General features: G+C 69.1%; 32 protein-coding genes. 18 read left to right on the plus strand and 14 right to left on the minus strand.

Translation table 11 applies throughout. The annotated features are described in order from the left end of the window. On the plus strand, nucleotides 1–1933 hold a 1933-nt coding region (locus tag LAO51_08115), incomplete at its 5' end, for a carbon starvation protein A (GenBank protein ID MBZ5638707.1). Between the two features lie 25 nt (nucleotides 1934–1958). Continuing rightward, the gene (locus LAO51_08120; GenBank protein MBZ5638708.1) at nucleotides 1959–3152 is read left to right on the plus strand and encodes a Xaa-Pro peptidase family protein; all 1194 of its coding nucleotides are present in this window, start codon (nucleotides 1959–1961) and stop codon (nucleotides 3150–3152) included. Here LAO51_08120 and LAO51_08125 read toward each other — a convergent pair. The 7 genes from LAO51_08125 to LAO51_08155 form a co-directional block, all read right to left on the minus strand. Next, nucleotides 3149–3835 (minus strand): thiamine diphosphokinase, encoded by a 687-nt coding sequence (locus LAO51_08125; protein MBZ5638709.1) that lies wholly within the window; start codon nucleotides 3833–3835, stop codon nucleotides 3149–3151. The genes LAO51_08120 and LAO51_08125 overlap by 4 nt on opposite strands. Nucleotides 3836–3985: 150 nt before the next feature. Then, on the minus strand, nucleotides 3986–4189 hold the full coding sequence (locus LAO51_08130) for a cold-shock protein (protein ID MBZ5638710.1): 204 nt from the start codon (nucleotides 4187–4189) through the stop codon (nucleotides 3986–3988). A 305-nt stretch (nucleotides 4190–4494) separates the two neighbouring features. Further along, a complete protein-coding gene (gene lon / locus LAO51_08135) occupies nucleotides 4495–6954 on the minus strand; it encodes an endopeptidase La (protein ID MBZ5638711.1) in 2460 nt (819 codons plus the stop codon). A 165-nt stretch (nucleotides 6955–7119) separates the two neighbouring features. Next, nucleotides 7120–7560, minus strand: a complete 441-nt coding sequence (locus LAO51_08140) for an Hsp20/alpha crystallin family protein (GenBank protein MBZ5638712.1) — start codon at nucleotides 7558–7560, stop codon at nucleotides 7120–7122. A 94-nt stretch (nucleotides 7561–7654) separates the two neighbouring features. After that, nucleotides 7655–8134 (minus strand): universal stress protein, encoded by a 480-nt coding sequence (locus tag LAO51_08145; protein MBZ5638713.1) that lies wholly within the window; start codon nucleotides 8132–8134, stop codon nucleotides 7655–7657. A gap of 65 nt (nucleotides 8135–8199) precedes the next feature. Then, nucleotides 8200–10275: an elongation factor G gene (fusA, locus tag LAO51_08150; GenBank protein ID MBZ5638714.1), complete on the minus strand. Its 2076-nt coding sequence runs from the start codon at nucleotides 10273–10275 to the stop codon at nucleotides 8200–8202. A gap of 68 nt (nucleotides 10276–10343) precedes the next feature. Beyond that, complete coding sequence (locus LAO51_08155; GenBank protein ID MBZ5638715.1) at nucleotides 10344–12050, minus strand: hypothetical protein; 1707 nt, start codon at nucleotides 12048–12050, stop codon at nucleotides 10344–10346. 380 nt (nucleotides 12051–12430) lie between these two features. Here LAO51_08155 and LAO51_08160 point away from each other — a divergent pair, with 380 nt between their 5' ends. The 10 genes from LAO51_08160 to LAO51_08205 are packed head-to-tail and all read left to right on the plus strand — an operon-like array spanning nucleotide 12431 to nucleotide 22420. Next, nucleotides 12431–12961, plus strand: a complete 531-nt coding sequence (locus tag LAO51_08160) for a hypothetical protein (GenBank protein ID MBZ5638716.1) — start codon at nucleotides 12431–12433, stop codon at nucleotides 12959–12961. Nucleotides 12962–12995: 34 nt separating this feature from the next. Continuing rightward, the gene (locus tag LAO51_08165) at nucleotides 12996–13325 is read left to right on the plus strand and encodes a serine kinase (protein ID MBZ5638717.1); all 330 of its coding nucleotides are present in this window, start codon (nucleotides 12996–12998) and stop codon (nucleotides 13323–13325) included. Nucleotides 13326–13365: 40 nt separating this feature from the next. Then, nucleotides 13366–13716, plus strand: a complete 351-nt coding sequence (locus LAO51_08170; protein MBZ5638718.1) for a hypothetical protein — start codon at nucleotides 13366–13368, stop codon at nucleotides 13714–13716. A gap of 23 nt (nucleotides 13717–13739) precedes the next feature. Then, entirely contained in the window at nucleotides 13740–14186 is a 447-nt protein-coding gene (locus LAO51_08175) for an anti-sigma regulatory factor (GenBank protein ID MBZ5638719.1), read from the plus strand. A gap of 10 nt (nucleotides 14187–14196) precedes the next feature. Continuing rightward, the gene (locus LAO51_08180) at nucleotides 14197–15552 is read left to right on the plus strand and encodes a 4Fe-4S dicluster domain-containing protein (GenBank protein MBZ5638720.1); all 1356 of its coding nucleotides are present in this window, start codon (nucleotides 14197–14199) and stop codon (nucleotides 15550–15552) included. Further along, nucleotides 15549–15950: a hypothetical protein gene (locus tag LAO51_08185; GenBank protein ID MBZ5638721.1), complete on the plus strand. Its 402-nt coding sequence runs from the start codon at nucleotides 15549–15551 to the stop codon at nucleotides 15948–15950. The genes LAO51_08180 and LAO51_08185 overlap by 4 nt, the downstream gene beginning before the upstream one ends. Before the next feature lie 16 nt (nucleotides 15951–15966). Then, nucleotides 15967–16437, plus strand: coding sequence for an NADH-quinone oxidoreductase subunit NuoE (gene nuoE, locus LAO51_08190; protein ID MBZ5638722.1), 471 nt, complete (start codon nucleotides 15967–15969; stop codon nucleotides 16435–16437). After that, nucleotides 16434–18200: an NADH-quinone oxidoreductase subunit NuoF gene (locus tag LAO51_08195; GenBank protein ID MBZ5638723.1), complete on the plus strand. Its 1767-nt coding sequence runs from the start codon at nucleotides 16434–16436 to the stop codon at nucleotides 18198–18200. The genes nuoE and LAO51_08195 overlap by 4 nt, the downstream gene beginning before the upstream one ends. A 27-nt stretch (nucleotides 18201–18227) precedes the next feature. Beyond that, a complete protein-coding gene (locus LAO51_08200; GenBank protein ID MBZ5638724.1) occupies nucleotides 18228–22010 on the plus strand; it encodes an FAD-dependent oxidoreductase in 3783 nt (1260 codons plus the stop codon). Nucleotides 22011–22063: 53 nt separating this feature from the next. Beyond that, nucleotides 22064–22420 (plus strand): DsrE family protein, encoded by a 357-nt coding sequence (locus LAO51_08205; protein MBZ5638725.1) that lies wholly within the window; start codon nucleotides 22064–22066, stop codon nucleotides 22418–22420. A gap of 19 nt (nucleotides 22421–22439) precedes the next feature. On the opposite strand, the gene LAO51_08210 is transcribed toward LAO51_08205, so the two are convergent. From LAO51_08210 to LAO51_08235, 6 genes are all read right to left on the minus strand, one after another. Continuing rightward, complete coding sequence (locus tag LAO51_08210) at nucleotides 22440–25472, minus strand: TonB-dependent receptor (GenBank protein ID MBZ5638726.1); 3033 nt, start codon at nucleotides 25470–25472, stop codon at nucleotides 22440–22442. A 10-nt stretch (nucleotides 25473–25482) separates the two neighbouring features. Further along, the gene (locus tag LAO51_08215) at nucleotides 25483–27636 is read right to left on the minus strand and encodes a fibronectin type III domain-containing protein (GenBank protein ID MBZ5638727.1); all 2154 of its coding nucleotides are present in this window, start codon (nucleotides 27634–27636) and stop codon (nucleotides 25483–25485) included. Between the two features lie 186 nt (nucleotides 27637–27822). Continuing rightward, nucleotides 27823–28620, minus strand: a complete 798-nt coding sequence (locus tag LAO51_08220; protein ID MBZ5638728.1) for a TRAP transporter TatT component family protein — start codon at nucleotides 28618–28620, stop codon at nucleotides 27823–27825. Then, nucleotides 28617–29468 (minus strand): phosphate/phosphite/phosphonate ABC transporter substrate-binding protein, encoded by an 852-nt coding sequence (locus LAO51_08225; GenBank protein ID MBZ5638729.1) that lies wholly within the window; start codon nucleotides 29466–29468, stop codon nucleotides 28617–28619. The genes LAO51_08220 and LAO51_08225 overlap by 4 nt, the downstream gene beginning before the upstream one ends. An 8-nt stretch (nucleotides 29469–29476) precedes the next feature. Beyond that, nucleotides 29477–31804 (minus strand): MMPL family transporter, encoded by a 2328-nt coding sequence (locus LAO51_08230; GenBank protein ID MBZ5638730.1) that lies wholly within the window; start codon nucleotides 31802–31804, stop codon nucleotides 29477–29479. Between the two features lie 109 nt (nucleotides 31805–31913). Continuing rightward, a complete protein-coding gene (locus tag LAO51_08235) occupies nucleotides 31914–32723 on the minus strand; it encodes a polyphosphate kinase 2 family protein (protein ID MBZ5638731.1) in 810 nt (269 codons plus the stop codon). 169 nt (nucleotides 32724–32892) lie between these two features. On the opposite strand from LAO51_08235, the gene amrB reads away from it, so the two are divergent. After that, nucleotides 32893–34425: an AmmeMemoRadiSam system protein B gene (gene amrB / locus LAO51_08240; GenBank protein ID MBZ5638732.1), complete on the plus strand. Its 1533-nt coding sequence runs from the start codon at nucleotides 32893–32895 to the stop codon at nucleotides 34423–34425. 3 nt (nucleotides 34426–34428) lie between these two features. Here amrB and LAO51_08245 read toward each other — a convergent pair whose 3' ends face one another. Then, complete coding sequence (locus LAO51_08245) at nucleotides 34429–35265, minus strand: RNA polymerase sigma factor RpoD/SigA (GenBank protein ID MBZ5638733.1); 837 nt, start codon at nucleotides 35263–35265, stop codon at nucleotides 34429–34431. A 271-nt stretch (nucleotides 35266–35536) separates the two neighbouring features. Here LAO51_08245 and LAO51_08250 point away from each other — a divergent pair, with 271 nt between their 5' ends. The 5 genes from LAO51_08250 to LAO51_08270 form a co-directional block, all read left to right on the plus strand. Then, the gene (locus tag LAO51_08250) at nucleotides 35537–36076 is read left to right on the plus strand and encodes an HDIG domain-containing protein (GenBank protein MBZ5638734.1); all 540 of its coding nucleotides are present in this window, start codon (nucleotides 35537–35539) and stop codon (nucleotides 36074–36076) included. Nucleotides 36077–36087: 11 nt separating this feature from the next. After that, nucleotides 36088–37485: an MmgE/PrpD family protein gene (locus LAO51_08255; protein ID MBZ5638735.1), complete on the plus strand. Its 1398-nt coding sequence runs from the start codon at nucleotides 36088–36090 to the stop codon at nucleotides 37483–37485. A 26-nt stretch (nucleotides 37486–37511) separates the two neighbouring features. Beyond that, on the plus strand, nucleotides 37512–39446 hold the full coding sequence (gene lysF / locus LAO51_08260) for a homoaconitase (GenBank protein ID MBZ5638736.1): 1935 nt from the start codon (nucleotides 37512–37514) through the stop codon (nucleotides 39444–39446). 22 nt (nucleotides 39447–39468) lie between these two features. Further along, nucleotides 39469–40653, plus strand: a complete 1185-nt coding sequence (locus tag LAO51_08265) for an isocitrate/isopropylmalate dehydrogenase family protein (protein ID MBZ5638737.1) — start codon at nucleotides 39469–39471, stop codon at nucleotides 40651–40653. Between the two features lie 61 nt (nucleotides 40654–40714). Further along, nucleotides 40715–41768: citrate lyase ACP (locus LAO51_08270; protein MBZ5638738.1), on the plus strand; the 1054-nt coding region annotated here is incomplete at its 3' end.

Raw genomic sequence — 41768 nt, forward strand, 5'->3', positions numbered from 1 at the left:
GTCGGCCGCCTATCTCGTGATCGCGGCGGTGTGCACGTTCGCCATCGGCTACCGCTTCTACTCGAAATTCGTCGCCGCGCGCGTCCTCGCCCTGAGCGACGAGCGGATGACGCCGGCCGTGCGCATCGCCGACGGCCGCGATTTCGTTCCGACCCACCGGTGGGTCGTGTTCGGCCACCATTTCGCCGCCATCGCCGGGCCGGGCCCTCTGGTGGGACCGATCCTCGCGGCGCAGTTCGGTTACCTTCCGGGCGCGATCTGGATCCTCGCCGGCGTGGTGATGGGCGGCGCCGTCCAGGACTTCGTGATCCTCGTGGCGAGCCTGAGACGGGACGGCCGCTCGCTGGCCAAGCTCGCGCACGACTACCTGGGCCGGTGGGGCGCCATCGCCGGAACGATCGGGATCCTGCTCATCATGGTGATCCTGATCGCGGTGCTCGGCCTCGTGGTGGTGAACGCGCTCGCCGAGTCGCCCTGGGGGGTCTTTACCGTCGGTGCGACCATCCCGATCGCGCTCGTGATGGGAGTGGTCATGCGCGGCGGCCACGGACGACAGGTGCTCGTCGCAACCGGGATCGGCGTCGCGCTCCTCGTGCTCGCCCTGGTCGGAGGAAGGTGGGTCTCGCTCCATCCCACCCTCGGGCCGGCGTTCACGCTGGGCCGGCTGCCGCTGGCCTGGGCGGTGATCCTCTACGGTCTGGCGGCGTCGGTTCTGCCGGTCTGGCTCCTCCTGGCCCCGCGGGACTATCTCTCCACGTTCGTGAAACTCGGCACGGTGCTGCTGCTCGCGGCCGGGATCCTCTGGGTGCGTCCCGATCTCCACATGCCGGCGGTCTCCCGGTACGCCGACGGAAGCGGGCCGATCTTCGGTGGGAAGATCTTTCCCTTCTGCTTCATCACCATCGCGTGCGGGGCGATTTCGGGATTCCATGCCCTGATCGCCAGCGGCACCACGCCAAAGCTCCTGAAGCGCGAGACCGACGCCCGGATGATCGGCTACGGCGGGATGCTCCTCGAGAGCCTCGTGGCCATCATGGCCCTCGTCGCCGCGGCGTCGCTCCCACCGGGCCAGTACTTCGCCGTCAACTCGAAAAAGAGCGTCGAGTGGATCGCCGAGCAGGGATTCCCCGTCACGTCGGCGGAAATGCAGCAGCTGGCCGATCGCGTCGGCGAGAAGTCGGTTCTCGGGCGGACCGGCGGGGCCCCCTGCCTCGCCGTGGGGATGGCGGAGATCTTCCGGAGGTTTCTCGGCGGGCCGAGGTTCGCGGGGCTCTGGTACCATTTCGCGATCATGTTCGAGGCGCTGTTCATCCTCACGACCCTGGATGCCGGCACGCGGGTCGGACGTTACCTCCTCCAGGACGCGCTCCATCGCCTCCTGCCGGGTCTCGGGGGCTCGGGCTGGGGGGCGAACGTCGCGACCAGCACCGCATTCGTGGCAGCGTGGGGGTACTTCCTTCACGCGGGGGTCGTGGACCCGAACGGCGGCGTGTGGATCCTCTGGCCGTTGTTCGGCATCGCGAATCAGCTCCTCGCCGCCACCGCCCTGACCATCGCGGCGACTATCTTCGTGAGGACCGGGAGGGTGCGGTACGCCTGGGTGCCGCTGGTGCCGCTTGGGTTCCTCCTCTCGGTGACGTTGACGGCCGGGATTCAGAAGATCTTCCACCCCGACCCGCGCATCGGCTTCCTGGCCCTGGCGGCGTCGCCGGGAGTCGGCGCGGCCGCCGCGTTCAACGCGCGTCTCGACGCCGCGATGGCCGCGGCGTTCCTGGTCCTGGTGCTCACGGTCGTGCTCTCCGCGTCGCGCCAGTGGGTCCTGGTGCTCCTCGGCCGGATCGACGTGGAGCGGGATGCTCCGCCCCCGGCGGGCGAGGGGCGTTCGGTATTCGGGGACGTCCCGGCGGAGGCGGGCAGGCACCGGTGTTGCTGAACCTCGAATTCTGGAAGGAGATGCCATGAGCGATCCGATGGTGGCCGAGAAGCTGGAGCAGGTGCCGGCAATTCTCGAGGAGACCAGGTTCGACGCATGGCTCCTGTTCGCGCGCGAGACCCACACGCTCCCCGATCCGTGCTTCGATCTGGTCGTCGGGAGCAACGTGACGTGGCCCTCGGCGTTCCTCCTCGGCGCGTCCGGCGAGCGGATCGCGATCGTCGGAAGCCTCGACGCCGCGAACCTCAAGATGCACGGCCACTACCCGGAGATCGTCCCCTACGTCGGCGGGATCACCGAGAACCTCCGGCAGGTCCTCGGCCGGCTCGATCCGCGGAGGATCGCGGTCAACTACTCGGTGAACGACCTGATGGCGGACGGCCTGACCCACGGGATGTACCTGATCCTGCTGAAGGCCCTGGAGGGGACCCCATACGCATCGCGGCTCGACTCGTCGGAGCGGATCGTCTCCGCGCTGCGCGGGCGGAAATCGACCACCGAACAGGCGAGGATCCGCGCCGCCTGCGACGCCACGGTGGAGATCTTCGACCGCCTCACGCCGCGCCTCCGCGCCGGGCTCACGGAGAAGCGGGTCGCGGAGATGATCCGCGAGGAGATGTCGAGGATCGACGGTGTCGAGCCTGCCTGGGACGTGGAGCACTGTCCCGCGGTCTTCACGGGACCCGAGTCGGCCGGGGCCCACGCGGGACCGACGGACCGGCCGATCGAGCCGGGCCACGTGATGAACGTGGACTTCGGCGTCAGAAGGGACGGCTACTGCTCGGACCTGCAGCGGACCTGGTACTTCCTCAAGCCCGGTGAAGCCGGAGCTCCCGAGGCGGTGCGGAAGGGCTTCGATACGATCGTCGAGGCGATTCGCGAAGCCGCTCGTGCCCTCGAGCCCGGACGCACCGGAGAGGAGATCGACACCGTCGCTCGGTCGTACATCACCGGCCGCGGGTATCCGGAGTTCCCGCACGCGCTGGGTCATCAGATCGGACGCGACGCTCACGACGGAGCGGGGCTGCTCTGCCCGCGGTGGGAGCGGTACGGCACCCTTCCCGACCTTCGGGTGGAGGCGGGGCAGTGCTACACCATCGAGCCGCGGTTGCCGATCGAGGGGCACGGCATCGCGACCTGCGAGGAGATCGTGGCCGTGACCGATCGCGGCTGCGTCTTCCTGAGCCGCCCGCAGGACGACCTGTACGTGATCCGCTAGCGCCCCGCCGGGAACACCAGCGCCACCGCCCCCGAGTGGACGGCGAGGCTCAACGAGGTCCCGGTCACGTTGCTGAGACCGAGCGATCCGGGCCGGATCCTCCTTCGCCTCAACGTCCAGCGCGTACCACGAAGGGTCACCGTCGCCGGGCCGCCGACCGCGAGGAGCGAGACCGTCCGCCCGCGGACCGTGGCGGCCCGGCACCCGCGCCTCGTCACGAGAACGGTGGCCCGGTCGGTGGGGGCCAGGATTCCGGCGAAAGCATCCGAGGCCGCCGCGAGATCGAGAAGATTCGTCCATTCGTGATCGAGACGTCCGCCGAGCAGCCCGGCAACCGTGACGACCTGGACGCGCCGGGTCCTCAGCTCCCGCAGCGCGCCGGCCAGGTCGCTGAACGCTTTGTCCCGGTCGTAGACCACCGACGTCACGCCACGTGGCGAGCGGGAGGTCGAGTCCAGGTCGCCGACGAAGAGGTCCGGCTTGCGGGCCGCGGCCCTGCAGGTCCTGAGCCCGCCGTCCACCGCCACCAGAAGGCAGCCGTCCGATAGCGTGCCGGCGAGGGCACACGCCCGTCGCAGCTCCGCCCTGCGTGCTCCGTGAAGCACCAGCACGGCTCCCAGTACCCCCCCTCGACGCCGGAGTCCGCGCATTTCGATCTGCGGTCGCTCGCCGATGCGGTCCATCCCGAGTCGCGCTCCCATCGTTCTTAGATACCGCTCGGCCCGCGGCGAATCAAGCGGAACCTTGGGCGAATTCAGCTGGCATCGCCCGTCGAAAAAAACCCCGAAGGCTTCCGCCTCCGGGGTCGTCGTGAGTCCTCTCGAACCGGTGCCTCAGGCGACCGGCATCACGTTCTCGGCTTGCGGCCCCTTGGGACCTTCCTTGATCTCGAACTCGACTTCCTGACCTTCATCGAGGGTTCTGTAGCCCTCGGCTCGGATCGCGGAGTAGTGGACGAAGACGTCAGGGCCGTCCTCGCGGGCGATGAAACCGTATCCCTTCGTGTTGTTGAACCACTTCACCTTTCCTCTGGCCACGATCGAAACCTCCTTGCCCTTAGCGCTGTACCCCTGGTCGGGACACGGAACTTCCGGCGCCCCGGGCACGCCCCGACCCGAACGGGGCATCACCATGAATCACCACAGGAGGTCGGTCGCTCCCAGGTGCGCTGTCGATCGACACCCCGCCCATTCCGCGACGAGCCATCGAGGATTCTAGAGCCTGAAGTGTGAGCCCGCAAGCCCTGTTCGGCGTCCTGAAGCGGTCCGACGCGGCCTAGCGGGCGGCGTCCAGCGTCACGGCGGGGGCGGACCGGCAGGGACGTCCCCCGGCGACGCGACCATCATCGTCGGGAGCCTCGGCGGGTCTCCACCAGCGTCGCGGAATCCGATTCCGGCTCGACTTCGGGTGGCCCATCCTCCCCGGCGCGAGCCGGCCGGTCCGGCTCCGCCGATCCCGGCACCGGGCGATCGCGCAGTGCGGGGCCGAACGCGAGATCGAGAACCTGCTCGATCTCGCTGACGAACTGGAAGGACAACGCCTGTTTGACGGGCTCGGCCACGTCGATCAGGTCCTTCTCGTTCTTGTCCGGCAGCACGACCCGTCGGATGCCCGCGGACTTCGCGGCGATCACCTTCTCCTTGATGCCTCCCACGGGCAGCACCTTGCCCCGGAGAGTGATCTCCCCGGTCATGGCCAGGTCGGTGGGGACCGGCAATCCCGTCAGGAGCGACACGAGCGACGTGGTGAGCGTGACGCCCGCGGACGGACCATCCTTCGGGATCGCCCCTGCCGGCACGTGGATGTGAAAATCGCTGTGGTCGAATATCCCCTCGTCGATCCGGAGCTCCTTGGCGCTGCTGCGGATCCAGGACAGCGCGGCCAGGGCGGACTCGCGCATGACGTCGCCCAGCCGTCCCGTGATGGTCACCTTCCCCTTTCCGCGCATCCGCGTGGACTCGACGAACAGAATCTCACCTCCGACCTGGGTCCAGGCCAGGCCGACCGCAACACCGCTGCGGTCGCTTCGCTCCGCGATCTCCCTGAAGAACCGGACCGGGCCGAGCAGGTCCACGATCTGGTCCGGCGTCGCGACGAACCGATCCTTCTTCCCCTCGACCAGGCGGCGCGCGATCTTCCGGCAGATGTTCGCCACCTCTCGGTCGAGGTTCCGCACACCGGCCTCTCGGGTGTAGCTGTTGATCAGCATCCGGATCCCGTCGTCGGCGATCTCCAGAATCTCCGAGGTGAGACCGTGCTCGTCGAGCTGACGCGGGACCAGGTGCCCTTTGGCGATCTCCAGCTTCTCCTCCTCGGTGTAGCCGGGCAGGCGCAGGACCTCCATCCGGTCTCGTAGCGCCGGCGGGATCGTGTCGAGGACGTTCGCCGTGGTGATGAAGAACACCTTGCTGAGATCGTACGGTACTTCGAGGTAGTGGTCGGAGAACGCGTTGTTCTGCTCCGGGTCCAGCACCTCGAGGAGGGCGGACGACGGGTCGCCCCTGAAGTCGGTGCCCACCTTGTCGATCTCGTCGAGCATGAACACGGGATTGCGCGTCCCCGCCCGCTTGATCCCCTGGATGATCCGCCCGGGCAGGGACCCGATGTAGGTCCGACGGTGCCCGCGGATCTCGGCCTCGTCGCGGATGCCACCGAGGGAGATCCGGATGAATTTGCGTCCCATGGCCCTGGCGATCGACTTCCCGAGGGAGGTCTTTCCGACGCCGGGCGGGCCGGCGAAGCACAGGATCTGTCCCTTCAGGTCTTTCTTCAGCGAGCGGACTGCCAGGTACTCGAGGATCCGGTCCTTGATCTTCTCCAGATCGTAGTGGTCCTCGTCGAGGATCCTCTTCGCCTCGACGACGTCCAGCTTGTCCTCGGTCTCGACGGACCAGGGGAGCGAGACGAGCCAATCGAGGTAGGTGCGGGAGACGGTGTATTCCGCCGCCTGGGGCGGCATCTTCGAGAGTCGCTCCAGTTCCTTCTCCGCCGCCTTTCGCGGCTCGTCCGGCATCCCCGCGGCATCGATCTTCTTCCGGAGCTCCTCCATCTCCGCGGTGCGCTCGTCCTCCTCGCCCAGCTCCTTCTGGATCGCCTTCATCTGCTCCCGAAGGTAGTACTGCTTCTGAGTCTTACCCACCTCGTCGGCGACCTGGGACTGGATCCGGCTGGAGATCTCCTGAAGCTCGAGCTCCCGCGTGATGATCTCCATGAGTTTCTGGACGCGGTCCCGCACGTTGTTCCGCTCGAGGAGACCGATCTTCTCCTCGACGTTGACGTTCAGCACGGAGGCTGCGAGATCGCTGAGGCGCGCCGGGTCGGACGACCCCGCGGACAGCACCATCTCCCCCAGGTCGTTCGAGATGTTGGGCGACGCCTGCACGAGTTGCTGGAACTGGTTGATGAGGCTGCGGACCAGCGCGTCGAACTCGACGCCGGGCTCGAAGACGTCCTCCAGCGCGGTGACCGAGGCCTTGACGAAGGGCTCCGTGGCGACGAACCGGTCGACGCGGATTCGCTTGAGCCCCTGGATGATCAGATTGACGTTGTTCCCGTTGAGCCGGACGATCTTGAGGATCCGCGCCGCGGTCCCCACCCGGAACATCGCCGCCGGGTCCGGGTCGTCGTCGGCCGGGTTCCGCTGGGAGACGACGCCGATGAGCTTCCCGTCGCGCGCCACGTCGTCCAGCAGGTTGAGCGTCTTCCGGCGGCCGACGGAGATCGGCATGATCGCGTGCGGGAACAGCACGCTGTTACGGAGCGGGAGGACCCCGATCTCGCTGGGAATGAGTATGGCGTCCATGGTCTCCTTGCCTCGCCGCGGCCCCCCGCGGCACGATCGCCTCCAACGGGTCTCATTCTCGGTCCGGCGGGGCGCTGCCGCAACCCTCGGACCGGTGTGCAAGACACGACCGCCCCGGGGGCCGCCATCGCGGCGCCCCGGGGCGATTCCCGCCGTCGTTGGCTTTCACGCCGTCTGGATGGTCACCCTCTTCGGCTTCGCTTCCTCGGCCTTGGGCAGCATCAGCTCGAGCACTCCGTCCTTGAGGTGAGCGGAGATCTTCGACGCGTCCACGGTGGTCGGAAGGCCGAAGCTCCTGGTGAACGAGCCGTAGCTCCGCTCCATCCGGTACGCGTTCCTCTCCTGAACGTCCTCCTCGTGCTTGCGCTCGCCCTTGAGCATCAGAACCCCGTTCTCGATCCGTACGTCGATGTCGTTCCGATCGACGCCGGGCATCTCCGCCCGGATCACGAGGGAGTCACCCTTCTCGAAGATGTCCACGGGCGGAGCCCACGCACCGAAATCTTCGTCGCTGCCCCACCGAGCCGGGGCATCGGCGAGCATGCGGTTCACCCGATCCTGCATGCTCAACAGATCTCGCCACGGATCCCACCTTACGATCGCCATCGTCGTTACCTCCTTGCCATCTCGTTGATCCTCGAGGCCCGTCTCGACCCGGGCCTCTCGGAGATCGCTCAGTTAAGACCCACCCCCGCGGCTGTCAAGCCGGGCCGGCGTCGCCGCCGCGCTCCTTGGGCTCCGGACCGCGGACGGTCAGCACCGGGCAGGGCGCGCGCCGGACCACGCGCTCCGTCGTGGAGCCGAACAGCGCGTGGGAGATGAAGCCCCGGCCGTGGGTGGACATCGCGACGAGCGCCGCCTTGCGCTCGGCGGCGAGCCGGGCGATCTCGAGGTGAGGGGTCCCGCGGAGCACGACGCGCTCGAGTGGGACACCCGACCCCTCGTAGGGCTTCACGAACTGCTGGAGCTCCTGCGCCGCGCGCCGCGCCTGCGAGTCGAGGATCTCCTCGACCGGGATCGCGGCGAACTCGTCGACGAATGCCGGCAGCCGGTCCTCCACGACGTGCACGACGACGACGGTGGAGGAGAACTTGCGCGCGATCGCCATCGCCGGCGCGAAGGCGCGACGGGAGCTTTCGGAGAAGTCGGTGGTGACGACGAGGGTCTCGAAGTCGCTCAAGGCCGCCTCCGCGCCCCGGCCGCTGCCACGAGTCCGCGGGCCGCCTTCCCGCGACCCGATCGGCCCTATCCGTAGAGCCGGTCGTGATGGAGAGCGACGAGGCTGTCGGGAACCGGGCGGTAGTCCAGCGGCTCCAGCGAGAACGAGCCGCGTCCCTGGGTCTGCGATCGCAGGACGGTGAGATAGCCGAACATCTCCCCGATGGGCACGACGCCGCGGACCAGGATGTTCCCGCGCGTGAAGCGCGTCTCCTCGACCACGGCGCGGCGCTGGTTCAGGGTCTTCACGACGCCGCCGAGGTACTCCTCGGGGACCCGGATCTCCAGCCGGCCGTAGGGCTCAAGGACCTGGGATCCCGCGACGCGCAGCGCCTCCCGGAGCGCCATGCTCGTCGCCGAGTTCAGGGCGATCTCAGGCTGTCCGACGTCGTCGTAGGCGGCGTCGAGGAGCACGACGCGGATCGCCGTGACCGGGTAACCGTAGAGCCCGCCCCCCTCCGCCGCGTTCCTGACCGACTCCAGGATCGACGGCAGATACGCCTGGGGCAGCGTTCCCTGGCGGAGGCGGTCCAGCACCTCCACCGACGGCGGGACCCCGGGTGCCGGCTCGATGCCCAGCTCGATCCTCGCGAACAGGTTCTCCCCCGCCACCTGGCGCCGGTACTCCGCCGCGGCCTTCGCGGCGACGCGGGCGGTCTCCCGGTAGGAGACCCTCGGCTTCCCGTACACGGCGTTCACGCCGAAATCACGCAGCATCCGCCCCAGCACCACGTCCAGGTGCAGCTCGCCCATGCCCGACAGCAGCGTCTGGCCCGTGTCGGGGTCCACCGACGAGCGCAGCGTCGGGTCCTCCCGCTGCATGCGCGCGAGCACCTCGGCGAATCGGTCGCGGTCGGTGGTGGTCCTTGGCTCCACCGCGACGGAGACGACCGCCTCCGGGAACCGGATCGGCTCGAGGAGGACCGGGAACGCCTCGTCGCAGAGGGTGTCGCCGGTCACCGTCCGGTGGAGCCCGGCCACCGCGACGATGTCGCCCGCCTCGATCTCCTCCACCGGCTCCCCCCGGTCGGCGTGCATTCGCAGGATCCGGCGGAGTCGTTCCTTCTCGCCGGTGCGCGGATTCGTGGTCCGTTCGCCGGAGCTTAAGCGTCCCGAGTAGACGCGGAGGTAGTACAGGTCCGCGGACGTCGCCGCGACCACCTTGAATACCAGCGCGGCGAACGGCGCGTCGAGCCGCGGCTCCCTCCGTATCGGCCTCCCGTCCGACGGGCTCGTCCCCTCGATCGGGGGCATGTCCCCCGGCGCCGGCAGGAAGGCGCACACCGCGTCGAGCACCGGCTGGATCCCCGAGTTCCTCAGGGCCGCGCCGCAGACGACCGGAACCGCCCGGTGCGCCAGCGTCGCTTCCCGCAGGGCCGAACGGAACGCGTCCGCGGAGATCTCCTCGTCCCGGAGGTATCGCTCCGCCAGACCGTCGTGCACCTCCGCGAGAGCCTCGACCATGAGGGCGCGCCGGCGCTCGGCCTCCGCTGCGAGCCGACCTGGGATCGCGCTGACGATCACGTCCCGCCCCTGGGACCCCGGATCGAAGGTGAGATACGCGCGATCCGGCAGATCCACGATCCCGGCGAACGTCTCCGCGGAGCCGTCCGGGAACTGGATCGGAACCGCGTGGGCGTGCAGGCGCTCCCTGAGGGACCGCACGGCCGCGTCGAAATCGGCACCCACGCGATCCATCTTGTTGACGAACGCGATGCGTGGAACCTCGTACCGGTCCGCCTGGTGCCAGACGGTCTCGGACTGCGGCTCGACCCCCTCGACCCCGTCGAAGATCACCACCGCGCCGTCGAGCACCCTTAGGGCCCTCTCGACTTCGGCCGTGAAGTCGACGTGCCCCGGCGTGTCGATCAGGTTGATCTGGTGATCCTTCCAGATGAAGGTGGTCGCGGCGTCGGAGATCGTGATCCCGCGGTCCCGCTCGTCCACGCGGAAGTCCATCACGGCCTCGCCGTCGTGAACCTCGCCGATCCTGTGGCTGCGCCCCGTGTAGAAGAGGAAGCGCTCGGTGGTGGTCGTCTTGCCCGCGTCGATGTGCGCGACGATCCCGATGTTGCGAACGCGTTCAGGAGGTACGGATGCCATCCCCGCCGATCCGGTTTCCCGCGGGCCCGGCGGGAGGCACTCGCGCCACCCGGGACGGTCCCGCGCATTCACATCACGTAGTTGCCGCCCGAGTCCTCCGGGTCGCCCGGTGAGCCGTCGTCTTCCGGCTCGCCGACCTGGCGGGCCCTTTCATCCTCGATGGCTCGGAGGATCTCGTCCTCCTCGGGAATCCTCACGTTGTGAATCGCGCCGAGAAGGAGCAGGCCCTGGCCGACCACCGCGGGATCCTCGTCGAGCCAATCGCGCAGGGGATCGATGAGCTCCTCGGTGCCGAACAGGCTCACCCACTCCGCGGTGCTGCCGGCGCCCACCTCTTCCATGAACCACGACAGGTTCGAGGTGACCGCCTCGTAGGCCGACCGCGTCCCCAGATCGCACAGCAGTACCAGGAGGCTGTGGGCCGCGTCGGCGTCCGCCCCGCCCGACTCGATCCGGGCGCGGGCCGGAGCGACGATCGCCTCGCCCATCATCGCGAGCGCCCTCTCGGCCGCACCGTAGACGTAAGAGTTCTCGTCGGAGAGGTATTCCATCACCTCGGGGATGAAATGGACGGCCCGCAGCTCGCCCAGCGTCTCGAGCGCCACGACCTTCGGGAAGAACGGCCCTTGGGACTCGAGCATCCTGAGGCACCAGTCCTGCGCTTTCCTCCCCTCCTCCTCGCGCTCCTTGCACAGGACCGCGATCGCGGGAGGCAGGTCGGGAAGCACGAAGGCGGTCTCGACCTCGGCGAGGGTCAAGAGCCGGTCCAGGTCCCCCCGGGCCCGGCGGAGGGCGAGTCCCATGTTTCGGTAGCGGGCGAGCGCGAACGCCGCGGAGAGCTGGAAGCCGAGGACCCATTGCTGGAATTGGTGGCCGAGACGCTCCACGTCGTCGAGCATCGCGGAGGTGGTGAACGCCCCGACCGCGGCGGCGATCCGCTCCGGCAGATCGTCCTCGGGGTCGCGGGGGAGCCTCTGGGCCGCGCCCCGCGTCCACTCGGCGATGGAGCGGACGATCTCGCCGAGGTCGCCCGCCCGGAAACGGTGGGCGATCTGCTTGATGGTCGCCTCCCCCATCGCCGCGAGGATGTCGCAGTCGTAGCCGGACTCCACCGCCTTGATGGTCTTCCTGAGCTCGATGCGCCCGGAAGGGCCGGTCCTGAAACACCATCCGGCGTCGTCGATCTCCAGGGTCTCGAGGAGCGTGCGGAACCCCTCCCCCGCCCTGTGCGCGCCGCGCCATTGGAGCGCGGTGAGGAACCGGGCCAGCACGTCGGGGATCTCGCGCGCCTCCACGATCTTGAGCACGCCGCGGAGGGCCGCCGGATCCGCCAGCAGCTCCACCTTCTTGGCCACGAACTCGCGCACGAGCTCCCGCGCGTCGGGGCTCCCCAGATCGGCCAGTGCCTCGACGATGATGCCGAGCGCGGGCTCGGTCATGTCGCCTCGCTGCAAGGCGGAGGCGGCGAGGTCTACGGTGTTGGGGTACCCGAGCCGGGCCAGCGCCGTGAGACAGTGGCCGGGAGTCGCGCCGCGCAGCAGGCGGAAGCCGCGGAGCAGGATGTTGTGGTGCTTGGCCGTGCCGTGCTCGCCGAGGTGGCGCGCCACCATGGTCGGCGTCGCGTCGTGATCGTCGAGGACGAAGCCTTGCACGACGTCGCAGCAGGTCTCGGGAAAGTGGCGGATGAGGCGGTCGATCGCCCAGTAGCGGACCTCCGGGTCCTCCCACTTGGCGAACCGGGCGAGCTCCTCGAACGACCAGATCGGTTCGGCCACCGACACGAGCCTCCCGCGGCGGCGGTCGCCGCGTCGCCGGACATTCTAGCATCCGGTCCCGAGTCCCCCGGGCGCGGGGGGTCGCGGTGGCCTCCGGCCCCGGTGGAGGTCGTCGCATCGCGGGCCGGAACCGGACGGTGGTCCTCCCGATCGAGGCGGCGCTGGGTCATGCGGCGCAATCGGCAGGTCCGGAAGCGCACTTCCGCACACCGTCCTCGCATCGACCGAATTCGGACTGTTTCCGTCCGACTTGAAGCGGCGCGTCGCGCCTTTACTCTCTCGCCGCGTGTTGCTATGGTAAACGATCACGACACGCGCGATTCGAGACCCGGCAGAGGATTCCGCTGCCCGGCCGGGGTCTTGCAGAGGAGAACGACGCCATGGAAGCGGAGCGCTCCGCCTACCGGTACGAGATGGTGAACGTGCGGCCCGGCTACATCGTCGTCGAGCACGAGGTCCAGAGCAAGGCGATGCGAGCTTATTTCTCGTCCGATCCCGTCGCGCCGGTCGAGGAGTACCGCGAGGGGAACCGGATCTGGAAGCACACCGCCACGGCCCAGTCGCTCCGGTTTTCGATCCGGGACACGCGCACCGGCGAGGTGGCCCCGTTCGACGAGCTGCTCGGTCTCGCTTTCTACGGAAGCTGTCCCAAGGGCACCGAGGTCTGGGAGATCGGCGACCTCGCCCAAGAGCACAAGGTCTCGATCTACGTCGCCGTGACCGGGGAAGCCGCCGAAGGGGTGCGCGGTGGCCTGACGGTCGAGAAGCTCCGGATCCTGAACCGCTATTTCAACGAACGGCTGCGGGACCGGGAGAAGAAGATCCTGATCCTCCCGGACCGCTTCGGCCTGTACCGGGAGTTCTCAAACGGGCACATCATGGTCGACCTCGGCCTCACGGCGATGGAGTAGCCCCGGCCGGGCTTAAACTAAGGAGAGTGCGACGATGACCCTCAAGGACCTTGCCGAGAAGCTCCAGCTCAAGGCGCTCAACACGGTGGCCGACAAGCCGGTGACCGGGGTGTACATCTCGGACATGGTCAGCGACGTGATCGCCAACGCGAAGCCCGGCAACGTGCTGGTCACGGTCCAGGTCCACAACAACGTGATCGCCGCGGCGAACCTGGTGGACGTTACCGGGATCATCCTGACCCGGGGCCGGAAGCCGGCGGACGACATGGTCGCCCTGGCGGAAAAGGCCGGCATCACGGTCCTGCTCACCGACCTGAACAGCTGGCAGGTCGCCAGCATGCTGTTCGAGGCGGGACTCCGCTGAGCCCCGGATGACGTCCGACCCGACCTCCATGTCCGCGGGACTGCGGCTCGCCGAGATCCGGGACCTCTTGGGATGCGAGGTGATCAGCGGCGGACACCGGCTGGACGAGGTCGTGACCGAGTGCTTCGCGGCCGACCTGATGAGCGACGTGCTGGCCTTCTCGAAGCCGCACGCGCTCCTGATCACGGGCCTTTCGGGGATCCAGTCGGTTCACACCGCCGACGTCGCGGAGTTGGCCGGGATCGTTTTCGTGCACAGGAAGCGCCCACCGCAGCAGGTCCTCGACCTGGCCCGGGAGCGGAACCTCCCGGTGCTCTCGACGCCGCTCCACATGTTCGACGCGTGCGCGGCCCTCGCCGCGCGAGGGCTCCGCGGCGGCTCCAAGAGCTGACGGAGCGGGAACGGCGTTTGCAAATGGTCAACTCCGACCCGCGGGATGAGGCCCTCTACCGCGAGTCGTTCGCGATCTTGGGGAACGACTTCGAGCACGGCGGGGACGTCGCGACGCGGGTGAAAAGCGTCCTGAAGGAGCTGGGCATCGACGGAGCCCTCGTCCGCCGATTGAGCATCGCGAACTTCGAGGCCGAGATGAACGTGATCATGTACGCCGACGCGGCGGCGCTGGACCTCACCGTGACGCGCGACGAGGTGCGGGTGGTCGTGGCGGATCGTGGGCCGGGGATCCCCGACATCGGGATGGCGATGCAGGAGGGGTACTCCACCGCCACCGCCGAGATGCGGGCGCGGGGATTCGGCGCCGGCATGGGCTTGCCGAACATCCGCAGGAACGCCGACCAGTTCGAGATCGAGTCGGTCCCCGGGTCGGGGACCACGCTCCGCTACGCCGTCCGTCTCGGGTAAGCGAGGAGCCGTGAGCGGCACGATCGTCCACTCCGTCGAATTCGACCGCGCGCTCTGCGTCGCGTGCGTCGCCTGCTGCAAGGCGTGTCCCACCCAGGCGATCCGGGTCCGCGAGGGGCGCGTGGTCGTGGACGGCGAGCGCTGCATCGACTGCGGGGAGTGCATCCGCGCATGCCCTCACGATGCGGTGAGCGCGCGGACCTCGTCGCCGTCGGACCTCAAGAGATTCCGGTACACGGTGGCCATTCCGTCGACCACGCTCTTCTCCCAGTTCGGCGGGGACGTCGAGCCCGCGAGGATCGCGGAGGCCCTTCTGACTCTGGGCTTCGACCGGGTTCACGACATGTCCTGGATGTGCGAGATGGTGGGCCGCGCCGTGGACACCTACCTCTCGGAGTGCGGCGAGCCCTGGCCGAAGATCTCCGTGACCTGCCCCGGGGTGATCCGGCTGATCCAGCTCCGGTACCCCGACCTCGTTCCGCACCTTCTGCCGTTCGAGAGCCCGCGCGAGCTGACGGCGAAGCTCGTGAGAAGGAAGCTCTCCGTCGAGCAGGGCATCCCCGCAAGCGACATCGGGGCCTTCTACATCACCCCCTGCTCGGCCATCATGCACTCCATCCTCTGGCCGGTCGGCCTCGAGGAGTCCTACCTCGACGGCGCGTTCTCGGTGGCGGAGATCTACGGCCCGCTCCGGCGGGCGATCGAAGAGGCGGCCGAGGTCCCCGCCGGCTCCGATTTCAGCCCGAGGGGGCTGAACTGGGCCGTGGCCGGCGGCGAGACCGCGATGATGCGCAGCGGGAACACGCTCACGCTCTCCGGAGTGCAGGACGTCACGTACGTGTTCGACCGGATCGAGTCGGGGAAATTCCGCAGCGTGGACTTCATCGAAGCGTACATCTGTCCCGACGGCTGCGTCTCCGGCCCGCTCCTCATCGAGGGGCGCTACGCCGCCAAGCGGGCCCTCCGCGAGGTGGTGTCCCGGCTCGGCGCGAGAGGGGCCGTGCAGGAGGAGAAGGTCCGCTCGCTCGTTCGCGACCACTTCTTCGATCTCGAGGAGGAGGTCCGGGCCCGGCCGGTCAAGGCGCCGTCGAGGGACCTCAGGGAGGCGGTGCGCCTCAAGCAGGAGAAGGACCACCTCCTTTCGTCGTTCCCGAGGAAGGACTGCGCGGCCTGCGGCGCGCCCACCTGCGAGGCGCTGGCGGAGGACGTGCTTCGCGGCGCCGCCGCGACCGACGACTGCGTCTTCGTCAAGCTCGATCGTCTTGCCCCCCCTCCCGTCGCCCCGGGAGCGGAGGCGACGTCACCGTCCGGGGCGGAGAGGGGGAGCGGCCGGTCGGGACCGCCGCTCCCGGGGGAGGGAACGTGAGTCAGGACATGCTGCTGCTTGAAGTGACCTGCCCGAACTGCGGCGATCTGCTGACGGAGGGCCGCCACGTGCACCTCGGAGGGTACCTCAAGGAAGCCAACCAGGACGGGGACGTCTTCCTGAGCGCCATCTTCGGCGAGTACTCCATCCAATCCGACCTCGCGATTCCCGACGGGGGGATCGCCGAGTTCCGCTGCCCGACGTGCGACATGAGCCTGATGCTCAATACGCCGTGCCGCCTGTGCGGCGCGCCGATGGCGTCGCTCAACCTCAAGACCGGCGGCTACCTGGAGTTCTGCTCGCGCCGTGGCTGCAAGGGGCACGCCCTGGGCGGATTCGGCGACGTCGACGAGATGATCAGCCTGGTCAATCGGATGCTCCACACGCCTCACGATTGAGCGGAGGCCCCTGTCCATGGAAACCCAACGGCAGTACGACTTCAAGCACATGCACTACGTGGGCGAGGAGGGGAAGCTCATTCCTCTCCTCCAGAAGGCGCAGGCCGAAGACGGGTACCTCACGAAGGAGCGCCTGCTCCGCATCCGAGACGAGACCGGCGTCCCGCTCACGCAGATCTACGGCGTGGCGACGTTCTACGCGCAGTTCCGCTTCAAACCGATCGGCAAGCACCTCCTCCGGGTGTGCCACGGCACCGCCTGCCACGTCGCGGGGGCGAAGGACCTCACCGAGGAGATCGAGACGCAGCTCGAGGTCAAGAACGGCGAGACGACGAAGGACGACCTGTTCACCCTCGAGACCGTCTCGTGCCTCGGCTGCTGCAGCTTGGCCCCCGTGATCATGATCGACGAGACCACCCACGCGAACCTCACGCCCTCCGGGGTGAAGAAGGTCCTGAGGAAGTACCAGAGCGGAGAGAAGAAATGACCAAGGTGATCGTCGGCTTCGGGACGTGCGGCATCGCGGCCGGGGCCGAGGAGACGTACCGCGCGCTGGGCCAGGCGCTCGGCGCTCGTGGCGACGGCCTCTCGGTCGCCCGGACCGGCTGCATCGGCATGTGCTACCAGGAGCCCCTCGTGGAGATCCGGGACGACTCCGGGCGGCGCCACCTCTACGGCCGCGTGACCCCGGACCGAGTGAGCCGGCTCGTGCAGGAGCATCTCGGCCAGCACCACCCGGTGGACGAGTGGCTGGTCTGGACCGACGACGGCGCCGGAACCGAGTCGGACTTCCTGGCGAAGCAGGTCCGGATCGCCCTCAGGAACTGCGGGAACATCGACCCGGAGGCGATCGACGACTACCTGGCCGCCGGCGGCTACCAGGCCCTCCGGAAGGTGCTCGACGCGGGCGACCCCGAAGGGCTGATCTCGCAAATGGTGGAGTCCGGACTGCGCGGGCGCGGCGGCGCCGGGTTCCTCACCGGCCTCAAATGGAGGTTCACTCGCCTCGCGAAGGGCGAGCGGAAGTTCGTGATCTGCAACGCGGACGAGGGGGATCCCGGCGCGTTCATGGACCGGTCGGTCCTCGAGGGGGACCCTCATTCGGTCCTGGAGGGGATGGCCATCGCGGCCCATGCCATCGGCGCCGGCGACGGCTACATCTACGCCCGGGCGGAGTACCCTCTCGCGATCCGCCGGCTCAACATCGCCATCGCGCAGGCCGAGCGGCATGGCTACCTGGGCGACGGCATCCTCGGCACCGGCCTCTCCTTTCACGTGAAACTCAAGGAAGGCGCCGGCGCGTTCGTCTGCGGCGAGGAGACCGCGCTCATCGGCTCCATCGAGGGGCGCCGCGGGATGCCGAGGGTGAGGCCGCCCTTCCCCGCCGTGAAGGGGCTCTGGGACTGCCCGACCAACATCAACAACGTCGAGACGTTCGCCAACGTCCCTTGGATCGTCGGGAACGGCCCGCAGGCGTTCGCCGCCCTCGGGACCGCGAACAGCAAGGGGACCAAGGTCTTCGCCATGGCGGGGAAGGTCCGCCGCGGGGGCCTCGTGGAGGTCCCGATGGGGATCTCCATCAAGGAGATCGTCTACGGAGTGTGCGGCGGCATCAAGGAGGGGCGGAAGTTCAAGGCGGTGCAGATGGGCGGCCCGTCGGGTGGCTGCATCCCGTCCGAGCTCCAGGACACCGTGATCGACTACGAGTCGATCAACAAGACGGGGGCGATCATGGGGTCGGGCGGCCTCGTGGTGATGGACGACAGTACCTGCATGGTCGAGGTCGCGCGCTTCTTCCTCGATTTCACCCAGCGCGAGTCCTGCGGCAAATGCACGTTCTGCCGGATCGGGAGCAAGCGGATGCTCGAGGTCCTGACCCGCATCACCGAGGGGGAGGGCAAGGACGGCGACATCGAGATGCTCGAGGACCTCGCCCACCGGGTGAAGAACACCTCCCTCTGCGGGCTCGGTCAGACGGCCCCCAACCCGGTCCTCACCACGCTCAAGTACTTCCGGTCGGAGTACGAGGCCCACATCAGCAACCGGAAGTGCCCGGCCCACCACTGCTCGAAGCTCCTGACCTACAGCATCACGGACGACTGCACCGGCTGCACGCTTTGCGTCAAGGCGTGCCCCACCGGGGCGATCAGCGGCGAGAAGCTCCAGAGGCACGTGATCGACGGAGCGGAGTGCATCGCTTGCGCCGCCTGCTTCAAGGTTTGCCGCGCCGGCGCGGTCCAGAGGGACTGAGCGCGGCGCAACGGACGGAGAACCTCCATGGCCCTCGTCAAGCTCGAGATCGACGGGAAGCGGATCATCGCGGACGGCAACCGGACCGTCCTCGACGTCGCCCGTGAGAACGGGATCCGCACGATCCCGACCCTGTGCCACGACGACCGGCTCGAGCCGTTCGCGTCGTGCTTTCTCTGCGTGGTGAAGGTGAAGGGAGCCCGATCGCTCCTCCCGGCGTGCTCCACGAAGGTCGGTCCCGGAATGGTCGTCGAGACCGACGACCCGGAGATCCGCAGGTCCAGGAAGGCGGCCCTGGAGCTCCTGCTGTCCAACCATTACGCCGACTGCGTCGGCCCGTGCCAGCTCGCCTGCCCGGCGGAAGTGGACATCCAGGGGTACATCGCGCTCGCCGCGCTGGGGAAACACCGGGACGCCGTCCAGCTGATCAAGGAGAAGAACCCCCTGCCGTCGGTCTGCGGACGCGTGTGCACCCGCCCGTGCGAGGTGAAGGGGTGCCGACGCAACCTGCTGGACGAGGCGGTCGGCATCGACTGGATCAAGCGGTACGTCACCGACCTCGACCTCGGCCGCGACGACGCTTGGCGCCCCGAGGTGGCCCCTTTGAACGGGAAGTCGGTCGCCGTCGTGGGAGCGGGGCCGGCCGGGCTTTCGTGCGCCTACTACCTCGCGGTCCGCGGGTACCAGGTGAACCTGTTCGAGGCCCTGCCCGAGGCGGGCGGCATGCTCCGCTACGGCATCCCCGAGTACCGGCTCCCGAAGGACGTTCTCGATCTCGAGATCAATCAGATCCTGAGCCTCGGCGTGCGTCTCAAGACCAACACCCTCCTCGGCCGCGACTTCACGGTCCAGAGCCTGAAGCGAGACGGCCACCAGGCGGTGTACCTGGGCCTCGGCGCGTGGAAGAGCTCGGACATGCGGGTCAAGGGGGAGGACTCCGAGGGCGTCCTCTCGGGCATCGAGTTCCTCAAGAATTTCGGCCTGAGGCGCAAGATCGATCTCCGGGGTCGAGTGCTGGTGATCGGCGGCGGCAACACCGCCATCGATTGCGCCCGCACCGTGCTGCGGCTCGGCGTCAAGGAGGTCCGCCTGCTCTACCGCCGCACCCGGAACGAGATGCCCGCCAACGCCGCCGAGATTCACGAGGCCGAGCAGGAAGGCGTGAACATGGACTTCCTGGTGGCCCCGGTCCGCGTCATCACCGCGGGCGGCCGGGTCAGCGGCCTCGAGTGCCTGAGGATGGAGCTCGGCGAGCCGGACGCCAGCGGGAGGAGGAGCCCGAAGCCGGTGCGTGGCTCCGAGTTCGTCGTGGACGCCGATTTCATCCTGTCCGCCATCGGGCAGGCCACGCGGGTCCCCGAGCTCCTCGACGGACGCGTGCCCGACTTCCTTCCCTTCGGCGAGGTGCTGAACCTCACCCGGTGGCAGACGATCCAGACGAACGAAGGGACCGGCGAGACCAGCGTCGACGGCGTCTTCGCGGGGGGCGACGTGGTCACCGGCGCCGCGACCGCCATCGAGGCGATCGCCGCCGGCCGGAGGGCCGCCCACGCGATCGACGCTTACCTCACCGGCGGAAAGGCCCGGCCGGAGCCGAAGGAGTTCGTGAGCCGCAAGGACACGTTCGCGAAGGTCTCGGTGGCCGACCTGCGGAGCCCGGCGCCGTCGCGGCGCCGTCCGATGCCCCTGCTGTCCGTCGAGGACCGGGTCCGAGGATTCATGGAGGTGGAGCAGGGTTACACCCCCGAGGACGTCGAGAAGGAGGCCCGGCGCTGCCTCGAGTGCGGCTGCACGGCGCTGTTCGAGTGCGACCTGAGGCGCTACGCCACGGAGTACGGCGTCGACATCTCCCGGTTCCTCGGGGAGGCCACGCAGCACAAGGTCGACACGAGCCACCCCCTGATCGAGCTGGACCCGAACAAGTGCATCCTGTGCGGGCGGTGCGTGAGGATCTGCTCCGAGGTGGTCGGCGTGTCGGCCTACGGGTACCTGCAGCGCGGCTTCAGCACGGTGGTCCGCCCCGCCATGGGCGGCTCCCTCCTCGAGACCGATTGCGTGACCTGCGGTCTGTGCATCGGGACCTGTCCCACGGGCGCCATCGCGCAGAAGATCCCGCTGGTGAAGCCGGGGCCCTGGCGGACCCGGCAGGTCCCGTCGATCTGCTCGTTCTGCGGCGTCGGCTGCCGGATCGCGTACGACACGTTCGGGGACACGGTGGTCAAGGTCTCGTCCTCCGAGGACGCCCCGGTCACCTTCGGGAATCATTGCAAGAAGGGGCGGTTCGGGTACGACGTCGTCCACGCGGAGGATCGGCTGGCCAAGGCCAAGGTGAGGGCGGGCCGCGTGCAGCAGGACGCGCCGATCGACGACGCCATTGGCTACGCGGCGATGCGCTTGAGAGAGCTGTCGCGCCGGTACACGGGATCCGAGATGGCGGTGTTCGTCTCGCCGCGCTTCACCAACGAGGAGGCGTACCTCGCCCAGAAGCTGGCGAGGGTGGCGCTCAGGACCCACGACGTCGGATCCCTCGCCCACCTGGTGAATCGCGAGCTTCAGTGCCCGGAGGTCGTCTCGACCGCGACCTATCGCGACGTGGCCGACGCCCAGGTCATCCTCCTCGCCGGATCGCGACTCGACGAGGAGCATTTCGTCGCCGACCTGATCGTCAAGCGCGCGATCCGCGGCGGCGGCAAGCTCGTCTACATCCACCCGGAGGCCAACCCGGTCGCCCGCTTCGCCGAAGTGTTCATCCGCTGCCGGCCAGGAACCGAGGCGCTCGTCCTGCTGGGCATCGTGCAGGAGGTGCTGGCGGCCTCGGGAGCGGCGGCCACGGACCGGCCGTGGCTCGAAGAGGCGCTGGCGGGGCTCGGCGGCGACCGGCTCCTCGAGAGGACGGGGGCGGATCCGGCGCTCGTGAAGGAGGCGGCGCGTCTCGTCGGCCGGAGCCTCCTCAAGGTCCTGATCTTCAACAAGGACTACCGCGGCCCGCGGACCGCGCGGGACGGCCGGGTCTACGCCGCCGCCGCTTCGATCCTGGGTGCCTCGCTCCTCTCGCTTCGCGAAAAGGCGAACATGCAGGGGCTCCTGGACATGGGCTGCTTCCCCGACTGGTTCCCGGGGTACCGGTCGGTCCGCGACGAGAGCGTCGTGGACGATCTCGAGAAGGAGTGGTGCGTCGCGCTCCGGGACCTCGAGACCGCCCCGGCGGATCTCGCCGCGCGGCTCCGCGAGCGCAAGATCAAGGTCGCCGTCGTGCTCGGCGAGGACCCGCTGGGCGACCCGGACTTCCCCGAGGACCTCAAGGCCGGCCTCCTCGCGACGGACTTCCTCGTGGTCGGCGACCTCGTCCTCACCGAGACCGCCAGGGCCGCTCACGTCGTGCTGCCGCTCGGCACCGTGGCGGAGACTTCCGGCACGTACACCAACTCGGAGCGGCGGATCCAGCGGATCGCCCGCGCCGTGCCGCCCGCGACCGGCCTCGAGACGTGGCAGGTGATCGCCCAGCTCGCCGGCAGGATGGGGTACCGGTTCAAGATGAAGTACGCCGACGTCGGCGACGTCATGGAGGAGATCCGCAGGGTCGCGCCGATCTACCGGAACGCCGCGATCGGCGAGCCGGAGGCGGGCTCCGTCTGGGACCTCTCGGGTTTCCCGCTCGCCCGGGTGGAGCCGGACGCGCGCGACCTCTCGGTCGAGGTGGCGCCCGCCCGCACCGTTCACCTCGACCGGATGGAGTCCCGCTTCGACGCCTGGTTCGACGGGCTGATGAACGAGGCGCGCCGCGCCGGCGCGGCGGTGGCCGCGGACTGACGGGAGCGCGCGGGCGCGTCGGGCTCCGGCGGGTGGCTTCGGAGGAAACGGCCATGGGCGATTCGCTTCGGGACGGATCCGTGCTCATCCTGGTCACCCGCGACGGGATGGGTCACGCCGAGGCCCTCCTCCAGCACAAGCTGATCCGGAACTACCTCGGCCTCCTGGACGGGAACGACATGCTGCCGGGGGCCATCGCGTTCTACGGCGAGGGAGTGCGGCTCGCGGTCGAGGGTTCCCCGGTGCTGGATCTCTTGGCGTCGCTCGAGACCAAGGGCGTGCACCTGATCCTCTGCAAGACCTGCGTCGACCATTACGGCATCGCGGAGAAGGTCCGAGCGGGGGTGATCGGGGGGATGGCGGACATCCTCGCGGCCCAGTGGAAGGCGTCGAAGGTGATCACGATCTGAGGAGCGGGGGCCGCGGGGCTCAGTATCCGAGTCTCAGTCCGAGCTCCATCGTCCGCGGCGGTCCCGCGAGGCCGATCGGTCTGCCGAAGTCCGGGGAGATCGCGCGCCCCTCGACGGGGCCCCCGTTGAACCGGTCGAGCAGGTTGAAGATCTGAAGGTACATTTCCCCCTTGGTCCGGCCGTCCCTCGCCGCGAAAGGCTTCGACACCCTCAGGTCGATCTGGTAGAACGCCGGAGCGTGCAGCGACGTCACAGGGGCCAGAAGCGGCTGGCTCCGGATCGCCCGCAACTCGTTCTCCGATGCCCTGACCTCGTTCACCGGTCCGAGCGGGGTGTCTTCGCCCGTGTTGCGCCCAACCCCAGGCGGCCTGTCGGTGGTGATGCCGTCGAGGTTGTCGTCCCGGCCGGTGGTCACGTTGAACGGGACGGGCGAGCTGAGCTGGACGACGCCCGAAGCTCGGAGTCCCATCCAGGGCAGCGCGGACGCCCCTGAGATCACGATCCGGTGCCGCCGGTCGGCGTCCGACGGACCCCTCTCGCCGGAGAGATTCACGGAATCCGGAGGCAGGTAGATCCCGCCCTTGAGCGGGTCCGGCCCCAGGTCCTCGGCCCGCGACCAAGTGTACGACGCCTGATACCAGCTCGTCTTCCCTCGCCAGCGCCAGCCCAGGGTCGCTCCGGTGTACCAGCTTTCCCCCTCCGTCGTGATGGCGGCGATCGACCCCGGCGGGCTGGCGGCGTGCACGGGCGTGCAGGAGTCCCGGAACTTCGGGTCCGGGTTCGCCGGATCCGGTCCCGCGCAACTGCGGACGCCGATGACCGGGTTGAGGTCCCTCATGAGGGGGAGGTGATGCCCGCGCGCGCGCACGAGCTCGAGCTGCGCGGCGCCGCCCGTTCCCACGGCGACCTCCGCGCCGAGGGAGCTCTCGACGGAGTACGGGGTGTCGAGCCGCGTTCCGGTGGAGAAACGGAGGATCAGCTCGTCAGGGAAGATGAGGAAGTCCTTGACGTAGTTTCCGCCCCCGAGCTTCTCCACGGCGTCTTCGGTGAGGGCGACGGTCTTGTCTCCGACCGGCACCTCGAGCGTCGTGCCCTGGACCGGCAGGATCCCGATCCTCGTTCCCGAGGTGATGGCGGCGACGGCGGGGAACCCGAGCGAGAGCTTGTCGTAGAAGACGCCTCCCCCGCCCCGAACGACGAGCCGCCCGCTCCCGGGTGTGAACGTGAAGCCCAGTCGGGGGGCGAGGTTGTTCCGGTCCTCGGGGGCCCCGCCGTTCGGGATCGGCGAATCGACCCGGGCGCTCGGCGGCAGGCGGAACGTGTCGAGGTCGTAGCGCAAACCGTAGTCGAGGACCACCCTGGACCCGAGCCGCCAGGTATCCTGCGCGAACAACGCGATCTGGTTGTCGTACAGATTCGCCGCCGGCTCGCCCTCGATGAGCTGGTAGACCGTGGGGTAGGTGCCGATGTCCGCCCGATCCATGCCGGTCTCCCAGGGCTGGCACGGGATGATCGGATACGTTCCGTTGCGGATCGCGGCGGTCACCTGCGACGGGGTCACGGAACAGCTGTTCGAATCGTACGGCGTGTCCGTCGAGTACAGGAAGTTGCCGTTGGGGTTGAACCGGGTGCGAACGTCGGTCCGCGAGCGCGCGAAGTCGAGGCCGAACTTGGCCGTGTGGCTCCCGCCCCTCCAGGTGACGTTGTCGACGAGCTGGAACTTGTCCTCCCGGCGGAGCTGACGGTTGAGGTTGTTGCCGCCGAAGCTTCCGGACGGCCGATCCACCCCGGGCCGGCTCGAGTTCGCCTGCTGATCGAAGTCGGAGGACGAGACCAGGAGCCGCGCCTCGTGGATCACGTTGGGGGAGAGCACCGAGGTGAGCGTGCTGGCGAGCTGGACGTCGTGTTCGTCGAGCCGGAACCCGGTCTCCGGGGTGGTCCGGCCGCCGACGTTCAGGTCCTCGGTGGACCTCGCGTCCGCGGAGAGCCGGACCATCAAGAACTGCGAGGGGGTGAGGACGAAGTCGGTCCTGAGGAAGACGTTGTCGTCCGCCGCCGGGGCGATCACGAAGCCTCCCGGCGCCCCGTTCCGTCCCACGCCGACGTACGGGACGACCCGGTCATCGCGCTGGCGCTCGTACGCGGCGAAGTAGAACGCCTGATCCTCGCGGATCGGCCCGCCGACGCGGAATCCGAGCTGGTACTGATCACCGGTCCGCGGTGATCCCTCCGGATTCGGCAGCCCTGAAACGAACGTGCCGGGGGAGTTCCAGGACGCCGCACCGCGCTGCACGAAGAACTCGCCCGTTTCCTCGTTGCCCCCCTGGCGGGTGACGATGTTGAAGATACCCCCGCTCGCCCTCCCGAACTCCGCCGCGTACCGGCTCGTGTTGAGGACCATGTCCTGCACGACGAGCTGGGAGAAGAACGAGTTCATGGACGTGCCGCTGGTTTCGTCGTTGTTGTCGAGGCCGTCCACCAGGAAGGAATTCGAACGCCCGGACTGGCCGTTGACCACGAAGACCGCGCCCCGCTCCCCGAAGAAGTCGGCGGTGGGGGCCTGTCGAACGGACGCATCGAGGAGCGGGAGGTCGGTGACGACGCGCCCGGCGATCGGAATGGAGTCGGCGATCGAATCCCCGACCCGCATCTCCGATCCGACCCGCTGGTTGTCCACGATCGGCGGCTCGGCACGGACCGTCACCTTCTCCGCGAGGCCCTTTCCGAGCGTGAGTTCGATCGACGTCGCTTCCTGCAGGAGGAGCGTGACGGTGCGGGAATCGCTGGACGTCCCGTCGGTGAGCGAGGCCGCCACGACCCAGATTCCCGGGGGGAGCGAATTCATCTGAAAACGCCCTCGGGCATCGGAGGTCGTGACGCGGACGACGCCGGTCGTCTCCGACCTCGCCCGCACGTCCGCTCCCGCGACGGGCTTGCCGTCGAGCCCCCGGACCGTTCCGCGGAGCGAGGAGGAGGCGGATTGCCCCCACGCGACCGAGAGCCAGCACAGAGCGATCACCAGGAGGAGGATGCGTCGGCCCGGTCGCGCCACCCTGCTCACTTCAGTGCCCGTAATGACCCCAGCAGCCGTTGCCGCCCGTTTCCATCGCGTAGACCACGAAATAGGACTGCGAGGGAGTGCCGCTCCAGCAGGTGGAGAGCCCCACGTCGCTCAACAGCGAGAAATTCGCCTCCGACGTGGGCGAGTCCGCGCCGAGGACTCGGTAGTTGACGACGCCCGGATCCCCGAGGGCATTCCAGCACAGCTGGACGTTGCCGCCGCCGAGGTTGGTCTCGACGAGCCCCGTGACTTCCGAGGTGGCCGGGCAGGCCGTTCGCTTCAAGACCTCGATGGGGTAGACGTTGCTGGGATCGCCGTAGACCTGCGTCGGGTAGACGAGACTCTCGTAGCGCGTGGCGATCCCGCTGTCACGGTCGGTGAAATTCGACAGGGAGGTGATCGTGAAGTAATACGGGGTTCCGAAGAGGAGTCCCGAGACGGTCGCCGACGGCCCGGCGAACGACACCTGTCCCGGATGGCCGTCCGAGTCGAACGCGTACGGGGTCGAGCCGCCGGAGTCCGTGTCCCAGTACACCTTGTAGCCGCTGATCCGGTGGGTGTCCTGTCCAGGATCCCAGTTGAGGCTCACCGTGCTGGTCGTGGCGGATGGCGCCGTGATGGTTCGCGGCGGGAAGAGGCCGAAGCCGATGTTCGACAGGTCGACCGTGGTGAAGAACGGGTAGTTGCCATTGACATCCGCGGGTCCCGCGTCGGTCGGCGACTGGACCATCGCGACGGATCCGAGATACGGCACCTGCCAGAGATCGACGACCGTGCGGACCTGCTCGAAGTTCAGGAATGAGCAGGAGGACGTTCCCCAGACGCAGAACTCCGCGACGTTCCGGACCAGGAGCGCGTTGAACGTGTGGCCGGACGGGACGGTGACGACGCCTCCCTTCACGACCTTCGACCCCTGGCGCCCCGCGTAGGTCTGGCCGCCGGTCGTGCAGGCGTTGATGTAGAGCGTGTTGAACGCGATGTCGTTGTTCGTGCCGCAATGCTGGTTGTAGACGTTCTGCTCGCACGCGAACGTCCCGCTCTGCCAAACATCCCCCGCGGTGAAGTAGTAGGTCGCGGCGTCGGGGTGCGAGAACCTCCACAGCGGGACCGGGGTCCTCGTGGTGGTGTCGGTCGTATAGCAGAACCGGTTCTCGCTCGAGGGGTCGGGCGTGGAGAATCCCGTCCACCACCCCTCGTGCTGCGCTCCGGCCCGGATCCAGATCGTCACGTCGCCCGCGCGATCCTCCCGTTGCGCGACATCGTTCGTCCGATCGATGTTGTGGGCGACCGCGGTGGCGAAGTTCTTGTCCGTCCGCTCGAGCACGGCTCCGGGGGCGTTGTAGCCGCACCGGGCTGCGTTGCACGTCTCGCTGGAGTTCACGGGGGTCGTTGTCGAGGCGACTTCGGTTCCGGCCGTCGTCACCGAGAAGTCCCAGCTGCTGGCGCTCGCGACGTCCGCCTCGGTGGCGTAATGCTGCGCCGTCAGCGCGGAAAGCGACACTCCGACTCCGGGGTCCCATCCGTAGTTGAGGCCGGAGTAGGTGCCCCTCCACAGCTGATCCACGTAGATTCTGAGGTCCGCGGCGCCGGAAATCGCCTTCTCGAGGACCATCGCGCCGGCGGGCGAGACGCCTCCGGTCTCGGCGACGACCCCCACCAAGGGATCGACCCAGCGGTACAGTGTCACCGCGGGGCCGAACGCGCCGCGGCCGTCCGGCTCGTCGGCGACGACCGCGCGCTGCAGCGCCGACTCGTGCGGTCCGGTGGGTAGATGCACCCACCCGACCCCGACGGTCTCGATCTCGATCCTGAGATGCCGGACGCTCGCGCCCTCCCTCAGATCGAGAGACAGCGTCCGGCGGGTCCCCGGCCGCAGGTCTTCCGGAGTCCGATCCGGGAGGATCCAGCGGGCCGCAGCGTCGCCGCCCGACGGATCGGTATAGATCGCCACCTCCGTCGACTCGACGGACCGGACGTGGCTGGCCCGATAACGGTCGGTCACGGTGAGGACCTTCCCCTCGACGTCGATCGTCCGCTCGAGGGTTTCCTGAGAGCTGAACCCCGTGAGGTCCCAGCGCGTCCTCGACTCGGGAAGCGACATCTCGCCGGGCAAGGCCACCGTGGTATCCACTCGTGCCAGGCGTATCTGGCGCACCACGGCCGCATCAGCGCGCGCGGCGAGCGCACAGACGGCGACCGCGAGTGTAGCGACACTCCTGATTCGCATCATTGACCCTTTCTTCCCCCGATGGCGACCGGTCCCCACGGGGATCGCGAGGTGGACCTCCCTTTTACCTGCGTCCCTCCGTGAACGCAAGCGGCCATGCGGATCGAGTTCGTCTTACTTTCGACCGAGTGCGTCTTCCGCTTCGGAGATCCAGTCCGGCGCGTCGGGGTCCCCGCTCTCCGCGGACCGTCTCGCCGCGAGGACCGCCTCCTCGTAAGCCTGTCGCGCTTCGCTCTCGAGCCCGTTGGCTCGAAGAGCCTCCGCGAAAGCCAGCCGATTCGCGGGGTAACCTCCTTCGATCTCGACGGCGCGCCGTGCGTGCTCGAGCCCCTTCTCGGAATCACCCGGGCCGGTCGGCCATCCCGGAGCCCGCAAGTGGAGCAGCGCGAGCGCCCGATCCGGCCCGCCGTGGTCGAGCCCCGGGGCGGCCTGAGCTGCGCGCTCGAACGCCTGCACCATCTTCGGCAGCGCCGAGAGCGCGGTGGCAGGCCGCTCGCGCGCTTGGACCCCGAGGGCGACGCCGAGCCAGTAAGAGCACGCGGGATCGTCGGGCGCGATCCGCCCGCACCATTGCGCGGCCTCCACCGCGGAGCCGGCCGATTCGTTCCTCGCCGCCGGGTCGGGCTCGTGATCCGCGAGCCAAACGCGCGCCTTCACGGCGCCCAGGACCCCCGCGACGCTCGTCCGGTCCGCGGCGGCCACCCTGAGCCACGTCCCGGCGGCCTCCCGAACCGACGGGAGGTCCCGGCGGGCGTACAGCGCCTCGGCTCGCGATACGAGGACTTCGACCTCTTCGCGCGGCGTCGGCGCCGTCTCCCCGGCGATCGCATCGAGGGGACGCGGCTCTCTGAGGGCTCGGGCGCATCCTGCCGGCAGCAGCAGGGTCAGAGCGACCAGGAGCGCGATCCTCACCGGGGCGATGCCTCGGCGGCGGCGTAGGCTTTCCGCGCCGCCTCGATGCCCGCGAGGTCGGCGGCCTCGAACCGCACCATCTGCATCGCCTTCAGCGCATCGGCGCCTTCCGACGTCTTGTGGAGACCCGGAAGTGCCTCGAGCAGCGCTTCAAACCGCCGGCCCTTCGCACGGTTCCTCACCGTGCAGAGCAGCGTTCCCGGCAGCGGCTTGGCGCGGTACACCGTCTCGACCTTCGCCGCGAGCGGCAGCGAGGCGAGCGCGGTCGACTGCGCGGCGTCGAGGAGCGCGGCGATTCTCTCCCCGGCCGCCGCCCGGCGGAGCGCGGACAGGATCGAAGGGGAGAACCTCACCGTCGTGGAGGACGGGAGCGCTCCCCAGGGTCCCAGGACCGGGCCGCGGACGAAGGCGGGTGCGTAGCCGGGCGCACCCACGACCTCGAAGCCCTCGAGCGCCGCGACGGACGGAATCGCCCCGCTCCTGGCGACGAGGCTCCAGCTTTCCGTGGCGCCCGACTCCCGGACCACCTCGAGGCGCGGCGCGAGCCCGAGCGACGGGCCGTGCTTCAGGTAGAAAGGGAGCGGCACGAGCGCGAGCGCCGCGTCGTCCTGTGCCAGCCGGGCGAGCCCCGGCTCCTCTCTCTCGTGATAGACCGCGGAGAGGCCTCCGGCCGGCCAGCCGGCCGCGCGCGCCGCGGCGGCCGCGAACGTGTCCATCACCGGGCGCGCTTGCGCCGTCGTGCCGGGGTATCCCGGTGCGCAGATCACGAGGACTGTCGGGGACGGCGGTTCCGCCGGGACCGCCGGGAGGACGAGGAGCACGATCGCGACGAGAAGCGCTTTGCGCATGGCTCTGCTCACTCCGAGGCCGGCGCCGCGGGGACGGCGTCCGGCCGGTGACGGCCGAGGATCCACAGCGCCGCGGGGAGCGCGGTGAAATCGGCCAGCATCGAAAGGACGAATGCGAGCGCCGAGAGGATACCCAGCTCCCGCATGGGCGGAAGGTCCGACAGCGCGAACGCCAGGAATCCCCCGGCGTTGATCATCGTGGCGAAGAAGATCGCCCGCCCCGAAATGAGGAGCGTGTGCCGCAGGCCGTCTTCCACGGAGCCGTTTCGCCTCGCCTCGCTGAAGTGATAGAAGAAGTGGATCTGGTCGTTCTCCGAGGTGCCGAGAACCGTCGAGGCGATGAGAATCGTCGCGACGTTGAGCCCGATCCCCGCGAGGCGCATGAACCCGAACATCGCGAGGATCGCGAATAGCGAAGGGATCATGGCCATCAGCCGCGCCGGGCCGCTCCTGAAGAGCAGGAGGAACGTGAGGAAGATGACCGCCGCGGTCAGGAGAAAGCTGTCGACCAGGGTCGGCACGAGGTGGTAGGCGATCTTGGCCTGGAGCCGCTCGGTGCCCACCGTCGAGATGCGGAACGGCTCGAGGGCCGGATCGCGGGCCACCGCCTCCTTCCAGAGCCCCGCGATCCGCCGGTCCAGGTCGAGGAAGCCCTCGTACCGATCCACGCGGCTCAAGACCGTGATGTGAGTCTCTGACAGCGTCGCGACGTCGACGAACGAGCGAAGCTCCGGCTCCTGGAGCAGGAGGTTTTCGAGCTGTGCCGAGGCCGCCTCGAGCCCCGCTCGGTCCTCCGGGAGGCGGTCGCCGAGCCCGGAAACGTACTGGAGGAGACGGAGGACGGTCGTCGGCCCGACCGCGGAGCCCACTCGCTCGTCCGCCTCGAGCGCGCGAGAGAAGCGGTCGAGGCCCAGCAGCACCTCGGGCCGGACGACGCTGCCCGGCGGTCCGGCGAGCCAGACCTCCGTGACCGAGAGGCTCGGAAGGAGCTGCTGCACCCGCCGCGTGTCCTGCGCGAGCCTCACGCCCGGATCGATGTAGTCGAGGGCGTCGCTCTCGAGGCTCATCGGCGCGACCACGCCCTTGAGGCCGAAGAGAGCCACGGCGCCCGCCGCGCAGAAGGCGAGCGACGCGGGCACGAGCACCCACCGCCAGCGGAACGTGAAGGCCGGCAGGCGCTCCGCGAGGCGGACGAACCAGCGCCCGCCGCGGACGGAGCGCTCCTGCTGGGTCGGCGTCCTCAGGATCCTCTGGAGCGCCGGGAACAGCGTGAACACCACCCCCCAGGTGATCAGGATCCCCGCGGCGACCCAGATCCCCATCTCGCGGATCGGCCGGATGTGCGATACCGCCAGCGCCGCGAATCCGACCGCGGTGGCGAACAGCGACGCGGTGCAAGGGAGGAACTTGTTGGCGAGGGTGTCGACCTGGTGGTCGTCGAGCGGCCGGCCCGCCGGGTGCTCCACGAACCTCGAATGGATGTACACGAGCGTCGCCGTGCAGGTCACGAGGACCGTCATGGGCACGAGCGACGAGACGATCGTGATGACGTCTCCGGAGAGGCCCGCGTATCCCACCGTGAGGGCCAGGCTCGAGGCGATCGTGGCGAGGAACGCCGAGAGGGCCCGGAACGACCGGTAGAGGAAGAGGATCAGCAAGACGACGAACGCGCCGAACAGCGGGAAGGACCTGAGCGCCGCGTCGCGGGTCGCGTCCTCGAAGTAGCCGTTGACGTACGGCTCCCCCGTCTTCCGGAGCGCCAGCAGAGGCTTCGGATCCATGACGGTCGGATCGACCGCGAGGTTCACGGCGTCGAGGACCACTCGGCGCTCCTCGGGCGAGCGGACGTCGAAGGAGAGGACGATCGAGAGGAACCGGGCTCCCACGAGCCCCTGCCGCGCGAAGAGATCGGTATCCGTCGCGAATTCCCGGAACGCCGCGCATCGCGCCGGGGTCGGCTGGAACCCTCCTTGCGTCCGGCGGAAGATCGACAGGACCGACTCGACGCCGACCCCGCGGATCTTCTCGAGTCGCCGCTCGATCTCGTCGAGCCGCTTCAGGACGCCCGGAGAGAACGGGTCCGCCGCCTCCGCGACGAGGATCGCGGATTCCGAGTGCCCGAACACCTTGGCGAACGCCTCGGCCGCGACGTAGTCGGGATCGGTGCGCACCACGAGACGCTCGACCGAGTCGTCCTGGCCGACTGCGAGCGCGAACCGGATCCCCGGCACCAGGAGCAGCGCGTGGAACCCGACGACCCACCAGCGCTTCGCGATGATGAACCGGAAGACGCGGCGCAGGATGCGCGGTCCATCGGGGCTGCCGCCAGAGGTCAACGACGGTCCTCGCCTCCCCCGGCGGTCCGCCGTGGCGGCGGGACGCCTCTTTCGGAGGGAGCCCAGGATAGCGCGCCGCTCCGGCGCGCGCCGCGTCTCGCGCGATGGCTCAATCGAGCTTCATCTTCGAGACGTCGAACGAGGGCTTGGGGAACTTCATCCGGAACGACTCGAGCGTCTCGACGATGATCTGCGAGACCGCGAGGTTCCGGAACCACTTCCGATCCGAAGGCACGACGTACCACGGGGCCCACGGCGTCGAGCACCGGGCGAGTGCGTCCTCGTAGGCGCGGTGGTAATCGTTCCAGTACTTCCTCTCCTCGAAGTCCGCGGGGGACAGCTTCCAGTGCCGCGTCTCGTCCTCGAGCCGCGCCTCGAACCGGCGCTTCTGCTCCTGGCGCGAGATGTGGAGGAAGAACTTGACGATCGCCGTCCCCTCGTCCGACAGCATCCGCTCGAACCCGTTGATCTGGTCGTAACGCCGGGACCAGACCCCCTTCGGAACGAGGCCGTGCACCCGGACCACCAGCACGTCCTCGTAGTGGGAGCGGTTGAAGATGCCGATTTCCCCCCGACGGGGCACCGCCTTGTGGATGCGCCACAGGTAGTCGTGGTCCAGCTCCTCCTGGGACGGCGCCTTGAACGGCGTCACGCGGCACCCCTGAGGATTGAGGCCGGTCATGACGTGGCGAATCGTCCCGTCCTTTCCCGCGGCATCCATGGCCTGAAGGACGACGAGCAGCGAGCGCCGGTTCTCGGCGTACATGAGGTACTGGAGCTCCGCCAGGCGTTTGAGATTCTTGTCGAGCCGGGGCTCGGCGGCGGACTTGTCCTCGACCCCCGCGGTGTCGCCGGGATCGATCCTCGCGAGTCGGATTTTTCGCCCGGGCTTCACCAGGAACCGTTCGGCGAGCTTCATTCGGAAACCCCTCCCCTGGACGCGGCTCCCGGCGGGGCCGTCTCCGCAGATGATGCCCGTTCTCCGGCGGAAGGGGAAGGGGCGCGCCCCCGCGACCCCCGACCCCGGTTCCGCGCGCACGCGTTCGAGCGTAGACTCGGGCCGGCATCCTCGATCGGAGGGATCGGCCATGGTCGAGATCGGAGCCCTGCTGTCCGTCCTGGCGGCGGCATTCGGATTCAAGGGCACCGGAGGGACCGGCAGGCCCCTCGGCCCCGCGGTGGCCGGGACGTGGTACCCGGGGAGCCCCGAGGCACTCGCGCGGGAGGTGGACGCCTTGCTCGACCGCGCACCGGCCCCCCCCGAGGAGGACATCGGAGTCGTGGTCGCGCTGATCGAGCCGCATGCCGGATACGCGTACTCGGGCGAGACCGCGGCGCACGGGTTCCGCCGGCTCAAGGGGGCGCGCTACGAGCGCGTACTGCTCCTGGGGCCGAGCCACTACGCCCGGTTCCGGGGCGCGGCCCTCCCCGACGCCGATGCGTTGAGGACCCCGCTCGGCGACGTCCCGATCGACCGCGAGACCGTGCGGGCCCTCGAGGGACGGCCCGGCTTCATGGTCTCGACGGCTGCGTTCGAGCGGGAGCATTGCCTCGAGGCGGAGGTCCCGTTCCTGCAGCGCGCCCTTCAGCCGGGCTGGCGCGCGGTCCCGGTTCTCCTCGGCTCGGGGACCGTCGGCGAGGAGGCGGCGAGGGTCGCCGACGGTCTACGGCCGTTCCTCGGCGCCGGGACCCTGACCGTCGTCTCCTCGGACTTCACGCACTTCGGCTCGGGGTTCGGGTACGTCCCGTTCCGGGACGAGGTCCCGGAGAGGCTCCGGGACCTCGACCTTGGAGCCGCGCGCCTGATCGAGGCCCTGGACGTCGAGGGTCTCGAGAGCTACCTCGACCGTACCGGCGCGACCGTCTGCGGACGTGACGCCATCGGCGTGCTCCTCCGGCTCCTCCCCAGGGATTCGAAGGCGTCCCTGCTCGCATACGACACCTCGGGCCGGATGACCGGCGACTTCGGGCACAGCGTTTCCTACGCCACGATGGCGTTTCGCAGCGCGGGCCCGGTCCCCGGCGCGCACGCTGGCGAGGTCGACCGTGCCAAGCTGAGCGACGCGGAGAAGACGACGCTCCTCGGCCTCGCCCGCGCGTCCGTTCGGGACGCCGTTCTCAAGGACGGCTCGCTCGAGCGGGCCCTCAAGGGCGCCGACCTCACCTCGGCCCTCGAGGCCATCCGAGGAGCGTTCGTCACCCTCGAGGAGCCCGCCGGCGCGCCTCGCGAGCGGCTCCATCTCCGGGGTTGCATCGGGACCATCGTGCCGCACGAGCCGCTTTACCGGAGCGTGATCCACAACGCGGTCGAGGCCGCTCTCAGGGACCCGCGCTTCCCACCGGTCGGGCCGGGAGAATTGGACCGTCTGGCCGTCTCGATCTCGGCGTTGACGCCCATCTTCCCGGTCGCGGGGCCCGAGGCGATCGTCATCGGCCGGGACGGCGTCGTCCTGGAGCGGGGCCCGAACAGGGCGGTCTTCCTCCCGCAGGTCGCGCCCGAGCAGGGTTGGGGTGTTAGGGAGCTCCTGGAGCACCTCGCCCTCAAGGCGGGTCTTCCCCGCGACGGGTGGAAGGACGGGACGCTCTCGGTGTTCCAGGCGGAGGTGTTCGGGAAGCCCTAGGCTTCAGGCCTCGGAGGCCGGCCGTGGGACCCGCGGACGCGGGCTCCCGTGGCCGCAGTCGTCGTGAGAGAGTTGCCGCAGGTGGACGAGCGCTCGGCTCTCCACCTGCCGGACGCGCTCGCGACTGAGGCCGAGGCGCCGGCCGACCTCGGCCAGCGTCTTGGCGCGCCTCCCATCGAGACCGAACCTCATCGCCAGGATCTCGCATTCGCGCCGCGGGAGGAGCCCGAGGATACGGCCGAGGAGCGCTAAACGGTCCTCCCGGATCAGCGAGTCGTCGGGCGTATCCGGGCTCGGCTCGCTCAGGGTCTCCTCCACGCTGAGGTTCGACTCGGCACCCATCAGCGTGCCCAGCGGAATCTCCCGCTTGGAGAGACCGAGCAGGAACCGCACCTCCTCTTCGGGCAAGCCGGCCCGCGCCGCGATCTCCTCGTTCGCCGGCGGCCTGCCGAGCGCGGCGGCGAACTCGCGCTCCGCCGCGCGGACCCGCGCGAGGTGGCGGAGGCGGTACCGCGGGACCCGTATGAGCGCCGTCTGGCTGAGCGCCATCTCGCAGATCCGCTTCCGGATCCACCAGACCGCGTACGAGGTGAACTTGACGCCGCGACGTGGATCGAAGCGGGCCGCGGCCTCCAGGACACCCACGGTCCCCTCGGCGAGGAGGTCCTCCATCGGGACGCCGAAGTGGCGGTACTCGCGGGCGATCCAGAGGATCCTCCGCCGGTGCGACTCGATCCAGTCGTCGCGATCCGGCCGGACGGGTGACTCGGCCCGAGGATCAGGCACCTCGCCGCGGGTCCGATCGCGACCTTCGTCCGTTCCTTCGCAGATCGTGCTCATGATCGCCCTCCCACCCCCCGCAGGCGATCCGTCGACCCTCCCGGCTCGACCTGGATCGACTTTACGGGAACCGTGCCGCGCGGAGGAAGCGCTCAAAAGCGAGGTGCGCACCTTGCTGCGGACCCCGACACCGCACCTCTTGCGGTCGCGCGAAAAGGCGGGGGCCTGGCGGAAGTAGAGCTTCAGCCGAGGAGATCGACGGCTTGAGGCTGGACGTCCTTCGCCTGGCGGGCTAATCTTTCCCACCCTCGCGAACTCCAAGGAGCCGTTCATGCGCGAAGAGGTCAGGAAACTCTGGCCGGAACTGGAATGGATCGCGGATCGCGACCTTCGCGAGAAGGTTCTCGCCACGTGGGTCAGGACGTTCGAGCTGAGCCCACTGACCCCCGAGGACCTCCACGAGATCCCGTTCACCCTTTTGGTCCCGAACTGCCCCGTCACGTTCATGGAGCACAAGCGCTGCGTCGTCCACATCGCCCGCCGCGCGGCGGAGTCGATGATCGAGCACCTCGGCCGGGCACTGCCGATCGACCTCGACACGGTGATCGCCGGCGCGATCCTCGCCGACGTGGGGAAGCTCCTCGAGTACGAGAAGGCCGACGGCAAGGCCCGTCAGAGCGAGCGGGGGGAGAGCCTCCGTCACCCCTTCACGGGGGTCGCGGTCGCCATGATGTGCGGCGTGCCCGACCGGGTCTGCCACGTCATCGCCGCCCACGCCGGCGAGGGGGACATGATCCGGCGCAGCACCGAGGCCACCATCGTCCACCACGCCGATTTCATGAGCTTCCTTCCGTTCAAGAACCTGAAGTAGTGAGGGAACCGATGAGCACGACCGCCGCCGCGAAGACGGAGACGATCACCGCGAGGATGGCGCGCTGGGCCGCGGGCCTGAGGTTCGAGCAGCTGTCGACCGACGCCGTGCACCAGGCCAAGCGTTTCCTCCTGGATTCCCTCGGCTGCGCTCTCGGCGGCTACCTCCAGCACGACGTCCGGATCGCCCTGGAGGTGCTCGGGGAGAACGCCGGAAAGGGCCCTGCCACGGTGATCGGAACCGGCGGGAAGACGGACCCCGTCACCGCGTCGCTGCTGAACTCCCTGATGATCCGCGTGATGGACTACAACGACATCTACTGGAAGCAGGACCCGTCCCACCCTTCCGACATCATCCCGGCAGCGCTCGCCTTGGGCCAGCGCGCGGGCCGGGGCGGGCGCGACCTGATCGTCGGGATCGTCCTCGGCCACGAGTTCGAGCAGAGGCTGTGCGAAGCGGCGTTCCCGGGAATCAGGGAGCGGGGATGGCACCACGCGACGCTCACCGCGCTCGCCTCCCCCATCGTCGCGGCGCGGATGCTCGGCCTCGACGCCGCGAGGATCCAGCACGCGATCGGCATCTCGGGCTGCCGCCACTTCACCCTCGGGGCGGCGGTGGCTGGGAAGCTCACCATGATGAAGAACACGGTGGACCCCATGGCGACCCAGAGCGGCGTGCTCGCCGCGCTCCTGGCCGAGAAGGGGTACACGGGTCCCGAGCACGTGATCGACGGCAAGGAGGGGATGGTCCACTGCCTCGGGCCGCAATGGAAGCTCGAGATCCTCGTCGACGGGCTGGGCGAGTCCTGGCGGATCACCCGCTGCGGCATGAAGGCGTACCCCACCGAGGCGCTGACCCACACGCCGATCTCCGCGGTACTCGACATCGTCCGGGAGAACGACCTGGCGCCCGACCGGATCGCGAAGGTCCACATCCGCTCCCTCGCCCGCGCCGCGGACATCCTCTCGGACCCGTCCAAGTACGACCCGCGCACGAAGGAGACAGCGGACCACAGCCTGCCCTACGTCGTCGCGGCGGCGATAGCCGACCGCCAGGTCACGCCGGCGCAGTTCACCGACGCGAAGATCATGGACCCGACGATACGGGCGCAGCTCCCGAAGGTCGAGGTCGTGGCGGACCCGGAGATCGAGAAGGTCTTCCCCGCGCTGCAGCGTGTCGTCGTGAAGATCACCACCACCGAAGGCGGCGAGTTCTCGAAACAGGTGGACTATCCGAAAGGCGACCCGCGCAATCCGCTCTCGGACCGCGAGATCGAGGAGAAGTTCGAGGCGCTCGCCGGGCCAGTGCTGACGCCTGCGCGGCAGGCCAAGGTCCGGGAGGCGATCTGGGGGCTCGATCGGCTCGGCTCGATCGACGGCCTCTTGGACCTTCTCGCGGCGGACCGGTAGGCCCGGTCCCTACGGCGGAGGCGAGCATGGCTCAGACCGCGATCGAGAAGATCGTCCAGATGCACATGGCCGAGGGACCCGTGGGAAGGCCGGTCCGGGCCGGGGACTTCGTCTCCCTCAGGCCGCGGCACGTCATGACCCACGACAACACGTCCGCGGTGATGAAGAAGTTCAAGTCGCTCGGCGTGCCGCGGATCAGGGACCCACGGCAGCCGGTCTTCGCCCTCGACCACGACATCCAGAACACCTCCGAAGACAACCTCAAGAAGTACCGGTCCATCGAGGCCTTTGCGAGGGAGCAAGGGGTGGACTTCTACCCCGCGGGGACCGGGATCGGCCACCAGGTGATCTGCGAGCAGCTCTACGCCGCTCCGGGCGCGCTGGTGGTCGCGTCCGACTCCCACTCGAACATGTACGGAGCGCTCGGCGCCCTCGGGACCCCTGTGGTCCGCACCGATGCGGCCGCGATCTGGGCGACCGGGGAGTTCTGGTGGCAGGTCCCGCCGATGGTCGAGGTCGTCCTCGACGGAGCCCTCGCGAACGGCGCGACGGGGAAGGACGTGATCATCGCGCTGGCGGGACTCTATCCCGACGACGTGCTCAACGCGGCGGTGGAGTTCTCGGGGAACGGCGTCCTGAGCCTGTCCATGGACGCGCGGATGAGCATCGCGAACATGACCACGGAGTGGGGCGCCCTGGTCGGCTGGTTCCCGGTGGACCGCGTGACGACGGACTGGATCCGCGGACGGAGGGCTCGCGGCGTCTCGCGGTTCGCGGAACGGGACCTCGAGGCCTGGTCGGCGGATCCTCCCGCGCCGGATCCGGGCGCGGCCTACGCCGCGAGGATCCGCCTCGACCTCGCGACGATCACCCCGCACGTCTCGGGGCCCGACACCGTGCAGATCGCGACCCCGCTCGCCGAGATCGAGCGACGGCGAATCGCGATCCACAAGGCCTACCTCGTCTCCTGCGTGAACTCCCGCCTGGAGGACCTCGAAGCCGCGGCCCGCGTGCTCGCGGGGAAGAAGGTCGCCCCGACGGTCGGGCTCTACCTGGCCGCCGCGAGCCGTGAGGTGCAGGAGGACGCGGAGCGTCGGGGGACCTGGAAGATCCTGCTCGATGCAGGGGCGAAGCCGCTCTCCCCGGGGTGCGGCCCCTGCATCGGGCTGGGAGTCGGCCTCCTCGAGGCGGGCGAGGTCGGGATCTCGGCGACGAACCGGAATTTCAAGGGGCGCATGGGCTCGCGGGACGCGAAGTGCTACCTGGCGAGTCCCGCCGTCGTCGCCGCTTCGGCGGTCGCGGGCTACATCCGCGGCCCCGGGAAGACCGCCGGACAGAAACTCGAGCGCCGGATCGAGATCCTCGCGCCGACTCAGGCGACCTCGGAAAAAGTGGCGATCCTCCCCGGCTTCCCCGGCTCCGTCCGGGGGAGGCTGGCGTTCGTGCCGCAGGACAACCTGAACACCGACGGGATCTACGGGAAGGACTACACCTACCGGGAGGACATGACGCGGGACGACATGGCGCGGGTCGTCATGGAGAACTACGACCCGGAATTCGCCCGGATGACTCGCGCCGGCGACGTCCTCGTGGGAGGCTTCAACTTCGGCACGGGATCGAGCCGCGAGCAGGCCGTGACCGCGCTCCAGGCCAAGGGGATCGCCGTCGTGATCGCCGGGAGCTTCTCGCAGACTTACCTCCGGAACGCGTTCAACAACGGTTACGTCTGCGTCGAGGTCCCGGATCTGGTGCGGCGACTCTCGGTGATCTTCGCCGCGGAGATCGCCGCCAAGCGGAGGACGATCCTCCCTGGGGATCCCCTGGACATCGATTTCGCCTCCGGGACCGTCACGTTCCGGGGCGAATCCTTCCGCTTCCCGCCGCTCGGGAGCGTGCCGCAGTCGCTCGTGGCGGCGGGAGGGGTGGAGAATCTCGTCAAGCGCAAGCTCGGATTGACCTAGCACGACAAGCACGGAGACGATCATGACGACACGCACGGTGGTCACGATGCCGGGGGACGGGATCGGCAAAGTGGTGCTCCCCGAGTCGATCCGAGTGCTGCGAGCGGTGGGATTCGACGCGGAGTACGTCCACGCGGACATCGGCTGGGACTGCTGGTGCAGCGAGGGGAACGCGCTTCCGGACCGGACGATCGACCTCCTGCAGCGGCACAGGCTGGGTCTTTTCGGCGCGATCACGTCGAAGCCGAAGAAGGCGGCGGAGGCCGAGCTGAAGCCAGAGCTCAGGGGGAAGGGGTTCTCCTACTTCAGCCCGATCGTCACGATGAGGCAGAGGTTCGGCCTCGACGTCTGCCTGAGGCCGTGCCGCTCCTTCCCGGGGAATCCGCTGAACTTCGTCCGGAAGACGGCCGCCGGAGGGTTCGAGGAGCCGGTGGTCGACGCGGTGATCTTCCGGCAGAACACCGAGGGGATGTACGCCGGTATCGAGTGGACGAACCCGCCGGACGCGGTCCGGCAGGCCCTGGCGTCCCACTCGAAGTTCAAGCCGTTCGCCGCGGTGCCCGGCCCGGAGCTTTCGGTGTCCGTGCGCGTGATCACCCGCGCCGCATGCCTCAGGATCGCGCGCGCCGCCTTCGGGTACGCAAGGAAACACGGCTACCGGAGCGTGACCGTGTGCGAAAAGCCGAACGTCCTCCGCGAGACCTCCGGGATGATGGAGGAGGCAGCGAAGGAGGTGCAGCGGGAGTTCCCCGAAATCCCGCTAGGATCCACCAACATCGACGCGCAGATGATGTGGCTCACCAAGAACCCGGAGGATTACGGCGTCATCATCGCGACGAACCTGTTCGGCGACATCGCATCGGACGCGTTCGCCGGGCTCGTCGGCGGCCTCGGCTTCGCCTGCTCTGGCAACATCGGCGAGGACGTGGCGGTGTTCGAGCCGACCCACGGGTCGGCGCCCAAGTACGAGAAGCTCGATCCACCGATCGTGAACCCCATTGCCATGATCCTCTCGGCCGCGATGCTGCTGGACCACGTCGCGGAGCCGGCCATGGCGGCGAGGGTGCGCGACGCCGTGGCCGCGGTGGTCCGGGAGGGGAAGGTCCGGTCGTACGACATGCTGCGGCTTCCCGGCGGCCCCGCCGTGTTCGAGCATGGCGCCGCCACGACGACCCGGATGACCGACGCGATCCTCGCAAAGCTCTAGCGGAAGGGCGGCGCGCTCCGGCGTGCGCCGGCGTGGGTCCCAAACGAGAAGGAGGCCGGCGATGGCATCGGTCGTGGCACGCGGTGAGGCCGGGCGCAAGGGGGACGACGTTCGGTCCGACCTCAACGTCGTCGTGGAGGCCCGTGACGGCGGGGGCCTCGAGATCGAACTCGCGTCGCGCGTTTCCGCGTACTACGGCGACTCGATCCGGGCCCAGGTGGAGGCGACGCTCCGCGCGCTCGGTGCCGAGCACGCCCGCGTCGCGGTGGACGACCAGGGGGCGCTCCCGTTCGTCATCGAGGCCCGGCTCGAGGCCGCCGCGCGGCGGGCGGGCCTCGGCGAGGGGCGGGACGCCCGGACGGACGCGGCCGCACCCTCCCCTCTCCCGTCGGCGCGGGACCGGCTGCGCCGCTCCCGGCTCTACCTGCCCGGGAACGAGCCGAGGTTCATGGTCAACGCCGGCCTGCATCAGCCCGACGGGATCATCCTCGACCTCGAGGACTCCGTGCACCCGAGCGAGAAGGACGCGGCTCGCCTCTTGGTCCGCAACGCCCTTCGTGCCGTGGACTTCGGCGGCGCCGAGCGCATGGTCCGGATCAACCAGCTCCCGCTCGGGCTCCTGGACCTCGCCGCCGTGGTCCCCGAGCGCCCGGAGCTGATCCTGATCCCGAAGACCGAGCGCGCGGAGCAGGTGATCGAGGTTCACCACGCGGTGGCGGAGATCCTGTCCCGGACCGGCGGCGCGCGTCCGCTCTGGCTCATGCCGATCCTCGAGTCGGCCGAGGGGATCGAACACGCGTACGAGATCGCGAAGGCGTCCGACCGGGTGGTCGCACTCACCGTCGGCCTGGAGGACTACACGGCGGACCTCGGGGTGGTGAAGACGAGGGAAGGTGACGAGACCCTCTACGCCAGGATGCGCGTCGTCAACGCGGCGCGCGCCGCTGGACTTCAAGCCATCGATTCGGTGTACGGCGACGTCTTAGACCTCGAGGGCTTGAAGGCGTGGGCCACCCGCTCGCGCGCGATGGGGTTCGAGGGGATGGGATGCGTTCACCCGCGGCAGATCGGCCCGATTCACGACGCGTTCGCCCCGTCCCGCGGGGAGATCGAGA

The organism is Terriglobia bacterium (assembly GCA_020073205.1).
GTDB lineage: Bacteria > Acidobacteriota > Polarisedimenticolia > Polarisedimenticolales > JAIQFR01 > JAIQFR01.

Excerpts from the sequence above, each read along its gene's own strand:
- LAO51_08120 (MBZ5638708.1), top strand. The coding sequence starts at position 1,959 with ATGAGCGATCCGATGGTGGCCGAGAAGCTGGAGCAGGTGCCGGCAATT.
- LAO51_08125 (MBZ5638709.1), bottom strand. The coding sequence starts at position 3,835 with ATGGACCGCATCGGCGAGCGACCGCAGATCGAAATGCGCGGACTCCGG.
- lon (MBZ5638711.1), bottom strand. The coding sequence starts at position 6,954 with ATGGACGCCATACTCATTCCCAGCGAGATCGGGGTCCTCCCGCTCCGT.
- LAO51_08140 (MBZ5638712.1), bottom strand. The coding sequence starts at position 7,560 with ATGGCGATCGTAAGGTGGGATCCGTGGCGAGATCTGTTGAGCATGCAG.
- fusA (MBZ5638714.1), bottom strand. The coding sequence starts at position 10,275 with ATGGCATCCGTACCTCCTGAACGCGTTCGCAACATCGGGATCGTCGCG.
- LAO51_08160 (MBZ5638716.1), top strand. The coding sequence starts at position 12,431 with ATGGAAGCGGAGCGCTCCGCCTACCGGTACGAGATGGTGAACGTGCGG.
- LAO51_08165 (MBZ5638717.1), top strand. The coding sequence starts at position 12,996 with ATGACCCTCAAGGACCTTGCCGAGAAGCTCCAGCTCAAGGCGCTCAAC.
- LAO51_08175 (MBZ5638719.1), top strand. The coding sequence starts at position 13,740 with ATGGTCAACTCCGACCCGCGGGATGAGGCCCTCTACCGCGAGTCGTTC.
- nuoE (MBZ5638722.1), top strand. The coding sequence starts at position 15,967 with ATGGAAACCCAACGGCAGTACGACTTCAAGCACATGCACTACGTGGGC.
- LAO51_08195 (MBZ5638723.1), top strand. The coding sequence starts at position 16,434 with ATGACCAAGGTGATCGTCGGCTTCGGGACGTGCGGCATCGCGGCCGGG.
- LAO51_08200 (MBZ5638724.1), top strand. The coding sequence starts at position 18,228 with ATGGCCCTCGTCAAGCTCGAGATCGACGGGAAGCGGATCATCGCGGAC.
- LAO51_08205 (MBZ5638725.1), top strand. The coding sequence starts at position 22,064 with ATGGGCGATTCGCTTCGGGACGGATCCGTGCTCATCCTGGTCACCCGC.
- LAO51_08225 (MBZ5638729.1), bottom strand. The coding sequence starts at position 29,468 with ATGCGCAAAGCGCTTCTCGTCGCGATCGTGCTCCTCGTCCTCCCGGCG.
- LAO51_08235 (MBZ5638731.1), bottom strand. The coding sequence starts at position 32,723 with ATGAAGCTCGCCGAACGGTTCCTGGTGAAGCCCGGGCGAAAAATCCGA.
- amrB (MBZ5638732.1), top strand. The coding sequence starts at position 32,893 with ATGGTCGAGATCGGAGCCCTGCTGTCCGTCCTGGCGGCGGCATTCGGA.
- LAO51_08245 (MBZ5638733.1), bottom strand. The coding sequence starts at position 35,265 with ATGAGCACGATCTGCGAAGGAACGGACGAAGGTCGCGATCGGACCCGC.
- LAO51_08250 (MBZ5638734.1), top strand. The coding sequence starts at position 35,537 with ATGCGCGAAGAGGTCAGGAAACTCTGGCCGGAACTGGAATGGATCGCG.
- LAO51_08255 (MBZ5638735.1), top strand. The coding sequence starts at position 36,088 with ATGAGCACGACCGCCGCCGCGAAGACGGAGACGATCACCGCGAGGATG.
- lysF (MBZ5638736.1), top strand. The coding sequence starts at position 37,512 with ATGGCTCAGACCGCGATCGAGAAGATCGTCCAGATGCACATGGCCGAG.
- LAO51_08265 (MBZ5638737.1), top strand. The coding sequence starts at position 39,469 with ATGACGACACGCACGGTGGTCACGATGCCGGGGGACGGGATCGGCAAA.